Origin of the sequence: Achromobacter xylosoxidans, assembly GCF_002192695.1 — a bacterium.
Lineage (GTDB): Bacteria > Pseudomonadota > Gammaproteobacteria > Burkholderiales > Burkholderiaceae_B > Achromobacter > Achromobacter xylosoxidans_C.
Window position 1 is genome coordinate 220,255 of record NZ_MTLG01000086.1, and the last position, 53,431, is coordinate 273,685.

Annotated in this window: 65 protein-coding genes (2 of these 65 running past the window's edge); 29 read left to right on the forward strand and 36 right to left on the reverse strand. The window is 65.7% G+C overall.

What is annotated here, in order from left to right; translation table 11 throughout:
- The 11 genes from BRO63_RS22635 to BRO63_RS34695 form a co-directional block, all read left to right on the forward strand.
- Positions 1-171: the 3' end of a hypothetical protein gene (locus BRO63_RS22635; RefSeq protein WP_088141954.1), read on the forward strand. It extends 186 nt beyond the left edge of the window; only the last 171 of its 357 coding nucleotides appear in the window; its start codon lies beyond the left edge, outside the window; its stop codon occupies positions 169-171.
- Complete coding sequence (locus tag BRO63_RS22640) at positions 168-428, forward strand: hypothetical protein (protein WP_179215189.1); 261 nt, start codon at positions 168-170, stop codon at positions 426-428. The genes BRO63_RS22635 and BRO63_RS22640 overlap by 4 nt, the downstream gene beginning before the upstream one ends.
- A gap of 309 nt (positions 429-737) precedes the next feature.
- On the forward strand, positions 738-1,046 hold the full coding sequence (locus BRO63_RS22645) for a hypothetical protein (protein WP_088141955.1): 309 nt from the start codon (positions 738-740) through the stop codon (positions 1,044-1,046).
- Between the two features lies 1 nt (position 1,047).
- Positions 1,048-1,368, forward strand: a complete 321-nt coding sequence (locus BRO63_RS22650) for a hypothetical protein (RefSeq protein WP_088141956.1) — start codon at positions 1,048-1,050, stop codon at positions 1,366-1,368.
- Between the two features lie 114 nt (positions 1,369-1,482).
- Positions 1,483-3,597, forward strand: a complete 2,115-nt coding sequence (locus BRO63_RS22655) for a phage tailspike polysaccharide lyase family protein (protein WP_088141957.1) — start codon at positions 1,483-1,485, stop codon at positions 3,595-3,597.
- 14 nt (positions 3,598-3,611) lie between these two features.
- Positions 3,612-4,409, forward strand: coding sequence for a lysozyme (locus BRO63_RS34550; RefSeq protein ID WP_256943388.1), 798 nt, complete (start codon positions 3,612-3,614; stop codon positions 4,407-4,409).
- A 78-nt stretch (positions 4,410-4,487) separates the two neighbouring features.
- Positions 4,488-4,694 (forward strand): phage tail assembly chaperone, encoded by a 207-nt coding sequence (locus BRO63_RS34675; RefSeq protein ID WP_088141958.1) that lies wholly within the window; start codon positions 4,488-4,490, stop codon positions 4,692-4,694.
- Between the two features lie 244 nt (positions 4,695-4,938).
- Positions 4,939-5,247, forward strand: a complete 309-nt coding sequence (locus BRO63_RS22670) for a hypothetical protein (protein WP_088141959.1) — start codon at positions 4,939-4,941, stop codon at positions 5,245-5,247.
- A gap of 99 nt (positions 5,248-5,346) precedes the next feature.
- Entirely contained in the window at positions 5,347-5,757 is a 411-nt protein-coding gene (locus BRO63_RS22675) for a M15 family metallopeptidase (RefSeq protein ID WP_088141960.1), read from the forward strand.
- Complete coding sequence (locus BRO63_RS22680; protein WP_088141961.1) at positions 5,754-6,155, forward strand: hypothetical protein; 402 nt, start codon at positions 5,754-5,756, stop codon at positions 6,153-6,155. Before BRO63_RS22675 ends, BRO63_RS22680 begins: the two co-directional genes overlap by 4 nt.
- Positions 6,097-6,255, forward strand: coding sequence for a hypothetical protein (locus BRO63_RS34695; protein WP_444978605.1), 159 nt, complete (start codon positions 6,097-6,099; stop codon positions 6,253-6,255). The genes BRO63_RS22680 and BRO63_RS34695 overlap by 59 nt, the downstream gene beginning before the upstream one ends.
- Before the next feature lie 58 nt (positions 6,256-6,313).
- Here the strand turns inward: BRO63_RS34695 and BRO63_RS22685 are convergent, their stop codons facing one another.
- Positions 6,314-7,315 carry a LysR family transcriptional regulator gene (locus BRO63_RS22685; protein ID WP_256943389.1) on the reverse strand — a complete coding sequence of 334 codons (1,002 nt, stop codon included), beginning with the start codon at positions 7,313-7,315 and terminating at the stop codon, positions 6,314-6,316.
- A gap of 56 nt (positions 7,316-7,371) precedes the next feature.
- On the opposite strand from BRO63_RS22685, the gene BRO63_RS22690 reads away from it, so the two are divergent.
- The gene (locus BRO63_RS22690) at positions 7,372-8,265 is read left to right on the forward strand and encodes a DMT family transporter (RefSeq protein WP_088141963.1); all 894 of its coding nucleotides are present in this window, start codon (positions 7,372-7,374) and stop codon (positions 8,263-8,265) included.
- Positions 8,266-8,379: 114 nt separating this feature from the next.
- Here BRO63_RS22690 and BRO63_RS34055 read toward each other — a convergent pair whose 3' ends face one another.
- The 12 genes from BRO63_RS34055 to BRO63_RS22740 form a co-directional block, all read right to left on the reverse strand.
- Positions 8,380-8,631, reverse strand: coding sequence for a hypothetical protein (locus BRO63_RS34055; RefSeq protein WP_143219505.1), 252 nt, complete (start codon positions 8,629-8,631; stop codon positions 8,380-8,382).
- 250 nt (positions 8,632-8,881) lie between these two features.
- Positions 8,882-9,844: a Bug family tripartite tricarboxylate transporter substrate binding protein gene (locus BRO63_RS22695; protein ID WP_088141964.1), complete on the reverse strand. Its 963-nt coding sequence runs from the start codon at positions 9,842-9,844 to the stop codon at positions 8,882-8,884.
- A gap of 108 nt (positions 9,845-9,952) precedes the next feature.
- Complete coding sequence (locus BRO63_RS22700) at positions 9,953-11,131, reverse strand: CaiB/BaiF CoA transferase family protein (RefSeq protein ID WP_256942984.1); 1,179 nt, start codon at positions 11,129-11,131, stop codon at positions 9,953-9,955.
- A gap of 24 nt (positions 11,132-11,155) precedes the next feature.
- Positions 11,156-12,436 carry a TRAP transporter large permease gene (locus BRO63_RS22705; RefSeq protein ID WP_088141966.1) on the reverse strand — a complete coding sequence of 427 codons (1,281 nt, stop codon included), beginning with the start codon at positions 12,434-12,436 and terminating at the stop codon, positions 11,156-11,158.
- A complete protein-coding gene (locus BRO63_RS22710) occupies positions 12,433-13,017 on the reverse strand; it encodes a TRAP transporter small permease (RefSeq protein WP_088141967.1) in 585 nt (194 codons plus the stop codon). Before BRO63_RS22710 ends, BRO63_RS22705 begins: the two co-directional genes overlap by 4 nt.
- A 3-nt stretch (positions 13,018-13,020) precedes the next feature.
- The gene (locus tag BRO63_RS22715) at positions 13,021-14,043 is read right to left on the reverse strand and encodes a TRAP transporter substrate-binding protein (RefSeq protein ID WP_179215190.1); all 1,023 of its coding nucleotides are present in this window, start codon (positions 14,041-14,043) and stop codon (positions 13,021-13,023) included.
- A gap of 28 nt (positions 14,044-14,071) precedes the next feature.
- Complete coding sequence (locus BRO63_RS22720) at positions 14,072-15,040, reverse strand: SMP-30/gluconolactonase/LRE family protein (RefSeq protein WP_088141969.1); 969 nt, start codon at positions 15,038-15,040, stop codon at positions 14,072-14,074.
- 9 nt (positions 15,041-15,049) lie between these two features.
- Positions 15,050-15,988 carry a hydroxymethylglutaryl-CoA lyase gene (locus BRO63_RS22725; RefSeq protein WP_088141970.1) on the reverse strand — a complete coding sequence of 313 codons (939 nt, stop codon included), beginning with the start codon at positions 15,986-15,988 and terminating at the stop codon, positions 15,050-15,052.
- Between the two features lie 187 nt (positions 15,989-16,175).
- Entirely contained in the window at positions 16,176-17,078 is a 903-nt protein-coding gene (locus BRO63_RS22730) for a LysR family transcriptional regulator (RefSeq protein ID WP_088141971.1), read from the reverse strand.
- A 69-nt stretch (positions 17,079-17,147) separates the two neighbouring features.
- Complete coding sequence (locus tag BRO63_RS22735) at positions 17,148-18,785, reverse strand: hypothetical protein (RefSeq protein WP_256943390.1); 1,638 nt, start codon at positions 18,783-18,785, stop codon at positions 17,148-17,150.
- Between the two features lie 109 nt (positions 18,786-18,894).
- A complete protein-coding gene (locus tag BRO63_RS34270; protein WP_179215191.1) occupies positions 18,895-19,062 on the reverse strand; it encodes a hypothetical protein in 168 nt (55 codons plus the stop codon).
- Positions 19,063-19,260: 198 nt separating this feature from the next.
- Positions 19,261-19,956, reverse strand: a complete 696-nt coding sequence (locus BRO63_RS22740; RefSeq protein WP_088142038.1) for a DUF3313 domain-containing protein — start codon at positions 19,954-19,956, stop codon at positions 19,261-19,263.
- A 269-nt stretch (positions 19,957-20,225) separates the two neighbouring features.
- On the opposite strand from BRO63_RS22740, the gene BRO63_RS22745 reads away from it, so the two are divergent.
- The 3 genes from BRO63_RS22745 (at position 20,226) to BRO63_RS22755 (ending at position 21,689) form a co-directional block, all read left to right on the forward strand.
- Positions 20,226-20,420 carry a hypothetical protein gene (locus BRO63_RS22745; RefSeq protein WP_088141973.1) on the forward strand — a complete coding sequence of 65 codons (195 nt, stop codon included), beginning with the start codon at positions 20,226-20,228 and terminating at the stop codon, positions 20,418-20,420.
- A 51-nt stretch (positions 20,421-20,471) separates the two neighbouring features.
- Positions 20,472-20,960, forward strand: coding sequence for a GNAT family N-acetyltransferase (locus BRO63_RS22750; protein WP_088141974.1), 489 nt, complete (start codon positions 20,472-20,474; stop codon positions 20,958-20,960).
- A gap of 96 nt (positions 20,961-21,056) precedes the next feature.
- Positions 21,057-21,689, forward strand: a complete 633-nt coding sequence (locus tag BRO63_RS22755; RefSeq protein WP_088142039.1) for an FMN-binding negative transcriptional regulator — start codon at positions 21,057-21,059, stop codon at positions 21,687-21,689.
- Here the strand turns inward: BRO63_RS22755 and BRO63_RS22760 are convergent.
- Positions 21,649-22,917 carry an MFS transporter gene (locus tag BRO63_RS22760; RefSeq protein WP_088141975.1) on the reverse strand — a complete coding sequence of 423 codons (1,269 nt, stop codon included), beginning with the start codon at positions 22,915-22,917 and terminating at the stop codon, positions 21,649-21,651. The two genes, BRO63_RS22755 and BRO63_RS22760, sit on opposite strands and share 41 nt — an antisense overlap.
- A gap of 89 nt (positions 22,918-23,006) precedes the next feature.
- On the opposite strand from BRO63_RS22760, the gene BRO63_RS22765 reads away from it, so the two are divergent.
- Complete coding sequence (locus tag BRO63_RS22765; RefSeq protein WP_088141976.1) at positions 23,007-23,741, forward strand: ArsR/SmtB family transcription factor; 735 nt, start codon at positions 23,007-23,009, stop codon at positions 23,739-23,741.
- 262 nt (positions 23,742-24,003) lie between these two features.
- The gene (locus BRO63_RS22770; RefSeq protein ID WP_054453716.1) at positions 24,004-24,276 is read left to right on the forward strand and encodes a hypothetical protein; all 273 of its coding nucleotides are present in this window, start codon (positions 24,004-24,006) and stop codon (positions 24,274-24,276) included.
- Positions 24,277-24,283: 7 nt separating this feature from the next.
- Here BRO63_RS22770 and BRO63_RS22775 read toward each other — a convergent pair whose 3' ends face one another.
- The 3 genes from BRO63_RS22775 to ypfJ form a co-directional block, all read right to left on the reverse strand.
- A complete protein-coding gene (locus BRO63_RS22775; RefSeq protein ID WP_088141977.1) occupies positions 24,284-25,048 on the reverse strand; it encodes a DUF1828 domain-containing protein in 765 nt (254 codons plus the stop codon).
- Entirely contained in the window at positions 25,045-25,581 is a 537-nt protein-coding gene (locus tag BRO63_RS22780) for a hypothetical protein (RefSeq protein ID WP_088141978.1), read from the reverse strand. The genes BRO63_RS22775 and BRO63_RS22780 overlap by 4 nt, the downstream gene beginning before the upstream one ends.
- A gap of 184 nt (positions 25,582-25,765) precedes the next feature.
- Positions 25,766-26,620 carry a KPN_02809 family neutral zinc metallopeptidase gene (gene ypfJ, locus BRO63_RS22785; protein WP_088141979.1) on the reverse strand — a complete coding sequence of 285 codons (855 nt, stop codon included), beginning with the start codon at positions 26,618-26,620 and terminating at the stop codon, positions 25,766-25,768.
- An 86-nt stretch (positions 26,621-26,706) separates the two neighbouring features.
- Here ypfJ and BRO63_RS22790 point away from each other — a divergent pair, with 86 nt between their 5' ends.
- The 4 genes from BRO63_RS22790 to bamC all read left to right on the forward strand — a co-directional run bounded on the left by BRO63_RS22790 (position 26,707) and on the right by bamC (position 30,185).
- Positions 26,707-27,333, forward strand: coding sequence for an L-threonylcarbamoyladenylate synthase (locus BRO63_RS22790; RefSeq protein WP_088141980.1), 627 nt, complete (start codon positions 26,707-26,709; stop codon positions 27,331-27,333).
- Positions 27,334-27,402: 69 nt separating this feature from the next.
- Positions 27,403-28,050 carry a site-2 protease family protein gene (locus BRO63_RS22795; RefSeq protein ID WP_088141981.1) on the forward strand — a complete coding sequence of 216 codons (648 nt, stop codon included), beginning with the start codon at positions 27,403-27,405 and terminating at the stop codon, positions 28,048-28,050.
- Between the two features lie 87 nt (positions 28,051-28,137).
- A complete protein-coding gene (gene dapA / locus BRO63_RS22800; RefSeq protein WP_088141982.1) occupies positions 28,138-29,043 on the forward strand; it encodes a 4-hydroxy-tetrahydrodipicolinate synthase in 906 nt (301 codons plus the stop codon).
- 17 nt (positions 29,044-29,060) lie between these two features.
- Positions 29,061-30,185, forward strand: a complete 1,125-nt coding sequence (gene bamC, locus BRO63_RS22805) for an outer membrane protein assembly factor BamC (protein ID WP_088141983.1) — start codon at positions 29,061-29,063, stop codon at positions 30,183-30,185.
- 226 nt (positions 30,186-30,411) lie between these two features.
- On the opposite strand, the gene BRO63_RS22810 is transcribed toward bamC, so the two are convergent.
- From BRO63_RS22810 to BRO63_RS22835, 6 genes are all read right to left on the reverse strand, one after another.
- Positions 30,412-30,639, reverse strand: a complete 228-nt coding sequence (locus BRO63_RS22810; protein WP_013395215.1) for a hypothetical protein — start codon at positions 30,637-30,639, stop codon at positions 30,412-30,414.
- A gap of 217 nt (positions 30,640-30,856) precedes the next feature.
- Positions 30,857-32,050: a ribosomal protein uL16 3-hydroxylase gene (locus tag BRO63_RS22815; RefSeq protein WP_088141984.1), complete on the reverse strand. Its 1,194-nt coding sequence runs from the start codon at positions 32,048-32,050 to the stop codon at positions 30,857-30,859.
- The gene (gene mutS, locus BRO63_RS22820; RefSeq protein ID WP_256943391.1) at positions 32,047-34,716 is read right to left on the reverse strand and encodes a DNA mismatch repair protein MutS; all 2,670 of its coding nucleotides are present in this window, start codon (positions 34,714-34,716) and stop codon (positions 32,047-32,049) included. Before mutS ends, BRO63_RS22815 begins: the two co-directional genes overlap by 4 nt.
- A gap of 207 nt (positions 34,717-34,923) precedes the next feature.
- Positions 34,924-35,211 carry a hypothetical protein gene (locus BRO63_RS34275; RefSeq protein ID WP_179215192.1) on the reverse strand — a complete coding sequence of 96 codons (288 nt, stop codon included), beginning with the start codon at positions 35,209-35,211 and terminating at the stop codon, positions 34,924-34,926.
- A 386-nt stretch (positions 35,212-35,597) separates the two neighbouring features.
- Positions 35,598-35,930, reverse strand: a complete 333-nt coding sequence (locus BRO63_RS22830) for a hypothetical protein (RefSeq protein WP_088142041.1) — start codon at positions 35,928-35,930, stop codon at positions 35,598-35,600.
- Positions 35,931-36,004: 74 nt separating this feature from the next.
- Complete coding sequence (locus BRO63_RS22835; protein WP_088141986.1) at positions 36,005-36,412, reverse strand: hypothetical protein; 408 nt, start codon at positions 36,410-36,412, stop codon at positions 36,005-36,007.
- A 322-nt stretch (positions 36,413-36,734) separates the two neighbouring features.
- Between BRO63_RS22835 and BRO63_RS22840 the strand changes: the two genes are divergently transcribed.
- Both BRO63_RS22840 and BRO63_RS22845 read left to right on the forward strand, forming a co-directional pair.
- On the forward strand, positions 36,735-37,643 hold the full coding sequence (locus BRO63_RS22840) for an aldose epimerase family protein (RefSeq protein WP_088141987.1): 909 nt from the start codon (positions 36,735-36,737) through the stop codon (positions 37,641-37,643).
- A gap of 77 nt (positions 37,644-37,720) precedes the next feature.
- Positions 37,721-38,077 (forward strand): hypothetical protein, encoded by a 357-nt coding sequence (locus tag BRO63_RS22845; protein WP_088141988.1) that lies wholly within the window; start codon positions 37,721-37,723, stop codon positions 38,075-38,077.
- A 51-nt stretch (positions 38,078-38,128) separates the two neighbouring features.
- Here BRO63_RS22845 and BRO63_RS22850 read toward each other — a convergent pair whose 3' ends face one another.
- The 3 genes from BRO63_RS22850 to BRO63_RS22860 all read right to left on the reverse strand — a co-directional run bounded on the left by BRO63_RS22850 (position 38,129) and on the right by BRO63_RS22860 (position 40,350).
- Positions 38,129-38,374 carry a hypothetical protein gene (locus tag BRO63_RS22850; RefSeq protein WP_306425684.1) on the reverse strand — a complete coding sequence of 82 codons (246 nt, stop codon included), beginning with the start codon at positions 38,372-38,374 and terminating at the stop codon, positions 38,129-38,131.
- 152 nt (positions 38,375-38,526) lie between these two features.
- A complete protein-coding gene (locus BRO63_RS22855; protein ID WP_088141990.1) occupies positions 38,527-39,540 on the reverse strand; it encodes a zinc-binding alcohol dehydrogenase family protein in 1,014 nt (337 codons plus the stop codon).
- Positions 39,541-39,555: 15 nt separating this feature from the next.
- Positions 39,556-40,350, reverse strand: coding sequence for an SDR family NAD(P)-dependent oxidoreductase (locus BRO63_RS22860; RefSeq protein ID WP_088141991.1), 795 nt, complete (start codon positions 40,348-40,350; stop codon positions 39,556-39,558).
- A 113-nt stretch (positions 40,351-40,463) separates the two neighbouring features.
- On the opposite strand from BRO63_RS22860, the gene BRO63_RS22865 reads away from it, so the two are divergent.
- The gene (locus BRO63_RS22865) at positions 40,464-41,366 is read left to right on the forward strand and encodes a LysR family transcriptional regulator (RefSeq protein ID WP_088141992.1); all 903 of its coding nucleotides are present in this window, start codon (positions 40,464-40,466) and stop codon (positions 41,364-41,366) included.
- A gap of 18 nt (positions 41,367-41,384) precedes the next feature.
- Here BRO63_RS22865 and BRO63_RS22870 read toward each other — a convergent pair whose 3' ends face one another.
- Complete coding sequence (locus tag BRO63_RS22870) at positions 41,385-41,891, reverse strand: DUF6496 domain-containing protein (RefSeq protein WP_088141993.1); 507 nt, start codon at positions 41,889-41,891, stop codon at positions 41,385-41,387.
- 188 nt (positions 41,892-42,079) lie between these two features.
- Between BRO63_RS22870 and BRO63_RS22875 the strand changes: the two genes are divergently transcribed.
- Entirely contained in the window at positions 42,080-42,295 is a 216-nt protein-coding gene (locus BRO63_RS22875) for a dodecin (RefSeq protein ID WP_088141994.1), read from the forward strand.
- 832 nt (positions 42,296-43,127) lie between these two features.
- On the opposite strand, the gene BRO63_RS22880 is transcribed toward BRO63_RS22875, so the two are convergent.
- Positions 43,128-43,682 (reverse strand): NADPH-dependent FMN reductase, encoded by a 555-nt coding sequence (locus BRO63_RS22880; protein ID WP_088141995.1) that lies wholly within the window; start codon positions 43,680-43,682, stop codon positions 43,128-43,130.
- A 130-nt stretch (positions 43,683-43,812) separates the two neighbouring features.
- On the reverse strand, positions 43,813-44,187 hold the full coding sequence (gene hpxZ / locus BRO63_RS22885; RefSeq protein ID WP_088141996.1) for an oxalurate catabolism protein HpxZ: 375 nt from the start codon (positions 44,185-44,187) through the stop codon (positions 43,813-43,815).
- A gap of 200 nt (positions 44,188-44,387) precedes the next feature.
- Here hpxZ and BRO63_RS22890 point away from each other — a divergent pair, with 200 nt between their 5' ends.
- Entirely contained in the window at positions 44,388-44,927 is a 540-nt protein-coding gene (locus BRO63_RS22890) for an antibiotic biosynthesis monooxygenase (protein ID WP_088141997.1), read from the forward strand.
- 20 nt (positions 44,928-44,947) lie between these two features.
- On the opposite strand, the gene BRO63_RS22895 is transcribed toward BRO63_RS22890, so the two are convergent.
- Genes BRO63_RS22895 through BRO63_RS22920 form a run of 6 tightly spaced genes read right to left on the reverse strand, consistent with a single transcriptional unit; the run spans position 44,948 to position 49,920 of the window.
- On the reverse strand, positions 44,948-45,655 hold the full coding sequence (locus tag BRO63_RS22895; protein ID WP_088141998.1) for a GntR family transcriptional regulator: 708 nt from the start codon (positions 45,653-45,655) through the stop codon (positions 44,948-44,950).
- A 22-nt stretch (positions 45,656-45,677) separates the two neighbouring features.
- On the reverse strand, positions 45,678-47,066 hold the full coding sequence (locus BRO63_RS22900) for an AtzE family amidohydrolase (RefSeq protein WP_088141999.1): 1,389 nt from the start codon (positions 47,064-47,066) through the stop codon (positions 45,678-45,680).
- Positions 47,063-47,245 (reverse strand): DUF4089 domain-containing protein, encoded by a 183-nt coding sequence (locus BRO63_RS22905; protein ID WP_088142000.1) that lies wholly within the window; start codon positions 47,243-47,245, stop codon positions 47,063-47,065. Before BRO63_RS22905 ends, BRO63_RS22900 begins: the two co-directional genes overlap by 4 nt.
- Positions 47,246-47,269: 24 nt before the next feature.
- Positions 47,270-48,091 carry an ABC transporter ATP-binding protein gene (locus tag BRO63_RS22910; protein WP_088142001.1) on the reverse strand — a complete coding sequence of 274 codons (822 nt, stop codon included), beginning with the start codon at positions 48,089-48,091 and terminating at the stop codon, positions 47,270-47,272.
- Positions 48,091-48,909 (reverse strand): ABC transporter permease, encoded by an 819-nt coding sequence (locus BRO63_RS22915; protein WP_256943392.1) that lies wholly within the window; start codon positions 48,907-48,909, stop codon positions 48,091-48,093. Before BRO63_RS22915 ends, BRO63_RS22910 begins: the two co-directional genes overlap by 1 nt.
- A 3-nt stretch (positions 48,910-48,912) precedes the next feature.
- Positions 48,913-49,920: an ABC transporter substrate-binding protein gene (locus BRO63_RS22920; RefSeq protein WP_088142003.1), complete on the reverse strand. Its 1,008-nt coding sequence runs from the start codon at positions 49,918-49,920 to the stop codon at positions 48,913-48,915.
- Between the two features lie 291 nt (positions 49,921-50,211).
- On the opposite strand from BRO63_RS22920, the gene BRO63_RS22925 reads away from it, so the two are divergent.
- The 3 genes from BRO63_RS22925 (at position 50,212) to BRO63_RS22935 (ending at position 53,286) form a co-directional block, all read left to right on the forward strand.
- Positions 50,212-51,123, forward strand: a complete 912-nt coding sequence (locus tag BRO63_RS22925) for a LysR family transcriptional regulator (RefSeq protein ID WP_059372806.1) — start codon at positions 50,212-50,214, stop codon at positions 51,121-51,123.
- Between the two features lie 126 nt (positions 51,124-51,249).
- A complete protein-coding gene (locus BRO63_RS22930) occupies positions 51,250-51,921 on the forward strand; it encodes a DUF4286 family protein (RefSeq protein ID WP_088142004.1) in 672 nt (223 codons plus the stop codon).
- A 45-nt stretch (positions 51,922-51,966) separates the two neighbouring features.
- A complete protein-coding gene (locus BRO63_RS22935; protein ID WP_088142005.1) occupies positions 51,967-53,286 on the forward strand; it encodes an MFS transporter in 1,320 nt (439 codons plus the stop codon).
- A 58-nt stretch (positions 53,287-53,344) separates the two neighbouring features.
- Here BRO63_RS22935 and BRO63_RS22940 read toward each other — a convergent pair whose 3' ends face one another.
- Positions 53,345-53,431, reverse strand: the final stretch of a protein-coding gene (locus BRO63_RS22940) for an NAD(P)-dependent oxidoreductase (RefSeq protein WP_088142006.1). 909 nt of this gene lie beyond the right edge of the window; 87 of the gene's 996 nt are visible here — the last part of the coding sequence; its start codon lies beyond the right edge, outside the window; its stop codon occupies positions 53,345-53,347.

Sequence of the window (53,431 nt, forward strand, 5' to 3'; positions counted from 1 at the left end):
ATCGCCGAATACCCGCAGAAGAACGTGATGTTCGGCCAGCTGGACGGCCGCGCGCGCCGCGCGCAGGCGCTGGACTGGATAGCCGATACGACAGGCGTGGCCCTGAGCGAAACCGAATACAAACTCTACCTGGGCCTCTTTCGCGGCCTGGTGGAAAGGAGGCTGGCGTGAAGTACGCGCACGAAGTGATGGATCTGATGGCCTGCTATCCCGGCCGCTCATTCCGTTTGATGGAGCTGGTGCGTCATGTGTCGCGCGGCCGGTCTTTGTCTGTTCCTGAAAAGACGCGCCTGCAAAGAGGCATCCAGCGGGCCATGGACGCGCTGCAGGATACCGGCAGCGTGCTGATCCAAGAACCGGAAACCGGCGGGCATGGGCGCACCTATGCATGGCGTGTGACGGTTCCGTCACAAGACCGCGCCCCATAGGTCACGCAATCGGTCACAATGGGTCCGGGGCATTGCGCCCCTAGCAAATGCAAAAGCCCCGGCCACGTGCCGGGGCTTTTTGTTTTTCGGCGCATGGCTGCGGTTTTTGCCTCCATGCAGGGAACGAACTTCCTCATGCATGGCGTGTGACGGTTCCGTCACAAGACCCCGTCCTAGGGGTCACGCAATCGGTCACAATGGGCCCGGGGCATTGCGCCCCTAGCAAACGCAGCCCCAGCCATGTGCCGGGGCTTTTTGCATTTTTGGCGCGCTGCTTAGGCGGGTTTTTTTCGTCTATAGGGAACACGATTGAACATCCAAGACTTCGACGCCTTCGCGGCAAAGCTGGCCGGCGTCATTGGTGCCATGGTTTCTATGCGCTTTCTGCAGGGATCGCCGACGGCAAAGCTCGGCATGGCTGCCACGGGCACCATCCTGGCCTATTACGGTTCGCCGTGGCTGTCCGACTTCCTCGGCATTCCCGAGGGCCTGTCAAGCTTTCTGTGCGGGTACCTCGGCATGGCTGTGATGTCACGCATGTGGCAAGCCGTTCAGGAAGCGCCGATTGGCGCGCTTTGGCAGGCATTGCTGGACCGCGTAAGCGGCAAAGGGGCGTGACGTGGACAGCACCATCATTCTCACTTTGTGGGCAGTGCTGGCGTTCGTCTGCTGGCTGATCGTGGCCGGGGGCGCAGCGCTGGCCGCCCTTGCTCGCGGCATCAAGGACACAACGCCGGAGCGGATCGGTCTGTCCGCCGTCTGCCTGACCGCAACCGGCGCGGCGAGTCTGCCGTACCTGCGCGGGGCAAATCGTCTTGCGGCAGCGCTCATAGCACGTCGCCCAGAAATCGCACCACAGCTTGCAGAGCGCATATCCGGCGTCTTGCTTGCAGCGGGCGTCGTGGCCGCTCCAGCCTTGAATCAACTCTTTCAGCCATGAGATCACCCAAGGCAGTACTCCGATAATCGCGCCGCCGATAAGAACGCGCCAAAACTGTTCATCATTCATTCATGTGCCCCGCCCCGTGCGGGGCATTTTTATTGAGGCTAAGAAATGACCGTTGCATCCTACATACTGCCCCGCTTCAAGGCCATTGATGATTTTGGCCACCCTATGGTGGAAGCCAAGCTTTACACCTATCAGAAAAAAACCACTACGCCGGCAGCGACATATCAAGATGCGCAGCAGTCGGCGGCCAATACCAACCCCATAGTCCTGAACGCCTCGGGTGAGGCGATCATCTACCTGCTTTCCAACCAGGTCTATACGTTCGTTCTGAAGGATGCGAACGACGTTTCGGTGTGGTCACAGGATGATGTGACTGGGGCGGCGTCCTCTCAGGACCTGCAAAACACGGATTCGGCTATCCGGGCCGATCTAGCGAATGCGAATGACGCGTCGAAAGGCGCCAACATGATCGGATTTAAGCAGCGTGGCACTGGCACGGTGCCGCGCACCGTACAAAGCAAGCTAGAAGAGCGACTTACGCCTCAGGATTTCGGCGCTGTTGGGGATGGAGTCGCCGATGACACGCTACCAATGAAGGCGTTTGCCGCAGCAGAGTCCCGGCGTAAGTACATTCCGGGGGGCTCGTACAAGATCACCCAAATGTTGGCATTCAAACCCGGCGACATTGTGGAGGGTGATGGCGCGCGCTCAATCATCGACGCTTCCGCGGCCACATCTTGGCCTGATGCCAGCGTGATTAGCGTATCCGGAGCCCTTACACAGGTGTCGAACCTTTCCGCCAACGCGACCATCGGCAATGACACGCTTTCTCTGGCATCTGTTTCCGGCGTGGCGAAAGGCAATGCCCTGGTTATCTACAACCCCACGGATTTTTCTTGGTCGGGCTGGCGCGCTCAATACCGTGCTGGGGAATTCGTGCGAGTGAATAGCATCAGCGGCACGACGGTGCGGTTGATGAACTCACTTTATGACAGCTATGCGCTGGGGGCAGTGAACCTGTACCGCCTAGACGGCGCGGCCACTGTGTTTTCGGACTTCACCGTGCTGGCACCTGCCCTGGAGATTGTGGGCGTTGCGATGCGTATGATCGACCGCCCAGTTATGCGCAACGTATGGTGTACGGGTGCGCTGGGGGCATCCCTAGAGTTTGAGCGCTGCATGGATTTTCAATTCTTTGGTTCGGCATTCCAAAGTCAGCCAGCTACGAACGACGAATACGGGCTGTCCATCGCGAACAGCCATGGTGGTGTTGTGGTTGGGGCATCACTCAATGCCGGACGGCATGGTTTGACAGGCGGCGGCTATGACGTGGTGGGTGGTGTTAGCAGCCGGGATGTCACGGTGCAGGTAGCCCAAACGGGCAACTATGCTGGAACAGCATCTCAGGATCTTCACGGGAATACGGAAGATTTCAGATTCTTCGGGGGAACGTTCCAAAATGGTTCAGCCCTAGGCGGCCAAAATCATAAGTTCGTAGGTGTCCGGTTCAACGGTAAGCAAAATGGCAACGGCATAGCCGTTTACGCAGCGGAACTGCGGGGAGGTTCGTTCGAATTCACTTCATGTGCTTTCGAATCCATTACCAACCCCAACGCTTCGGGTTTCGGGATTGTCGATTTCGGCAATCTATCTTCTGCAACACGCGCGCCCTGCAAATTTGTGTTGCGAGGGTGTAGCTTTAAGGCCCCCGCTTCGACGGCATATGCGGTTTCTCTGGTCATAACCGGTACCACTCATCAACCCTCCATTATTGTGGAGGGGAGTGATCTTGATGCATCTGGGTTGACGCAGTTCTTGCGCATCAGCCGTACTTCGGGTGTGGGCACCGTTTCGCGTGTAGCTATCCCCAGTGTCTACAACCTGGCCACAGGCGCTTCGTATGTCGAGAATGTTGGGCCCGGCGTCACGGTATCCAGATATACGCTGCCGCGACAATCTGGTGTTGCCAGCGTGCCTGGGGTGACGAGTAGCAACAACGCCAGCGCATCCGTAGTGTTCAACCATGCTTACCCGGTTTTTCCGACAGTCATCACTTTCAAAGCGAATGGCACGACGCTAGGAGGGGTCGCGTTTATCCCCGATGTTCAAGGGGTGTCAGCCACTGCTGTGACTGTCAATGCGACGACGGCCAGCGGAGAAAATTACCCAAATACCACTGCCGGGAACATCGGTTGGGAAGCTCTCATTGATCAAAACTAGACTTGGGGGAGCCCATGGCTGACCCGAATCTCACCGCTTTTGTGAAATCCACCCATGCACGCCTCGTCATGTTTGAGGACCGTATGGAAAAGATCAAGCGCGACATGCAGACAAACACCGTAGCCACCGCTCAGAACACCGATTCGATAGAACAGATTCGGCAGAACACTCAGGACATCGTGGACACCTTCCCGGCGTTGGCCGGGGGGCTTCAAGGTATTGCAGGGGCTGGGAAAGCTGGTGCGTCCTATCGGGTATATCGCGGCGGCAATTGCGGCTACGTTGGCAGCGATGGCCGCAGTTTAGGGATTCTGGAAATGATTCCTCAAAGCCTAAAACAGAAAATCCTGGCTGCTGCGGTTGGTGGTCCGCTAGTGATCGCTGGAGTGCTGGTGGCGCACTTCGAACCAGGCAAAGTTCGTGGCAAGCTCTACATCGACCCGGTTGGCGTACTCACTGTATGTGACGGACATACCGACCCCGATATCGATCCGAAGCGGCTATACACCGACGCCGTATGCGATGCATGGCGGGACTCTGACCTAGCTATCGCCGACCGTGCCGTGCGGCGCCTGATCACGGCGCCGCTCAACGACTGGCAGCGTGCGGCGCACATCGACTTCACCTACAACCTGGGCGCGGGCAATCTTGGGCAGTCCACAATGCGGCGCAAGTTCAACGCGGGCGATTATGCCGGCGGCTGTGCTGAGTTCGAACGTTGGGTCAAGGGACGGCAGGGCGGTGTGCTGGTGACGCTGCCCGGTTTGGTCTCGCGCAGGGAGGTGGATAAGTGGGTCTGCCTGCAATCCTGATCGGCCGGAAGGGCTATGCCGCCGCGGCCGCGCTGGGCGTGCAGCTGGTGACGGGCATCGCGCTGGAGCGGCATTTGTATGGCGTGCGCCAGTGAGCTGTGCCCGCCGATCCCCCGCGTTGATTCGACCTCCTGGGACGATCTAGCGAAGGTGCATGCGGCGCTGGCGTTCCAGTACGCCGAATGCGCTGCCCGGCACCAGCTCGACTACCGTGCCTCGCTCCGTGATGTCCCGTTGCAATCCGGATTCCCGCAGTCCATTGATTGGCCGCAGGCCCCCGTGTGACGGCAGGCGCACAACTTCGACAGGATCCCGAGCCCGCTTCTGCGGGCTTTTTTTGGTGTGCCCAGCATGGGCGCACTCCTGTGGTTGCGAGTCCCGCCATGAACTGGTCACAGTGGTTGAAGTGAAGCGTAACGGCATGAAGGCGTGGCGCAACTGAACCGCGGTATGCGGAACCGCATGTACGGTGGTTTGGGGGGGCAGAGGGGGTGACCCATCACCCTACCCAGTCCTACGAGGAACGAGATTGAACATCCAAGATTTCGACGCCCTCGCGGCAAAGCTTGCTGGCGTGTTGGGCGCGGTGGTGTCGATGCACTACCTGCAAGGGTCGTGGCCGGCGCGGCTGGGCATGGCAGCGAGCGGCTCATTGGTCGCCTATTACGCCTCGCCGTACCTGTCGCTGCTGCTGGGCATTCCGGAGGGGTTGGCTGGATTTCTGACTGGCATGTTTGGCATGGCTATCGTTTCGCGCGGGTGGGAGGCTGTGCTGGCAGCCCCCATTGGCGCGCTATGGCAGGCCGTGATTGACCGCGTGCGCGGAAAAGGGGCATGACGTGGAAGGCTCTAACACCTTGACGCTTTGGGCGGTGCTGGCCAGATCGGTGGCTTTGCTTGTCACCGCGGCGACGGCGGAGCATCGGAGGCCCCGCCAATGAACACGTTTCAGCTATCTCCACGCAGCCTAAGCCGCTTGGTCGGCGTGCATCCTGACTTGGTCGCGATCGTCCAACTGGCGATTCAGCGCGCCCTTGTCGATTTCACCGTGGTGGAAGGCGTCCGGACCATTGCGCAACAGCGCGAGAACGTCGCCAAGGGCGCCAGCCAGACAATAGCCAGCTACCACTTGCCGCAGGCGGATGGCTTGAGCCATGCCGTCGACCTGGCGCCTTTGATCGGTGGGGCGATTCCGTGGAGCAACTGGCAGGCCTTCGCCGATCTGGCTCAGATGGTCAAAGCCTGCGCGGCCGAGCTTGGCGTGCCGGTGGAGTGGGGCGGCGACTGGAAGACGCTCAAAGACGGCCCGCATTTCCAGATTCCACGCGACTGGAAGGGGCGTGCATGAACGTATCGCTACGTACTTTGGCGCCGTATCTGATCGGCGCCATCCTGGTGGTCGTTTCCGTTCTGGGCGTGCGCTGGTATGGCTCAGCTCAGTACCGTGCCGGCATCGACCAGGCAAACGCCGACTACGCGCTGGCCGAACTGGCCGAGTTCAAGCGTCAGACGGTGCGCCTGGGCGGCATATCCGAAACCCTGGAGGGGGCGCTCATCGCGCTGCGCGACGCCAACCCCAAGATCATCGAGAGGTACACCCGTGTCGAAGTCCAGAGCCCTCTGCCTGCTGGCTGCCACATTGACGCTGGGCGGCTGCGGCACCTCAACGAAGCCGGCCGTCTGGCCAATGCTGCCGGCCAACCTGGCCCAGCCTTGCCCGCAGGTGCCAGAGGTGAAGAGCGATAGCTGGGACGATCTTGCGCGCAGCTACATCGCGCTGGCGCTGCGGTATGGGGAATGCGCGGCGCGGCAGCGCGCCGTGGTGCAAGCGTGGGAGAAAACCTAGCGCGCCTCGGCCGCTTCCCGATTCCGCCGCAGCGGGTGCCGCGGCGGCAGTGCTGGTGTCAGTCGTCCGGGGTGTGGGGGGCGTAGATTTTCTCGGCGGCGCTTTCCTGCATCAGATAGCTCTCCGTGAGTACCGCCGCCAAGGCGAGAATCTTTGCCTGTGGCGCATCCTTGCGCCAGATCAGGCGAGTTTTCACGTTTCTGAATTTTGCTTTCAGCTTATGGACGCTCAGCCTGTCCCGCTCGGCATATGTGCTCAGGACACTGTAGGGAACCAGGGCTATGCCCATGCCGACCGCGACGCACCCCAGGATCAGGTGATACGAGCCGACTTCGACGATCCGCTCAGGCTCGATGTTTCCGCGCGCAAACCAATTTTCCAGGCGCTTGCGGTGCGGGCATCCAGGATGGAATGCCAGTATCGATCTGGAGGCCAGGTCCCTGGGCGATGAAATCCCGCTGTGCTTTGCTTCGGCGATGATGACGAGTTCCTCGTCATAAATGGCTTTTGCCTCCAGCCGGGGATCCGATACCGGGTCGGCAATCAGTGCGGCGTCCAGTTCTGAACCGAGAACCTTTTTGACCAGGTCGCGGGGATCTCCGGAGGAAAGCTCCAACGCCACGGCCGGATAGCGCTCATGATATAGGCCGAGAGGGTATGGCAACCGCACGGCGGCCGTGCTCTCCATTGCGCCAAGCCGCAGGACGCCCGAAGGCTGGTCTGCGTTTACGGCGCTTGTGGCTTCCCTCGACAGTTCAACAATGCGCTCGGCATAGCCGACCAGGATCTTTCCGGCTGGCGAGAGTTGCAGGCGGCGGCCCTCACGCAAAAAAAGCTGAACGCCCAGCTTTTCTTCCAAGGCCTTGATGCGGGAAGTGACGCTTGATTGCGCTCGATGCAGCACTTCGGCTGCGCGCACTACGCCGCCGGAGCGCACTACCGCAAGAAAGATCTTTAAGTCTGAGAATTCCATTGATTCATCGCTTTTAAAGAATGGTCCATTCTCAATAATCAATTTTTCACGGTTCCCAATTCTGCCTAGAGTCTGTTTCGTGAGCAATCTTTATCGAGAATAGGACCAGGGCTGTGAGAATCGGATCCATCGGTACCGGTGTCATGGGAGAACCCAGCGCCGCATCGGGAGTGCTTTGCGGCTTGGCAGTCGCATTGATTTGGTCGGGGTGGTCCGTCGCCACGCGCTACGCGGTGACGACCAGCCTTGGACCTTCCGACGTGACGTTCCTGCGCTTTGGCGTGTCGGGCCTGCTTCTGTGGCCTATCCTTGTGCGAAAGGGGCTGGGCATACAACAGATCGGTATGCCGCGCTTGGTGGTAATGGTGCTTGGCGCCGGCGTTCCTTTCATGCTGTTGGGTTCGGTGGGGATGCAGTTTGCACCGGCCTCTCATGTTGCAACACTCATGATAGGGATGATGCCAATCTGGGTGGCCGTGCTGTCCGGGGTTCTGTTCCACGAGAGATTCACCAGGAAACAGCTTGGCGGCATGGGAGTCGTCATTGCAGGAGTGTTTTGCATCGGGGGCTACTCGCTCATCGCGAATCGCGCCGCCGGGGAATGGCGAGGCGATTTCCTATTCCTTCTTGCGGGTCTGTTTTTTGCGAGCTTCACGGTGGCGCAAAGGCGCTCTGGCATCAGTCCCTGGCATGCGACGGCGCTAGTCAATTGCTTCTCGGCGTTGCTGTTCGCGCCGATCTACTTCCTGTGCCTGAAGCCGAACATTTTCTCGGCGCCTGCCGCGGCTTTGGCATTTCAAGTCGTGGCGCAGGGCGTCGCGGTCGCGATCCTTGGAATGTTCTTCTATACGGAAGCCGTTCGCCGACTGGGAGGCCCGCGCGCGGCGATCTTTGGGGCTCTCGCTCCCGCCTTTGCCGCTCTGATCGGCATCGTCGTTCTTGGCGAGATCCCGGGCTGGATGACATCGGCTGGTATTGCGTTGGTGATGGCCGGCGTTGGACTTGTCGTCACGGCAGGGCGCGTAAAGTCTGTCTAGAAGAATGGGCGCCAAGAGGGCGGTCGATGGGCGCAACGCCAGGAGGATGATCGGATCGCAAGTCTGGAGTCGCCCAATCAAAAGCCCGCAAGTACAGCCGCGGGCTTTTCATTCCTACCCTTCAAAAGGACTCTTCTTCTTCCTCCGATTCACCGGCCGGAGGATTTCACCAGACTTCAATCGATACACGTCCTTGCCCTCCCAGATCACGGCGCCGCCAGTGGATAGGCGGCATTGCAGCACGATGCATGGATCGGGACTTTCTTCCGTAGCGGGTTGTTGAATGATATGTCGTTCGATCCGGTATTGGTCTCCTGCTGCCGAGACCGCAATCACATCCTCCAGTCGTCTGCACGAGATTGACATGATGAGCCTCCTTCACTTGCGCCACGTTGAAAGCTGTGGCGCTGAGGTCATCGTCTCGACTGGCCCTATCCCTGTCAATGCTGCTGCGGCCCATCATCCAAGCGCATGCGCGGCGCTTCCCTGGGGAGCGTCGTGCATACGCATGAGGCGGTGCATGCGTTTGGCCTAGGCTGTTTTCCAGGCCGCGCGGGTGTTGAAATGGGGCGGCGGTTTGCGGTACCGATGGCTGCCGAAAACTCAACGTCCGGCGCTATTCAAGTTTCACGTTGGCGGACTGGATGACGCCGCGCCACTTCTTGTAGTCCGCGGCGATGGTCTGCGAAAACTGCGCGGGCGTGGTGGGCATGGCGGTTGCGCCCTGTGCCGCCAGCGCGTCCTGCACGTCCTTCAAGGCCAGGATCTTGTTGAGCTCCGTGTTCAGGGTCTGGATGATGGGCTTGGGCGTCTTTGCGGGGGCCAGCAGTCCGTACCAGACGCGCACGTCGAAGTCGGGGTAGCCGGATTCCGCGATGGTGGGCACGTCCGGCATGGCCGGGCTGCGCTTGGCCGAGGTGACGGCGAGCGGGACGGCGCTGCCGGCCTTGATCTGCGGCGCGGCCGAGGGGATGGACGTGAAGATGATGGGCACCTGGCCGCCGAGCAGGTCGGCCATGGCCGGGCCCGATCCCTTGTAGGGCACGTGCACGAGCTTGATGCCCGCCTGGAGCTGCAGCAGCTCGGCGGCCAGGTGCGTGATGGTGCCGGCTCCCGGCGAGCCGTAGTTGATCGTGCCGGGCGCCTTCTTGGCGGCGGCGATCAGGTCCTTGAGGGACTTGTACGGCCCGTTCTTGTTGGCCACGACCACCAGCGGGGCTTCGCCGACGATGCCTATGGGCTCGAAGTCCTTGATCGGGTCATAGGCCAGCTTGGTGTAGAGCGAAGGCGCCACGGCCAGGTTGTCGACCTGGCCCATGACGATCTCGTAGCCGTCGGGCTTGGCGCGCGCGGCGGTGGTGATGCCTATGGTGCCGCCGGCGCCGGGCCGGTTCTCGGCGACGACGTTCCACTTCACCGAGTCGGACAGCTTGGCGGCGACGGTGCGCGACAGGAAGTCGGTGCCGCCGCCCGGCGTGAACGGCACGATGACGCGTATGGGCTGGTTCGGGTACTGCTGTGCAGCGGCGGGGGCGCAGGCGGCGAGCGCGCAGGCCGAGAACATTAGGGCACGTAGCATGGTTGTGGTCTCCATTCCTTGGTGGGCGCGTCCGGTCGTGGTCGCCAGACGTCGGTTGCTGCGGATGCTGCTGACGCGTACTGCTGAATCGGGGCGGGGCTGTAGAGGCTAGACGGTTCCTTTCTCGTGCAGTTCCCTTATCCGGGCGCGGGAAAGCCCCAGTTCTTCCAGGACCGCATCGGTGTCGGCGCCCAGCGCGGGGGCGGCGTTGCGGACCTGGCAGGGCGCCTCGGCGAACTTGATCGGAAAGCCCAGCATGCGCACCTGCTGGCCGTCGGGGTGGGGAACGTCCATGGCCATCCCCTGGTCCGCGACCTGCGGGTCGTCGAACACTTCCTGCAGGTTCAGCACCTGTCCGCAGGGCACGCCATGCTGGTTCAGGCGTTCGATCCAGTAGTGGCTGCTCTGCTGGCGGGTGCGGGCTTCGATGGCCGCCTTGACGGATGCGCGGTTCAGCATGCGATCGGCATTGGCCTGGAATTCCGGATGGGCGCGCAGTTCGGGCAGTTCCAGCGCGTCCAGGAGCTTTTCATACATGGCGTCGTTGGACGGGGCGATCGCGACCTGGCCGTCGGCCGTTTCGAACAGCCCGTAGGGCGCGACGATGCCGTGGTCGTTGCCAGTTCGCGCAGGCAGCTCGCCGCTGGCGAAGTAGTTCGAGGCCTGGAAGCTGAGCAGCCCGATCATGCTGGACAGCAGGCTGACGCTGATGGAGTCGCCACGGCCGGTGCGCTCGCGGCGCAAGAGCGCGGCCACCACGCCCAGCGCGCCATTCAGGCCGGCGGCCAGGTCGCTGATGGGCGGGCCGGCGCGCATGGGCGGATCGTCCTCGCCGCCATTCAGGCTCATGAAGCCGCTCATGGCCTGGGCGATGAAGTCGAAGGCGGGCCGGTCGCGATAGGGGCCGGATGCGCCGAAGCCATTGATGCTGCAATGGATGATGTCCGGCCGCAGCGCTTTCAGGGCCTCGTCGCCGAAGCCCATCTTGTCCATGATGCCGGGCCGGTAGTTTTCGATCACGACGTCGCAGCGCGGTATCAGCTGGCGCAGGACGTCCTTGCCTTCGGCGCTGTACAGGTCCAGCGTCACCGAGCGCTTGTTGCGGTTGTAGTTGGCGAAGTACCAGCTCAGGCCGTCCTTGATCACGCCTTGGCGGCGGATCGGATCGCCTTCGCCGGGCGCTTCGATCTTGATCACTTCGGCGCCCATGTCGGCCAGGATGGATGTGCAATACGGCCCGGAGATGATGCGGGTCAGGTCCAGGACGCGGATTCCGGTAAGTGGCATGGTTTGCATCTGCGTGGATCGTGGTCAGCCGCCCAGTCGCGGCAGCCACAAGGTCAGGGGAGGAAAGGCGCAGATCAGCGCGAGCACGATCAGCGACCAGATGAAGAAGGGCACGATTTCGCGCACGATGGGGCCTATCGGGGTGCGGCCCACGGCGGACGTGACGAACAGCAGGATGCCGACCGGCGGCGTCAGCATGCCCGTCATCAGGTTCAGGATCAGGATCATGGCGTACTGGATCGGGTCCATGCCGAGCTGGGCGCCAATGGGCAGCAGCGCCGGCAGCGTGATGATCATGGCCGGCAGCGGCTCCAGGATCTTGCCCACCAGGATCAGGAACAGGTTCACCGTCAGCAGCACCACCCAGGGCTGATCCGAGATGCCCAATATGCCCTTGGCGATGGCGGTCGCGACGCGCGATTCGCTGATCAGCCAGCTGAAGGGGCCGGCGGCGGCCAGCAGGAACAGTACCACGGCCATGGTGCGCCCGGCCGAGTAGAAGGCCGATCCCAGCTCGCCCGGCTTCAGTTCCCGGTATACGGCCAGGCCGACGAGCAGGGCGTACACGGCCACGAACGCCGCGGCCTCGGTATCCGTCAGCAGGCCGAAGCGTATGCCGGCGATGATCAGGACGGGCATCATCAAGGCCCAGATGGATGCTCGCGTCACCTTGGCGCGTTCCGGCCAACTGGCCCGCGGACGCGATTTGTAGCCATGGCGCCGCGCCTGCCAGGCGCATATGGCCATGTAGCCCGCCAGCAGCATGAAGCCGGGAATGATGCCCGCCAGGAACAGGCGGATGATGGACAGGTTGGCCAGCACCGCATAGACGATCATCGGGATCGACGGGGGCAGGATGGGACCCAGCATCGCGCCGCAGGCGATGACCGCCTCGGGGTAGCCGCGCCGGTAACCCTCGCGTTTCATCGAGGGGATCATGGCGGTGCCGATGGCGCTGGCGTCAGCCACGGCGGAGCCGCTGATGCCCGCCATGACCAGGTTGGTGGTCAACGAGACTTGCGACAGGCTGCCGCGCATATGTCCGACCATGGCCATGGACCAGTTGATGAGCCGCAGCGTGACGCCGCCGCGGTTCATCAGTTCGCCGGCCAGGATGAAGAGGGGGATCGCGACCAGGGCGGTCTCGTCTATGCCGCCCAGCATCGACAGCGGCGCCTGGGCGATATCGACCCCGCCGCCGCCCTTGAACAGCATGCCTATCAAGGCGGCGGTGATCATCGCGAAGCCTATGTCCAGGCCTACCAGGATGAGCACGACGAAAAGCACGACGGAAAAGAGGATCATGGATGCGTTCCCGGTGTGTCGGGCTCGCCGCGCGCGAAGGCGTCATGCGGCGCGGGGGCGTCGGGGATCAGCAGGCGCAGGGCCAGGAACAGCATGAAGAACACCATGCCCACGGTCAGCGAGGCGTAGCTGACGGCATAGGTGAAAGGCGTTCCGACGATGTCCTGGAAGTTGCCCACGGCGACCACGTCCAGGCCCTTGTAGAACAGGGTGGCGGCCAGGACCAGCAGGCAGGCGTCGAACAGGCGGTCGCGCGCGCGCCGCACGCGTTCCGGCAAATGGCGGTCGATGATGTCTATGACCACGTTGCGGCGCTCGCGCAGCGCCATGGCCGCGCCGACGAACGCGCACCACAGCATGCCGATGCGCGCGACCTGGTCCCAGGCGTCGAACTGCGTCTTCAGCAGATAGCGGTCCAGGACCTGGGCGAAGCAGAACACCAGCACCATGGCCAGGGTGAGGGCGACCGCGAGCCGGCCGATCCAGCACACGGCGCGGTCGGCGCGCAGCGCCAGGCCACGCCAGCCGGAGGCCGCGCGCGGTGAGGCGTGCATAGTGGGCGCGGGCATGGGCGCGGCCATGGCTTACTCCTGCATCTTTTGGATGCGTTCGACCATGCCGGCCGGCCAATCCTTGCCTTCGTACTGCTGGTAGACGGTGGCCAGCGCCGCCTTGAACGCGGCCTTGTCGGGCTGCGTGTAAGTGACGCCGGCTTCCTTCAGGATCTTGACCGCGTTGTCGTCCAGCTCCTGGTCCAGCTTGGTGGCGACCTTGCCGCCGGCCTTGGCCGCCTCGGTCAGCGCCTGGCGTTGCCTGGCGTCCAGGCCTTGCCAGACGCGTTCGGAAATGAACCAGCCAGTCAGCTCGTAGGCGTGGTCGGTCGCCGCCCAGTACTTGGCTTCTTCGTGGAAGCGCAGCGGGATCGACAGGTCAAAGCCATTGTCCTGGCCATCTATCATGCCGCGGCCCAGCGCCGTGTAGATTTCGGTCATGCCCAGCGGCACGACCTGCGCGCCCAGCTTCTCGAAGGTGGACTTCAGGATGGGGATGGCGGGAATGCGCAGCTTCAGGCCCTTGACGTCTTCGGGTTTGTTGATGGGCCGCGATACGGTTTGCAGCGCGCGCGGCGAGCGTATGCCGAAGGCCGCAAACACTCGCACGCCGGATTTCTTGGCCACGTCGTCGAAGATCTGGGCGAACTCGTCGCTGTTGATGATGCGCTCGGCCTGCTCGCCGCTCTTGAACAGATAGGGCGCGTACAGGATGTTCAGCGGTTGGGCGCCGCGCAGGAACACCACGGACCCGAGGCCGAAGTAACCCATGTCCAGCGTGCCCAGCTGCATGGAAGAGAGGATCTTGCTGATGTCGCCCAGTTGCCCGTCCGTGTAGACGTGCACCTGCAGGTCGTTCTGGGATTGCCGGGCGGCCTCTTCGGCAAAGGCGCGCATGGCGTGGTCCCAGGGGCTGTTGGAGGCGGCGATGGTCGCGATCTTCATTTCCCGCGCCTGCGCCTGGCCCGCGGGCGCGAATGCGCCGGCGGCGGTGATCGAAAGCGCCAGCAGGGCAGCCGAGGCGCGGACCAGATGCTGCGATATTTTCTTGTGCATGATGTCTCCTCCGGGATGCGGATCCGGCCTACCAGTTCCAGTGCACGGGCTTGAGCCCGGCGACCGGCGAATCGAACACCGCCAGGCTGGAGCCATTGATGCAGCCCATATAGGCGGTCTTGCGGTCGGGGCCGCCGAACGCCAGGCTGGTGATGTTCTGCAGCCGCTTGCTATGGTTGTCGTAGACCATGGGGCGGCTCAGGCGGTTGGCGAGGTATTCGGCTTCCAGCCGGTCGATGTGCGCGGCGTCGCCGTCCTCCAGCATGAGCTGCTGTTCCCCTTTCGGGCTGACGCGTATGACCCGGTTGGAGACCACGCTGATCACCCAGATGTGACCCTCTTCATCGACCGCCATGCCATCGGGATAGGTGCCCTTGCCGAATTCCGTGATGACTGTGCGCTCGCCGAGGTCGCCGTTGGCGCCGATGCGAAAGCGCAGCAGGCGCCGGCCGAAGGTTTCGTTGACGTACAGGTGCGTGCCGTCCGGATCGGTGCGGCATTCGTTGGTCCAATGCACGTCCCGGGCCACGACGCGAGTGCCGTGTTCGTCGTGCACGGCGATGAAACCGTCGGCGATGTCGCGGCGGAACTGGTGGTCGCCGCGGCGCACGGTGCTGACGCAGATCCACAGGCGTTCGCGCTCGTCCAGCCAGACGAAGTTGACGCCGGGTAGCGCCACGCCGTCGATCTCCATGATGTAGGGCTCGGCCGTGCCGTCGCGCTGCACGCGCCAGACGCCGCCGTCGTCGGCCAGGTTGGCGACGGCAAACGAGCCGTCGCGCAGCAGCGCGAAGCCGTTGGGTATCAGGCCGGGCTGGGCGCCGATCAGGCGCGCTTCGCCGTTGGGCAGGATGTGGCGTATGCCGCCGGCCTTGTCCGACACGTAGAGATCGCCCGCGGCCGTGCTCAGCACGCATTCGGGGCGGTTCAGATTGACGCCGGTCTCGCGCACCGCCGACAGGTCCAGGGCCGCGCGGCCATTCGATTTGCTGTCCATGGGGGCTCCTCAGCCGATCGCGCCGGCGGCCACGCCGTAGTCGTGCAGGCGCAGGCGCGGTCCCGCCTTCATCAGCTGGCCGGGCAGGCCGCGGCCGACGATGCCTTCCAGCCGCTGAGCCACCTTGATCAGCGCGCCCAGGTCGATGCCGCTGTCCACGCCCATCTCGTCGAGCAGGTAGACCAGGTCTTCGGTGCAGATGTTGCCGGTGGCGCCCGGCGCGAAGGGGCAGCCGCCCAATCCGGCCAGCGAGGACTCGTATGAGGTGATGCCGGCGCGCAGGCCTTCCACCACGTTCACCAGGCCGATGCCGCGCGTGTTGTGGAAGTGCAGCGAGATCTTGATGCCGGGATGGTCGGCCCGCAGCGTCTCGACCGTGTCGCGCACCAGCCGGGGCGTGGCCATGCCGGTGGTGTCGCCCAGCGTCACCGCATCGAAGCCCTGGCGCGCGAACTGATCGAAGATGGTCCGGATGCGGCCCAGGTCCACATTGCCTTCGAAGGGGCAGCCGAAGGCGACGGCAATGGCGCCCTTGCGCTTGATGGGGTGGTCCTGCAGCAGCTGCGCGATGTCCTCGATGTCGCGCAGCGACTGCTCGACCGGACGGTTCAGGTTCTTGGTGTTGTGGCTCTCGGTGGCGGACAGGAACACGACGATCTCGTCGGCCTGCGATTGCAGGGCGCGTTCGACGCCCTTGCGGTTGGGCGCCAGCGCGCCCAGCACGACGCCTGGGCGCTTGCGCACGCCTTGCAGGACTTCCTGCGCGTCGCGCATCTGCGGCACGGCGCGCGGCGAGACGAAGGAGGTGGCTTCGAAGTGCCGCACGCCGGCATCGATCAGCGCGTTCAGGATCTGGATTTTGGTGTCGGTGGGCACGAACTCGGACTCGATCTGCAGTCCGTCGCGCATGCCGACTTCCACGATTTCGACTCGGTCTGGAAGGCTCACGGCTTTCGTCTCCTGGCGCCCGGATCCTGTGCCCGCAAGGGCCTTGCACGGCGATGTCCGGGACATGGGTTGTCGGCACCATCTTCTGCGATGGTCCCAGGCAGGACAAATCGTGAATATTCGGCGGGGTATCGCGAAACGCGATGGCTCGGAACCCACGCGTCGCGCATGGGCAGGCCGGCGCATCCTATTGCTGCGTTGCGGCTTCGGCGATCAGGTGATCCAGCAGCAGCCGGGCGGCGCCCGATAGCGATTCATTGCTGCGCACGCACAATTTCAGCTGGCGCCTGGCCCAGGCATCGGTCAGCGGAATGATGCACAGCTCGTCGCATACGTAAGCGGACAGGGCTTTGGCGGGCACGATGCCGATACCCAGGTCGGCGCGCACCATGGATACCAGCGCGTCGTAGGAGGTGACCTGAAAGCGCAGCCGCAGGGAGCGGCTCATGGAGGCGGCTTCGCGCGTGAACAGATAGTTCGCGGCGCTGCCCCGGTGCATGCCGACATGGTCGTAGTCCAGGGTGTCGGCGAACGAGACCTGCCGGTGCCGCGACAGAGGGTGTCCGGAGGGCGCCACCAGCGCCATGACATCGCGGTGGTAGGGGAAGATGTCCAGCCCGTTCTCTTCGTCGGACTGTGTGTAGACGCCGATGTCGGCGGCGTTGTCGATCACGGCGCGGGTGACGCCGGAACTGACGGACTCTTCCAGGTCGATCTGCACGTTGGGGTGCCGCGTCAGGAAACGGCGCAATTCCATCGGCAGGAATTGCGCTATCGAAGACAGGTTGGCGGCGACGCGCACGCGGCCGCGCAGGCCGGTGGAGTAGTCGCGGATTTCGGCGGCCAGGTCCTGGGTCTGATGCAGCAAGGTGCGTGCGCGCCGCGCCAGCGCGCGCGCCGCGCTGGTGGGCTCCACGCCGCGCGCGTGGCGCTGGAACAGCGGCACGTCCAGGACGCGTTCGAGTTCGGACAGGCGTTTCGAAAGCGCTGATGGCGCGATATGTTCGCGCGCGGCCGCGGCGGCGATGCTGCCTTCTTCCAGCACGGCCAGGAACACCTGCAGCGTATATAGATCCAGACGAGGGGTCATGGGGAGTCGCGCATAGACACGTCCGCGAGGATAGCGGGTGTCTTGCGCGGCGGGCCTAGGGGATTACGCTTAGCCGATTTCCACCCAGCCGGACGTCGCGCCGCGCGCCAGCAGCTCGCCTGCGGTGGCCACCGCTATCCTGCCGTCGGCCGTTCCCAAGGCCAGTTTTTCCTCATGCGCATCCATCGCGTGGACCAGCGTCGGCATACCGTCCAGCCGCATCCTGGCGCGCAACCGGACTTCGCCCGAGGCGGCATCCAGCAGCAGCAGGCCGCCGTCCAGGAACGCGGCGGCGATCAGCCCGGGGCCGGGCATGAAGACGACCGCGCTGGCCGAGGCGGTGGTGGGATGCCGCCAGAGTTCACGGTCGCGGTCCAGCGGCTTGCGGTAGATGAAGCCGGCGCAGGCGACATTGACGGCAGGAGAGTAGTGCCGCCCGCTGATGACCAGGCCGGCGCCTTGCGCGTCGTCGACGTAGCAGCCGGCAAGTTCCATGGCGTGGCTGTCGGGTTTGCCGTTGGCCTTGAGCACCGGCCATAGCGGTTTGGCCTGGCCGTCGGGCATGACCATGCACAGGCGCTTGGCCTCGTGGGAACTTGCAGGCGTGCCCTGCACGCAGAACAGCGACGGCGCGCCGCTGATGCGGAGGTAGTGATTGAAGCAGTCGTAGTGGCCCAGGTCCACGCGCCGTTCGGCGCCCGTGTGCAGGTTGCGCAGCAGGTCGCGCGCATTCCTGGCGGCGGGGACGCGGTTCCTGCGGCCCAGCAATACGCCTTGCGACGAGGCCGAGAAGGTGTATTCGCCGTCGTACTCGCCGACGAGGTCCAGTCCTTGGCCGGTCAGGGCATACAGCCTGGCATCCTGGCGCCACATCATGCCGGGCCGCTTCGAGGGCTCCACGGCGTGTACATGGATGCCCGCCGCCCGGATGATCTCGGCGCCATGGCCGGCGCCGGAGTACATGGTGGCCAGGCCGTGTTCGATGTCATGGATTTCGAGCAGGCAGCCGCCGTGCGCCACCGCGATGCGCCTGGCGTCCAGCCATGCAAGATCATGGATGGCTGGGCGGTTCGCCAGTTGCGGCAATCCCAGCCATTGCGCGAGGCGGGCTTCAGCGGCCGGCGCGGGCCGATCTCCATCCGGGGCGATGGCGTCGCTCGACAGTTCCAGTTCGCGCGGTCTGGCATCGGACCAGGTTGCCGCGCCGTAGGGCGCGCGCACGACGAACAGCGTGCTGAAGGCGGCGTCGGGCGGCTCGTCGGGCAGGCCGGCCCATTCTTCATCCCACGGCCGCACCCAGGCCTCGATCCCATCGCCCGCCGGGTCGAAGGCGCAACGCGCGACTTCGGGAATGTTGTGGAAGAACCGCCGGGAGAGGCCACTGCACCAGTCCCAGGCCAGCAGGTCGCCCTCGAACAGGTAGCCGCCGTCGTAGCTGCCGGCGCCGATCGCGACCACGGGTTGAGTCGGATGGAAGGCGACGTCATTGATGGGATGGCGCAGCTCGTCGCAAGCCGCGAACGGGATGAGGCTGCCGCGGCGGTACAGCGCCACGCGGTAGCGCAGCGTCTGGCCGCCATACGCCGCGCGGGCGCGCGGGTTCGCGAGCAGGGGAAACTCGGAGGCCACGGCCGCGATTTCTCCTGCTGGGTCGAAGAACACTCCGGTAATCTTGCCGCTGCCTCGCAGCGGTGGATCGGCGATCATGGCCATCCTGGTTTCCGCGATGCGCGCCGTCGGTCACGAATGCGGGCGCTGGGCCATGGGCAGGCGGGACGAGCTTATGCGTGGAGCGGCCGGGGGCGCCCCGCCGGACTCATGTGCGAGCCCGGCTGGCTGCCGGCGTCTCCTTCTTTGCGCGCGGCTTGGGCGCGGATTTCGGGTCTTGGGCAGGAGCGTCGAACTCCTGTTTGTTGCGTTCGCCCCGGGGGGTGTTTTCCGGATGCGGCTTGGGAAAAGCCCAGGGCTTGGTTTTCTGATCCATTGCATGTACTCCTTGCACAGGCGGAACAGTAGCATTAGCCGTGGCGCTGGGTAAGTGAGGGTTGACGTCAATATTCATCACATCGTGATTTTCAGGTGAAAAACGCGATGGATTCGACCCACTTCGGCCCGTTATGTTCCGCCCTGATGGATCAGGGCCTGTCAACACTGATAGGGAGTGTCAGTGCCGCCGCCGGTTCTAACCGGCTTCTGGCGCGTCTTCCAGCCAGATGCGGTCGAACTGTTCGCGCGCGTGGCGCGCCCAGTCGTCGATGGCGCTGCGCACGTCGTCCGCGGTGGGCTTGCGGTCCGAGGGCAGATTGCCGCCCGTGACGGTACCCAGCGACGTGATGAGCAGTTCGTTGGTACTGGCATCGCGCAAGGCCGCTTCCAGCAGCAGGCGCGCGGACTGGTCGCGGTAGCCGGCGGCCTTGACGGTCTGGCCGATGACGAAGCCGATGGGGATGTACTCCATCATCCTGGGGTCGCGTTCGTTGCGGAAGGTGCCGGTAATGGCGGCGCTCAGGCGCAGCGCGTGCGGCGCGGGCTGGTTCAACAATTGATAACCCGCTTGCTGGAACTCGCGCCGGATCGCTTCGTTCAGGTAGGCCAGCACGCGTTCGCGCATGGCGTTGTCCTGCTTCATATCCAGCTCGTCGGGCCGGTCGCCCTGGATGTATTGCACCGGCTCCAGGATGAGTTTCTTCTGGTATTGGCTGGCGATCGGCGGACCGGGGCGAACCCAGACCATGCCGGCGCTCCAATCGGGATCCTGCTTGAGCCGGCTTTGGTTTTCGCCCAGGGAGGTGGAGTAGTTCTGAGGCTTGGGCAGGTTAGTGCAGCCGGCAAGGCCGATCACCGCACAGCAGGCGGCCAGAGCGAGACGGATCTTCATGTTCTTCTGTTCCTGAAAATGACGTTCGGCGCGGCGCACGGAAGGGCCGCGAGCGCGCCGGGGCGGCCCAATTATTGCTCTTTTTCGCGCCGCTCTTGCCGCCGCGGGCGGGGTGGAAAAACTGTTCCGCTGCAAAGCAGAATTCCATTTTGGGAAAACTGGAATGAAATCCCGTACCGGCCGAAAATTCCGTTTCGGGTAAGCCGTAATAGCGGCCGCGCAACGCCGCCGCAGGACTACGATGGACGAGTGAACATAGGGAGACAACTATGGACACCGCCAAGCAATGGTATGCCGCCGTCAAGGATTGGCAGCGGGCCCGCGACGAGCTCACCGCCGCGATCGCCGCGATCAAATGGCCGAACCCCACGCAGGGTTGCCTGGACACCTACGATCGCGCCTACGCCAACGAAACCGGGGCGCGGGAACGCATGAACCAGGCGTACGAGCGCGTGCGACGATAGCCGCGCGCATCCTCATCCGTGACCTTGGCGGGCATTGCTACACTGCCGCGCATGACCGACCAACAACAGAAATTCATGATCAGGCCGGCCAGGCCCGAGGATGCCGTCTTGCTGGAAGACCTGCTGATGCGCACCTACGAAAGCACGTGGATGCCGGAAATGACGGCGCAACGGGACCGGCAGTTCCGCGCCAGCGGCAAGACCGCCCAGTACGTGCGCACCAGGGGGAATCTGTTCATGGTCTGCGAAATCGACGGCGCGCTTGCAGGCATGGCGGATTGGGAGAACGACTTCATCTGGGCCTTGCACGTGCATCCCGCAAGGCAAGGCCAGGGCGCGGGCGGCGCCTTGCTGGCCTGGATGGAAGCGGCCATCCGCGCTGCGGGATTTGCGCGCGCGCGGCTGGAGACGGACTCTTTCAATACACGCAGCCGCCAGTTCTACGGCAAGCACGGCTACGCCGAGATCGATACCTATCCCGACGAAGAATGGGACAGCGGCTTTACCACCATCCTGTTGGAAAAGCCGCTGCCAGCATGACACTTCTGGCTCCATGAAAAGAGCCTCGGCTGGTCCTGGAAATGGAGCCACGATGGCGGTATCTTGTGGTTTTCAGCCGCTACCGCCGAACCCGCCATGTACCTGCCGTCCGCCTTTCGCGAAGACTCGCTCGAAGTCCAGCACGAATTCATCCGCGCCCATCCCCTGGGCGTGCTCACCACCAGCGGGGAGGGCGGGCTGATGGCGAATCACATTCCCTGTCTGCTGTATCCCGAAGGGCCGCATGGCGTACTGCGCCTGCATATGGCCCGCGCCAACCCGCAGCTTGCCGACCTGGCGGCGGGCCGCGAATGCCTGGTCGTTTTCCATGGCCCGCAGGCCTACGTCACGCCGTCGTGGTACCCGACCAAGGCCGAAACGCACAAGGTCGTGCCCACCTGGAACTTCGTCGCCGTGCACGCCTGGGGCACGCCTGTGATCCAGGACGATCCGGCCTGGCTGCGCGCCCAGCTGGACGCGCTGACCGACAGCCAGGAAAGGGCGCGCGCGCAACCCTGGCGCGTGGCCGACGCGCCGGCGGATTTCATCGCGGCCCAGATGCGCGCCATCATCGGCGTGGAAATTCCCATTGTGCGCATCGAGGGCAAATGGAAAGTCAGCCAGAACCGCACGCTAGCCGACAGGCGCGGCGTGGCCGAAGGCCTGGCGGGCGAGAACGGCGATGCCGTCATGGCTGGGCTGGTTGCCCGCCGCGGCGGGCTGGAGTAATCCGCCCCAGCGCGAAACAGGCGATGGCCGCGGCCTGCAGGCTGGCCGTCACGGCCAGGAACCAGAGCAGCGGCTGTCCGGCCTGTTCGGACCATGCCCGCAGCATGCCGAACAAGGCGGGCGCGAAAGCATAGGCGCCTTGCGACATGGCGACGATCAGCGGCACCACGCGTTGCGTGTCCACGCGGGCGAACTCGGTCTGCGCGATCAGCGGCGGCAGCGAGGTCGCGTTCCCGATGCCCGAGCCGAACAGCAGCACGCCCAGCCAGATGGCCCAGGCGTGCTCGGCGGCCAGCATCAGCACCAGCGAGCCGGCGATCTGGATGGCATAGGCCAGGCAGGCCACCTTGCGCCGGTCGGCACCGGCTGGCATCAGCCAACCGACCAGCGTGCGTCCGCCGATGGCCGCGGCCGTGGCCAGCCCCATGGCCAGGCCGGCGGTCTGCGCGCCCAGCAAGGGCGCCAGCATCGACAGCAGATGCGCGATCAGGCCGATCTGGGCGAACAGGCCCAGCGCCATGCCCGCGGCCAAGGTGAGGAAGGCCCGGTCGCGCCAAAGATTGGCTAGCGGCGCTGGCGACGCGGCCTGGATTGCCGCGGCAGGCGTCTGAGCCGCTGCGGATATGCCATCCGGCTCCTGGCCGAGCTGCTGCGGCGTGACGGCGAACACCTTGCGCGACAGCACGGCGATCACGACCACCATCGCCAGGCCCACCCACAGGGCGGCCTGGGCAAATCCCGCCTGGCCGATCAGGTAGACCCACAAGGGCGAAAACACGATGCCGCCGACGCTGGCGCCGTTGTAGGCCATGCCCAGCGCGGCGGGCCGGCGCTGCACGAACCAGGGCGAGATCAGCGCGTTGACGGCGGCGGCGCCCAGCGTCACCCAGCCCATGCCCGAGAACAGCGCGGCCGCGTACAACTGCCAGGGCTGCTCTGCCGTGGCCCAGCCGCCCACGCCGAGCGCAAGCAGCACGGCGCCGCCCAAGGTGACGGCGGGCACGCCGCAGCGCCGGTACAGGCGCGGCAGGTTGGCGACGACCAAGGTGCCGCAAAGAAAGTGCAGGGTGACGGCGCCGGATACCAGCGCCACGCCCCAGCCGGTGCGCTGCGCCACCGCGTGCAGGAACACGGGCGGGCCGTAGAAGCCGACGCCCCAGCCGAAGACCGCCAGCGCAAAGGTGGCGTAAAGAACGGTCCAGCCGAAGAATTTCCGGGGGGTGCGCATGGATGGATGTCCGGGCAAGCCGGCTGTCTTGTGGTGTTGAGCCGCAGTATGCTTGAGCTTGCACACAACACTTTGATATGGGTCGAATCATGGAATCCGAGTTCGCCGACATCAATCTCTCCGCCGTGGCGGGCGCCATCGCCGATCCGGCGCGGGCGCGCATGCTGTGCGTGCTGCTGGACGGCCGCGCCCGCACGGCGACCGAACTGGCCGCCGCCGCCGATATCGGCGCCTCCACGGCCAGCAGCCATTTCCAGCGCCTGCGGGAGCAGGGCCTGGTGGAAATGGCCGTGCAGGGCAAGCACCGCTACTACCGCCTGGCCAATGCCGAGGTCGCCCATGCGCTTGAAGCCTTGCTGGTGGTGGCCGGGGCGGAGCGCGTGCCGTTCAAGCCCAACACGCCGTCGGCGCTGCGCGAGGCGCGGACCTGCTATGACCACATGGCGGGCACGCTGGCGGTGCGCATCCATGACGCCATGCTGTCGCGCAAGTGGCTGGCGGCGGATGGGCGCGACTATCTGCTGACGCCCTTGGGCGAGGCCGCGCTGGCGCAGATCGGCGTGGATGTGGCCCAGGCGCGCCAGCGCCGGCGGCGCTTCGCATGCTCCTGCCTGGACTGGAGCGAACGCCGCTCGCACCTGGGCGGCGCCTTGGGCGCGGCCTTGCTGGATGCGCTCACGGGCCGCGGCTGGATCAGCAAGGACCTGGATTCGCGCGCGCTGAGCGTCACGAAAAAGGGCGAAAAGCAGTTTCCCGCCTTTTTCGGCCCGGCCGATGACCAGCCCGCCGCGGGCGCCCAGCGAGACCGGCATGTCGCCGCCTGAATGGTGTGCATATGCAACAGATCTAGGGAAATCCCCGTGAACCGATGCGGGGACGGGGCCTGATTGAGCCCCGCATTGCGCCGCAAGCCGCGTCAACCCTGGTCATGCGCTGCACGCATGTGTCGCGCGCAGTACCTCCAGAAAACGGGGACACAATTCTTGCGGCGCAACAGTGTTTCTATTCTCTGCCCTCGTTACAAAACATATCCGAACTGTCATGGACAGGCGGGGTATGCTGGGTCGCAGAAAGAGGGCATCCGAAGTGCATCAGAACAACTTGATCTACAAGGGATACCGGCTGACGGCCAAAGTGTCCCGGGGCGCAGACGCCGAGGTTCAGGCGCAATCCAGCGGCCCCGTATTCATAGCGTCGGTGATGGTGGTCCAGGCAGGCGCCGTGCTCGAAGGCGGCGACGAATATCCGGTTCCCCGCTTTGCCGAGGGCGGCTTTGTCTACAGTCCGCGCGAAGCGGTGCATGCGGCCATCCTGCACGGCCGCGAAATCGTCGACGGCCTGACCAACCTGCCAGCCTGACGCCGTCCTAGCCGGAGAAGACTTCCCGCCAATCCCGGGTCTTGGCGAGCGTTTGCACGGTCGCGGACTGTTCCAGGATGGTCACGGCCTTCTTGAACTCCTCGGCCGAGGCGCCATCCTCCAGGATGACCATGCGCGAGTTGCGCGCGTCCGCCATCTTCACGTCCGACATCTTGCCGTGGGTCTGGTAGACCTGCGTCCAATCCATTTTCTTGCCGGCCTTCAGGGCGATCGGCTCGATGTAGGTCAGCGCGGTGCTGCCGGCTGCGCGCACCGCGAAGGCGAAGTCCGCCGTGTGGCCGCTGCTGCCCTTGGCGCGCGCACCCTTGACCATGCGGTTCACGCCCACGCCTGCCGTCAGCGCCCGCCCGACCAGGGCGCGGAACCGCAGCTGGCTGAACTTCGGCATCCATTTGGCGCACTGGAACGACAGCGCCATCGCCAGCTTGACCGCATCCCACAGCGCTTCCTGCAGCTGTTCATTGGGGCCGCTGGCGACGATGGCGCCGTCGCGGTCAAAGTGCGCCAGGCTGACGCCCGGGGTTTCGTTCAGGATATCGATGCGCTTTGCCGCCAGGTCGATGCCGTAGCTGGACGCGTGCATCGCGGTCTCGCAGGCGTCGGTCAGGTAGAACGTGGACTCGTCGGGATGCGCGATGAAGAAGGCCGCGTGCTGCCCGTCCAGGCCCAGCGTCATGGGCGATATGGCGCGGATGGCGTGCTCGCCCGCCGGCAGGACGGTCCAGCCGGAGGCTTCCAGGAAAGTGCTCATAGGATCAATTCGATTTGGCGGCCTTTGAGGGGATGCGCAAATCCGCCGGTGAGCGTCAGGTTCGCCCGCGGCAGGAAATATTGCATCAGCGCGCCGATATTCTGCAGGGCGGGCACGATGGGCTCGGCATAGCCTTCGCCTTCGTCCACCCAGATGTGTTCATGGCTGCGGTCCGCAAGCGGCTTGCGGTACTGCGGCCGGCCTTCGCCCACCAGGCTGGTGTGGAAGGAGTCGTCGGTGTCCACGCCGAACACGCGGTGCGGGCCCACGAAGAGGCTAGCGCAGAACGCCTCGGCCAGGAAGATGGTGGCCTGGCCGTGCACGGCGGTGCGCGCGCCGCGATAGGTCGCGCGGAAAATCACGTCTTCGCGCACCTCGCCCTTGACCCGGCAGGCACAGGCGAATTCCAGCCATTGGGGATTGCTGGCGGCGGGTTTGGGCGCCCAGGCGATCGGTTTTACGGTTTCCTTGGGTTCGGCAAGAATCTCTTGCACCTCATCAACGGTGATTAACGGTTCGAACTTGTTGGCCATGGAACTGATCTAGGGTCTTGGAAATGCGCGCGCCGGACAGCGCGCCTGGCAAGCGCCGCGCGGCGGCGGGGCGCGCGCGCAACACTGCGAGGGGGCGTAATCTTACAAGATGAAGACTGCGCCGCCCCTTTCGCTGTATGGATATACAGTAAAGGGGGCGGCGCGCAAGTGCATGTCCACGCGGCTATAGCGAACTGGCGCCGAACGTGTCGCACTGTTTGATGCTGCCGCTCTCCAGCCCGCGCTTGAACCAGCGCACGCGCTGGGCCGACGATCCGTGGGTGAAGGAATCGGGCACCGCATAGCCCTGGCTTTGCTTCTGCAGGCGGTCGTCGCCGATCGCGGTGGCGGCGCCCAGCGCCTCTTCCACGTCGCCGCTTTCCAGGATGTTGCGCGCCGCGTTGGCGCGTTGCGCCCACAAGCCCGCGAAGCAGTCGGCCTGCAACTCCATGCGCACCGACAAGGCATTGGCCTGGGACGGATTGCGGCGGCGCAGGTTGTCGACCTGGTCCGAGATGCCGAGCAGGTGCTGGACATGATGTCCGACCTCATGGGCGATCACATAGGCCTGGGCAAAATCGCCCGGCGCCTTGAAGCGGTTCTGCAATTCGTCGAAGAAGGCCAGGTCGATGTACACCTTGCTGTCGCCGGGACAGTAGAACGGGCCCATGGCGGATTGTCCGGTGCCGCAGGCCGTGGGCGTGGCGCCGCGGAACAGCACCAGCTTGGGCGCCACGTACTGGCGATTCAGGTCTTTCTGGAAGATGGCGCTCCAGGTGTCTTCGGTTTCGCCGAGCACCTTCGAGACGAAGATGGCCTGCGTATCGTTGGCGGGCGGACGCGTGGCCGGCCCTTGCTGCTGCTGCGCGGGCGGGCCTTCGGCCATCTGCAGGACCACGCTGGGGTCCACGCCGAAATACATGGCGACCAGGGCCAGCACGATCGTGCCTATGCCGATGGTGCCGCGGCCGCCGATGCGTGGGCCGCTGGAACGGCGGTCTTCCACATTGTCGCTTTCGCGCGAGTCATCAAGGCGCATACTGTTTCTCCGGGCGGGTCGGCGTTCCCGCCATTTTGCATCGCCGCTCTGTACTGAGCGGCCTTCAAGAGTGTTAGGATAAACCCATGGCCTTGTATTTCGATATCCATCCCGCGAATCCGCAACCGCGCCTGCTGAAGCAGGCGGCCCAATGGCTGGCCGATGGCGGGCTGGTCGCAGTACCTACCGATTCGAGCTATGCCGTGGTCGCGCGGCTGGACGACAAGAACGCCGCCGACGGGCTGCGCCGCCTGCGGGGCCTGGACGAACGCCATCATCTCACGCTGCTGTGCCGTGACCTGGCCGAAATCGGCCACTTCGCGCGCGTCGACAACCGCCAGTACAGACTGCTGAAGGCCGCCACGCCGGGGCCCTGGACCTTCATCCTCGAAGCCACCAAGGAAGTGCCGCGCCGCGTGTCGCATCCTTCGCGCAAGACCATAGGCATTCGCGTGCCGGATCATGCGGTCATGCTGGGCCTGCTGGAGCAGGTGGGGGCGCCCCTGCTGTCCACCACGCTCATCCCCAAGGACGAGACCGAAGCGTTGAACGACGCGGAAGAAATCCGCGAACGCTACGACCACGACCTGGCAGCAATCATCGACGCGGGCGCCTGCCCGCAATCGCCCACCACCGTGATCGACCTCACCAGCGAAGAGCCGGTGGTGGTGCGTGTCGGACGCGGCGATCCTGCCACCCTCGGTCTTGCCTGAGCGCGTCCGCCGCGCCGACCTGCTCGCCGGCATGCGCCGGCGCGCGGCTCATCTACAATCCGGTTCGCCATGAATGACATCATCCAAACCATTGCGGTCTACGCGATACCGGTCATCTTCGCCATCACCCTGCACGAAGCCGCGCACGGCTTTGTCGCGCGCATGTTCGGCGACCCGACGGCCTATCAGGCCGGGCGTATCAGCCTGAATCCGGCGCGGCATATCGATCCGGTCGGCACGCTACTGGTGCCGGTGGCGATCCTGCTGGCCTCCAAGCTGCTGGGCAGCCCGGGCATGCTGTTCGGCTGGGCCAAGCCCGTGCCAGTCGATTTCAGCCGCTTGCGCCGGCCCAAGCAGGACATGCTGTGGGTGGCGCTGGCTGGGCCCGCCGCCAACCTGCTCATGGCGGTCATGTGGGCGTTTTCGCTGCGCCTCTTCCTGGAGTCCGGCCTGCAGGAGTCGTTCTGGTTTGAAATGGCCGTGGCCGGCGTGAACGTCAACCTGGTGCTCATGGCCCTGAATCTGCTGCCCATCCTGCCGCTGGACGGGGGACGCATCCTCTTCAGCCTGCTGCCCAACCGCCTGGCCTGGCAATACTCGAAAATCGAGCCGTACGGCCTGGTGATCGTCGTCATTCTCTTGGTGACGGATGTGCTCTGGCTATTGATGCGGCCGGTGCTCTCCCTGGGGACGACCATCGTCCAGTGGTTTCTGTAGGATTTCAGCCAATATCCGTTAAACTTAACGGTTTCTTTGATTCTGGCCCCGAGGCATCCCGCCGCGGGGTTTTGGAGCCCTACATTTATGGCATCCCCTGCAACCGCCGCAGGCGTTAATTTCCAAGGCAGCATGGTGGCCCTGGTCACCCCGATGCAGCCCGACGGCAGCCTGGATTACGCTGCCTACCGGTCGCTGATCGACTGGCACATCCAGGAAGGCACCGACGCGCTGGTGGTGGTCGGCACCACCGGGGAGTCGCCCACGGTCTCCATGGAAGAACATGCGGAGCTGATCCGCGTCGCTGTCGAACACGCTGCGGGCCGCATTCCGGTCATCGCCGGCGTCGGCGCCAACTCCACCGACGAAGCCATCCACCTGACGCGCCACGCCAAGGCGGTCGGCGCGCAGGCCGGCCTGTCGGTCGTTCCCTATTACAACAAGCCCTCGCAAGAAGGCTTGTACCGCCACTTCCGCACCATCGCGGAAGCCGTCGATCTGCCCACCATCCTGTACAACGTGCCGGGCCGTACCGTTGCCGATATGAGCAACGAAACGGTCCTGCGCCTGGCGCAGGTGCCGGGCATCATCGGCATCAAGGACGCCACGGGCGACATCGCCCGCGGCGGCCTGTTGCTGCGCGAAGCGCCGGCCAGCTTCCAGGTCTTCAGCGGCGATGACCCCACCGCCGCCGCCCTGATCCTGCTGGGCGCGCGCGGCAATATCTCCGTAACCGCCAACGTGGCGCCCAAGCTCATGCGCGAGCTCTGTGCCGCCGCCCTGGCTGGCAATGTGCCCAAGGTGCGTGAACTTAATGCGTACCTGGCGCGTCTGAACAAGGCTTTGTTCGTTGAAGCCAACCCCATCCCTGTCAAGTGGGCGTTGGCCGAAATGGGCCGCAGCGCACTGGGTTACCGGCTGCCGCTGGTTGAACTGGGATCGCAGCACCACGCGACCGTGCGTGCCGCGCTCCAGGAAACGGGCCTGCTCTAAATATCGTGAGGATACGTATGAACAAGCGTCATGCCGGTTTGTCGGCATTGATGTCTCTGGTGTTGTTGGCCGGTTGCAGCGAGGTCAATCAATTCCTGGGCAATGAAGAGTCCGTCAATTACAAGAGCGCAGTCACCCAGCGCGGAGAGCCCCTCAGCATCCCGCCCGACCTGACCCAGGCCAATAGCGACCCGCGTTATCGCGCGCCGGCTTCGGGCTCGACCACTTATTCGCAGTTCCAGCAGCAGGGCCAGGCGCAAGCCAGCCAGCCCAAGACCAGCAACGTGCTGCCCGGCCGCCAGGACATGCGCGTCGAGCGCGACGGCGATCTGCGCTGGCTGGTAGTGGACCGTCCGCCGGAAGATATCTTCCCGCGCCTGATCGACTTCTGGACCGAAAGCGGCTTCACCGTGGCCAGCAACAATCCTGGCGCCGGCCTGATCGAAACCGATTGGGCGGAAAACCGCGCCAAGATTCCGGAAAGCTGGTTGCGCCAGGCGCTCGGCATGGTTCTGGAGTCGGCCTGGGATAGCGGCGAGCGCGAGAAATTCCGCACGCGCGTCGAACGCGTCAATGGCCACACCGAGATCTACGTCAGCCATCGCCAGATGCTTGAAAAGCGAGTGGGCGGCGACGGCATGCAGGTGCAATGGCAGAACGGCAAGGAAGATCCGGGCCTGAACGCCGCCATGCTTGCCCGCATGATGGTCTACCTGGGTTCCGACGTCGACAACGCCCGCAAGCTGGTGCAGCAGGCCGAGGCCACGCCGCAGAAGCCTGCCGTGCAGCAGGACGTCCGCGCCCAGGGCGCCTCGCTCATCGTCAGCGAATCGTACGACCGCGCATGGCGTCGTGTCGGCGTGGCGCTGGACGGCGGCGGCTTTGCCGTGGACGACCGGGATCGCTCCGCTGGCGACTACTTCGTCCGCTACGTCGATACCGACACGGGCGAGAAGATCGAGCAGCCGGGCTTCTTCAGCCGCATGTTCTCGGGCGACAAGAAGGCCGAGGCGCCGCAGTACCGCATCCACCTGGCCGCCACCGGCGACCAGACCACGGTGACGGTGCTGGATGCCAATGGCGCGCGCGACAACAGCGCCACCGCTCAGCGTCTGCTGAGCGTGCTGAAGGACAAGATGTAAGACCGGCCGGCCCTGCGCCCAGGCGCAGGCCAGAGCAAGAGAGGCCCCTGATGGGGCCTCTTTTTATTTGGGCGCGATTTGCAGGGTTTTACTTTACGCGCCGCGAGGGGCTGTGCGGCGGTCATGTATTGCTCATCAGCCCTCCCTGGACGCAAAAAAGCCCCGGCTGCGGCAGCCGGGGCTTTTTCTTGCGTCCTCAGAGCGGGGGTTCGTCGCTGAGTTTTTATTAGGACGCGGGCGTGGTCGAGCCGCCCGGGGTGGTCGAACCGCCGCCCGGCGTGGTGTTGGGCGTGGGCGCCGGAGCCGGCGAGGTGGCCGGAGGCGTCGTGGTGGGGGCAGGCGTGCTGGCGCCCGGAGCGGGGTTGGTCGCGGGCGCCGGGGCATCTTCCTTCTTGTTGCAGGCGCTCAGCGCGACGGCCAGCACCGAAGCAATAATCAAGGTTTTGCTCATCATTTTTAGACTCCTGTAGATGACGACTCTTGAAACCCCATTAGGGGAAACCAGAAGTCAGGCTACAGGAACACGCGGGCGCAACGCGTATGAAAGTTAAAAAGGTCGCATCCCAACGGCAACAAACCTTTCAGCTTCGTGTTAAGTCTTTCTTGATGTGTCCCGCGTATCAGACCTGATTTCCTTCTGTACAGGACTGATACGGAGCCGTGTCGGGATGCTACGCCGCGACGTAGCGGATCCAGCCGGAATCGAGCCAGTCCGCCAGGCAGGAGCGCGCGTCGTCGGTCAGGCGGATGCAGGACGGGTCCGAACAATCCAGGCTGCGCGCATCCGCCAGCGTGCGCAGGGCGGCATCCGCCGGCACCATGGCCGTTTCGCCATTGATGAAGAGCTGCTTGCCGCGATAGAGCATGCGGCTGCGGCGGTCCAGCACCAGCCGGCCTGCGGCCGGCCAGTCTTCTTCCAGGTCCACCTCCATGCCTTCGGGCGCGTCGAACACGCTGAGATTGCTGGGCTCGGTCAGCCAGCAGCCCAGGAAGCGCGAGGCCAGCGCGTCGTCGAAGCGCAGCTTTTCCACGGTTTCCAGCGTGGCGGCCACCAGCGCGTCGGGCAGGGCGGCGGGTGTGTCGACCGCGGGCTGGCCGGGGTCGCGATAGACGGCGGACAGCTTCGGACCGGGCAGGGCGGGTTCGCCATAGGGACCGCCCAGGAGACCGACACGCGCCATGACCTGGTCCGCGGCTGCTTCGAGCAGCCCGCGCGCCAGCGTCGCCTGCGTGGGCGCGCGAAAGCCGATCGAGATGGTCATGCAGCCGTCGCCCACGGCCATGCCGTCGTGCGCGGCTTGCGGTGGCAGGTAGAGCATGTCGCCGGGGGCCAGCACGGCGGTTTCTTCTGGTTCGAAGCGGCTCAGGATCTTCAGCGGCAGGTCCGGTTCCAGCGACAGGTCCTTCTGGCGTCCATAGCGCCATTCGCGTTCGCCCGCCGCCTGCAGCAGGAACACGTCGTAGCTGTCGAAGTGCGGACCCACGCCGCCGCCATGGCTGGCGATGCTGATCATCACGTCGTCCAGCCGCGCGTCTGGGATGAAGCGGAACAGCTGCATCAGCTCGGATGCGGCGTCGCTGTGCAGGTCCACGCTTTGCACCAGCAAGGTCCAGTCGCCTTCATTGTCCTTGGGCAGGCGCGCGAAGGGGCCGTTCTCCATCTGCCATTCGCCGTTCTCGCGCCAGATCAGGCGCGACTCCACGTCATCGCGGCGCGCCAGCTTCTTGATGGCGGCGATCGTGACCGGGGGCTTGAAGCCGGGGATGGCCTGGCGGATCAGGAGGGGCTTGCGCTGCCAGTAGCGGCGCATGAAGTCGTTCGGGCTCTGGTTGCCCAGCAGGGACAAGGGATGGTCGAGGTTCATTGCAGGTGCTTCTTCAGGCGGTAGAGGGCGTCCAGCGCTTCGCGCGGCGTCAGGCTGTCGGGGTCGATGGCGGCGAGTTCCTCGCGCAGGGCATCCAGGGCCTCGAGGTCGTCGGAGCGGTCGGCGTCGGCATAGGCCTGGGCGTCGGCGTCAGCCGCCGCCGCGAACAGGCCGAGCTGTGGCGTGGGGGCGCCTTGCGCCTCCAGGCGTTCCAGCTCGCGCGAGGCCTGGCGGATCACCGCGGCGGGCACGCCCGCGCGCTGCGCCACCTGGATCCCGTAGCTGCGGCTGGCCGGGCCTTCGCGCACTTCGTGCAGGAACACGATGCCGCCGGCCGATTCCGCCGCGGCCAGGTGCACGTTGGCCGAGGCCGGCTGTTCCGCCGGCAGGCGGGTCAGCTCGAAATAGTGGGTGGCGAACAGCGTCAGCGCGCGGTTGTGGGCCAGCAGGCGGCAGGCGATGGCCCAGGCCAGCGCCAGGCCGTCGTAGGTGGACGTGCCGCGGCCGATCTCGTCCATCAGCACCAGGCTGTTGGGCGTGCTGGCCGACAGGATTGCAGCCGCTTCGGTCATTTCCATCATGAAGGTCGAGCGGCCGCCCGCCAGGTCGTCAGCCGCGCCGATGCGGGTGAAGATGCGGTCGATCTTGCCGATGCGGGCGCGCGAGGCGGGCACGAAGCTGCCGATGCGCGCCAGCAGCACGATCAGCGCCACCTGCCGCATGTAGGTCGATTTACCGCCCATGTTCGGGCCGGTGATGAGCAGCATGCGGCGCGCCGGCTCCAGCCGGCAGCCATTCGGCGTGAAGCGTTCGATGGCGTGCTCGACCACCGGGTGGCGGCCGGCCTCGATGTCGATGTCGGCCTGCTCAGACAGTTCGGGCGCGATCCAGTCGTGGCGGCGCGCGTGGTCGGCCAGGGCGGCCAGCGCGTCCAGTTCGGCCAGCGCGGCGGCGCAATCCGACAGCGGGCGCACATGTTCGGCCAGCACGTCCAGCAATTGTTCGAACAGCCATTTTTCGCGGGCCAGCGAGCGGTCCTGGGCGGACAGCACCTTGTCTTCCCAGGTCTTGAGTTCGGGCGTGATGTAGCGTTCGGCGTTCTTCAGCGTCTGGCGGCGGCGGTAGTCCTCCGGCACCTTGGCGGTCTGGCCTTTGGTGACTTCGATATAGAAGCCATGCACGCGGTTGAACTCCACGCGCAGGTTGCTGATGCCGGTGCGCTCGCGTTCGCGCGCTTCCAGTTGCACCAGGAAATCGCCGCCGTCGGCAGCCAGGCCGCGCAGTTCGTCGAGTTCGGCGTCAAAGCCCGCTGCCAGCACGCCGCCGTCGCGGATGGCGACAGCGGGTTCGGCGGCGATGGCGCGCACCAGCAGCGCGGCCAGGGCCGGATCCACCGACAGGTGCGAGACCAGCTCGCCCAACCGCGGCGAGTCCGCCATGGGCTCCACCTGGTCGCGCAGCGCCGGCAGGGCCTGCAGCGCGTCGCGCAGGCTGGCCAGCTCGCGCGGGCGCACCGAACGCAACGCCAGGCGGGCGGCGATGCGCTCGATGTCCGGGAAGGCGTTCAACGCGCCGCGCAGCGACTCCAGCAGGCCGGCCGAACCAAAGCCGGCCGCGCCAAAGTTCTGTTCCATGTCCATGCGGCCCGCCAGCAGCGCCGAAATGGCTTGCTGGCGCGCCAGCGCCTGCTCGTTCTCGCGCAGCGGATGATGCAGCCAGCGGCGCAGCAGCCGGCTGCCCATGGGCGTGCGGCAGCCGTCCAGCAGCGAGAACAGCGTCGGCGAATCTTCGCCGGACAGCGTCTGCGTCAGCTCCAGGTTGCGGCGCGTGACCGGGTCCAGCAGCACGTACTGGCCGGGGCGTTCCGCCGACAGGCTCTGCACGTGGGCCAGGGCCTGCGACTGGGTACGGGCCGCGTAGCGCAGCAGGGCGCCCGCGGCGCAGACGCCGGCCGGCATGTCCTCGATATCGAAGCCCGCCAGCGTGTCGGTCTTGAAGTGCGCCAGCAGGTGGGCGCGGGCGCTGTCCGCTTCGAAGTGCCAGTCGGGCACGCGGGCCCGAGCGCCTTCGAAGGGGAAGTCGAATTCGGCGCTGTCGGCGCAGACGATCTCGGCCGGCGCGATGCGGTGCAGCTCGGATTCCAGCTGCGCGGGCGCGCATTCGGTCACGCGGAATTCGCCGCTGGCCAGGTTCAGCCAGGCCAGCCCGGCGCGCGGCGCGCGTGCGGTGCCGCCCACGAACACGGCAGCCAACGCGCGGTCCGCCTTGGCCGGCAGCAGCGCGTCGTCTGTCAGCGTGCCCGGCGTGACGATGCGCACGATGCGGCGCTCGACCGGCCCCTTGGAGGCCGCCGGATCGCCGATCTGCTCGCAGATGGCGATGGACTCGCCCATCGCGACCAGCCGTGCCAGGTACTGCTCCATGGCATGCACCGGCAGCCCGGCCATCGGGATCGGCGTGCCGTTGGACGAGCCGCGCTTGGTCAGCGTCAGATTGAGCAGACGCGCGCCGCGCTCCGCGTCTTCGTAGAACATTTCATAGAAGTCCCCCATGCGGTAGAAAAGCAGCAAGGGACCCGCCTCCGCTTTCAGGCGGAGGTATTGCTGCATCATGGGGGTGTGGCCCGGGTGGGCGTCGGCGGCGGTGTTTTGCGTTGCGGAATTCATGCCCGTGATTGTATCGGGCGCGCGAACCGCTGCGGGGAGGGACGGATGCTGGTTTTGTCCGGACCTCGCTTGTTCATGATATTGCCCAACTTCTTGATGACCTCGAACCCTGTGTCGGCGCAGGTCTCTGCTGCCCAGGTCGCATCAATATGGCCATGCCGACGGCTCGGTCACCGGCGCTTGGCGAGAACAGAAGCAATTGAATTGCTACGCCGGCAGGCAGGGCGGGCGCAGGGAAAATGCGGCCAGGAAACCGGCTGAATCGGCCCGAAACCGGCTGAAATCGCTTTGCGCAAAACGCCCGCATCCGCTCGCGGGAATAGTCGCTATGGTGATCGCCACGCCGCACAACAACGCGGCGATGACGGCATCAGCCTCCACGCCATAGGGATCAAAATGAAAATCGTGTCCAAGTTGTCTTTCGTCGTGCTTGCCGTGTTCGCAGCCGCGACCGCCCAGGCGGAAAGATGCACGTCCAATCTGTCGGGTGGGCAAGACTGCACCTATGACGACGGCACTACCTCGCGGAGCACGTCCAACCTGAGCGGCGGCTATGACACGACTTACAGCGATGGGCGGAACTCGCGCAGCACGTCCAACTTGAGCGGTGGCTACGACACGAGATACAGCGATGGCGCCAGTTCCCGAAGTACTTCCAACCTAAGCGGCGGCTACGATACGACGACCAGCAAGGGGAGAAACAGCAAAGCCGATACCCGCCATCCGGCAGGCGCCCGCTGAATTTGAAGAAAGCGGGCGGTGATCTCGTCGAAAGCCGCAGCCCGTGTGCAGGGCGGCTTTGTTGCAGCGTCCTGCGAAGGAGAGCGATTGAAGCGCCGTCAGCTCCGCAACGGCGCTTCAATCGGCTGGTTCAGGACCGGCTACTTGATCTTGCTGCAGCGGAAGGCCTCGATGCCTTTTTCCACATAGTGCGGTTCGCGCGCGCAGGCCGCGCGCATGGCCTGGTTTGCCAGGCTCATGAGATTGGCTGCATTGGTCATGGCTTCCAGGCCGTCGGCGCCCGGGCCGATCTTGTCGAAGCGGGCCTTGAACTCAGCGGCTTGCTTGCTGTAGGCGTAGGCGCGCATCACATCCGTATAGGCGATCGCCCGGGAAATGTCGCCCTCCGTGGGCTTTTTCTCGGCGCCGAAGGCTGGGCCGTACAGCAGAGCCAGGGCGAGCAAGGGGATGAGGGTGGCTTTCATGTTCATCATCAGGAATTCTCTTGCGGGTTGTCCGATGGGAGGCCGGCCGGCGAGGCGCATGGGCGATCCGCCTGGCGCCGCCATCACCACATTTTGCAGGTCGTGCCGTTGTTGACGAGGTCGCCGCCGACGACGATGCCCTTCTCGTCGACGTGGAGCATGGTGTAGCAGCTGGCGACGCCGGTGCGGCGCTGGTAGATGGTGCCCGTGTTGTTGCCGAAGCCGTAGCTGACGCCTCCCGGCGGAGGAACGTAGAAGGTGCCGACGGCCTCGTCCCACGAGACTTCGCCGGAGGTCTGCCACATGTAGACCAACTGCCCGATCGGCAGGTTTTCACTGGCATACACGCGATCGGGGACGCCCCACTCGGTCACGATGTCGTTGACCGGCTTGCCCTTGTGGCGCAGCATCGCCACGTCCCAGGTGGTGCAGGCGCTCAGCATGGCGCCGCACAAGCAGACTAGCAGGGCCTTGAGAAAACTGAATCGCACTTTTTTTCCTTGTTCAGATGCTTGACAGGTGCCCTACGCGCCGCATGATGCCAGCAGGTCGCCGACAGGGAAAGTGGGGGGTGTGGCGCGTATTCCACATCCGGCGCGCACCGAAATTCGGCTGAACGGAAAACCCCCATTGCCGGGGGCCGCTTGGGTGCTTGTTGCCTTTACACTCTGTCACACTTGGGCGGGCGCTCGAGCCGTGCTTGGGCAAGACCATGTCGTCCAGGTACGCGGACATCGGCGCTTGCCCCCGCCCGTCCGCCGACTGCACAATCGCAGCGCGCGGCCCTGTTTCCGCCGCCGGAGTTTCCTATCCATGCAGGTTCTATCCGTTCCGGCCACGCTGGACGCCAGCGAGCGCATCACCATCGCCAGCGGCCCGCACCAGGCCGAGTTCGCGCCGGGCGGCGGCGGCCGCCTGACGCGATTGTCCACCGGCGACCATGACTGGATCGTGCCCCTGACCGACACGCAGTGGCCCGCCGGGCACTGGCCGCGGGCGGGCTCGTATCCGCTGGCGCCTTACTCCAACCGTATCCGCGATGGCGTGTTCACCTTCAACGGCGCCAGGCACGCGTTGCAGTCGGTACCTGACCGGCCCCATGCGATCCATGGCGCGGGCCTGTACCAGCAGTGGCACGTGCGCAGCCACGCCCCGGACAGCGTCGACTTGGTGCTGGAGCAGCCCGCCGGCGTGCTGGGCTGGCCTTGGCCGTATGAATGCGTGCAGCGCTACCAACTGGACGCGCGCGGCCTGAGCGTGGCGCTGGCCATCGTCAATCTCGGCGACACGCCCATGCCCTGCGGCCTGGGCCTGCATCCCTATTTCACGGCCGAGCGCGTCACGCTGCATGCGCGCCGCGAGTGGCCAGCGGACGCCGACGGATTGCCCGCCGGCAGCAAATCCGTCCACGTGCGCGAGCTGCGGCGTTCGGCCAGCGGCTGCGATACCTACTTGTCGCAATGGGCAGGGCGGGCCACCCTGCATTGGCCCGATGGGCACCAGTTGTCGCTGCACGCCGATCCGGCGTTTGCGCACCTGGTGGTCTACACCGCGGGAGGTTCGGAGTTCCTTTGCGTCGAGCCGGTCACCAATGTGGCGGACGCGTTCAACCTTGCGGCGGGCGGCGAGGCCCGCAGCGGCATGCGGGTGCTTGAACCCGGGGCGCGCTTTACCGCGACCGCGTTGTTCGGTCTGGAGCCGCCCCGAGCGGCGCGTTCCTGATGCCGCGACAGGCGGCGCTTTGAAAGCGTTCCTGCATGCGGCGATAATCCGGGCAAACCAAGTCCAGGAGTCCTCCAATGAAAAAGCTCAGCACCGAACAATTGCAGGCCGCGGCCGAGACGCTGCGCCGCGTGCAGGCGAGGCTGGCCCGCGCCGGCAACCTGCCGCTTGAGCCCACCCTCTACGCCTGCGCGCAAGGATTCCGCCGCAACGTGCCCGACTATCTGTGGTCGTGGCTGTCGGGTCTGCTGGCGCCGCACAAGAGCCTGGGCGCTTGGATGGACGTGCACCAGCCGGGCTGGCGCACGGGCAAGACGCCTGCCGCCGTGGTTTATGCGCGCAGTGAAAATGGCTGGTTGGAGTGGCTGATCGCCGAGCTGGAAGCCGAGATCAACGATCCCCACGCCCGCGCCAAGCGGGAAGGGCGCGCTTGAAAGCAGGCGCGTGACGCGCATCCGGCCGGGGCCGGATGCCGGTTTGATGTTTCAGGCCTGCTCGGCGCGCGAGCGGCGCAGCAGCAGCAACAGCAGTTCCAGCACGGCGGCCGCCAGCAGGGCGGCCAGCACCGAAGCCAGCACCTGCGAGTCCCACAGGCGCGGCGGCCCGACGCGGAACTGCACCGTGTCGAAGACCAGTCCGGCCGTGATGGCGGCGACGATGGCGGCCTTCCATCCTTGCAAAGGGGCCAGCCGCAGCATCAGCAGGGTGAAGGCCACCATCCCCCAGAGCACGGGTTCAAGCGCCTGATTGAGAATGTGGTCGAGCAGAAGAGACTCCCGATGATGTCGCGCATGTGTTTGCGCGCAGTCGAGTTTGTACTGCTTTCTGCCTGCAATTGCGAGATACCCCGCCGCCGGGTGCGGCGAGGCATCGCGATTGCACCCTAGAACCCTTCCAGCACGATCTTGCCCTGCGCCTTGCCGCTTTCGATGAAGGCGTGCGCGCGGCGCAGGTTTTCGGCATTGATCTTGCCGTAGTGCGCGCCCAGCGTAGTGCGCAGCGCGCCCTCGTCGATCAGGCGGGCGGCCTGGTTCAGCAGTTCGTGCTGCGCGATCATGTCGGGCGTGCCGTGCAGCGGACGCGCGAACATGAATTCCCAATGCAGCGATGCCGACTTGGACTTGAGCAGGCGCACATCGATGGCGGAGGGGTCGTCGATCAGGGCGATCTTGCCTTGCGGCGCAATCGCTTCGGCCATCTGCGCGAAATGCTGGTCGGTCTGGGTCAGGCCGGCAATGTGGCTGACGTGCTCGAAGCCGATGCGCTTGAGCTCGGGGGCCAGCGGCTGGCTGTGGTCGATGACGTGATGCGCGCCCAGCTCGCGCACCCAAGCCTGGGTTTCCGGACGCGAAGCGGTGCCGATCACTGTCAGTCCGGTCAACTGGCGCGCCAGCTGCACCAGGATGGAGCCCACGCCGCCCGCGGCGCCGATGACCAGCAGGCTGCCCTGGCTGGGGGCGGCGTTGTCCAGCACGCGCAGCCGGTCGAACAGCAGCTCCCACGCGGTGATGGTGGTCAGCGGCAGCGCCGCGGCCTGGGCGTAATCCAGGCTATCGGGCATATGGCCGACGATGCGCTCGTCCACCACGTGCAGCTCGCTGTTGGCGCCGGGTCGGTTCAGCGCACCGGCATACCAGACGCGGTCGCCCGGCTTGAACAGGCTGGTCTTGGCGCCCACCGCGCGCACGATGCCGGCGGCGTCCCAGCCTATGACCTCGGGCTGGCCGTCCTTGGGCGTGCGCTTGGCGCGGATCTTCACGTCCACCGGATTCACCGAGATGGCGCGGACTTCGACCAGTAGGTCGTGGTCGCCAGGCACGGGGTCGGCCAGGGTGATGTCCTGCAGCGCCTCGGGGTGGTCGGCGGGCAGGTTCTTGAAAAAGGCGATGGCTTTCATGGTTGCGTACCGGGCTCAGATGATGGAACGCACCACGCCGCCGTCCACGCGCAGCGCCGCGCCGTTGGTGGCCGCGGCTTGCGTCGAGCAGGTGTAGACGACCATGTTGGCCACTTCCTCCACGGTGGCCAGGCGACGCAGCAGCGAAGTGGGGCGATGCTGGGCGATGAAGTCGCGTTCCATCTGGTCCTGCGTCACGCCTTGCTCCTTGGCCATTTCGGCGAAAAAGTCCGATACGCCCTCCGAGCGCGTGGGGCCGGGCAGCACCGCGTTGACGGTGACGCCGGTGCCGGCGGTCAGTTCGGCCAGTCCGCGCGACACGCCCAGCAAGGCGGTCTTGCTGACGCCGTAGTGGATCATCTCCGCGGGGATCTGCACCCCGGATTCGCTGGAAATGAACACGATGCGGCCCCAGCCGGCGGCCAGCATGCGCGGCAGGTAATAGCGCGACAGGCGCACGCCGCTCATGACGTTGGTGTCCAGCATGTACTGCCAGTCGTCGTCGGTGATTTCGGTGAAGGACTTGGGGGCGAAGTAGCCGGCGTTGTTGACCAGGATGTCGACGTCGGGATGGGCGGCCGAGATCGAGGCCGCGCCGTCGGCGGTGGCGAGGTCGGCCTGCACGGTGCTCACGCGGGCGGCGGGAAACTGCTGGGCAAGCGAGGCGGCGGCCTGCGCCAGCTTGTCGGCGTTGCGGCCGTGCAGCACGACTTCGGCGCCGGCCTCGGCCAGGCCCGCGGCGATGGCCAGGCCGATGCCGCCGGACGATCCGGTGACCAGGGCTTTCTTGCCGTTCAGTTCGATTTTCATGCGGGTGACTCCTTGTGTGTCGGGGAATGGAGCCATCATTACCCAGTCCAAACCAGCGAAAAAGCGGCTAGCATCGCAGTCAGTTTCAATATTTTTTTGAAAATGAGGCCGGCATGGTGCGGTTCGAGGATCTGAAGATATTCATGGCGGCTGCGGACCAGGGCAGCTTTTCCGCCGCCGCGCGCGAACTGGACCTGACGCCCGCGGTCGCCAGCGCCGCGCTCAAGCGGCTGGAGCAGGCCCTGGATGCGCGCCTGTTCGTGCGCACTACGCGCAGCCTCAGGCTGACCAGCGACGGCGCACGCTATCTGGAGCATGCCCGCGCGGCGCTGTCGGCGCTGGACGCGGGCAGGAACGCCGTGGCGCGCAACAAGACGGAGATCTCCGGCACGCTGTCCTTGTCGATCCCGTCCGACCTGGGCCGCCACGTGCTGCTGCCATGGCTGGATGAATTCCAGGAACGGCATCCGCGCGTCAACTTCCAGGTGCGCATCAGCGACCGCCTGGCCGACCTGTACCGCCAGCCGGTGGATCTTGCGGTGCGCTATGGCACGCCGAACGACTCGGGACTGGTGGCCCTGCCGCTGTCCGAGCACAACCGCCGCGTGGTGTGCGCCTCGCCCGCATACCTTGCGCGCCATGGCGTGCCGCAGGTGCCCGATGACCTGCGCCGCCACAACTGCCTGTCCTTCGTGCTGGGCGAAACCCTGCACGACCGCTGGGCCTTCAGGCACGAGGGCGCCGCGCTCACCGTACCGGTCAAGGGCGACCGCGTCGGCGATGACGGCGAACTGGTGCGCCGCTGGGCGCTGGCTGGCCATGGCCTGGCCTACAAGTCGCGCTTTGACGTGCTGGCCGACCTGCGCGCGGGCAGGCTCATCGAAGTCCTGGCCGACTACACCAGCGAGCCGTCGCCGCTATACCTGCTGTGCGTGCACCGCATGCTGCTGTCGCCGGCGGTCAAGCGCCTGCGCGAGTTCCTGCATGAGCGCTTCAAGGCGTTCGAGGCGGGCTAGCCGGGCATCGCTGCCGCGTCAGTGGGCGTGGCTGGCCCGCTGGTTTGCCGCGCGCGTGCGGGCGGCTTTCTTCGCGGCGGCGGAGCGTCCCGCGGCGCCCTTGGTGGCGGCAGCCTTCTTGGCCGCGGCCGAGCGGGCAGCGGCGCTGCGCTTGGAGGCCGATGCGCTCGCTTGCCGCGACAACGCGCTGCGCGATGCGGGCTTGGCGCTTTCCTTCTTCAGGGCGGTGGTGGTGGCCTTGGCGCGTTTGGCGGACTTGGCATGTCCATCATGGGCCGCGTCGCTGTCCTGCTTTGCCTTGCGCTTGGTCGCCGCGCTGGCCTTTTTCGGCGTGGGCAGGGCGACGCCGGCGCGGCGCGCCTTGGACAGCCCGATTGCGATGGCCTGCTTGGTGGACCGCACGCCGTGCTTGCCTTCGCGCACGTGTTCGATTTCCTCGCGCACGAATTCTCCGGCCTGCGTGGAAGCGGATTTTCCTTGGCGTTTGTCGCGCGCCGCGCGTTCCAGGGTTTTTCGTTCAGGCATGACGACACCTCCTAGCTTGCGTTGCGGGAACGCGTTCCGCCGCGCCGAGACCGGTGCGACGGAACTCGTAACACCACTCTAGCGCCGTGGGCGTATGCTGTGTGTTCGAATGGATTGCCGGTCGTAAGCGCCGGAACACCGCCGCCAGGCCGACGATGCACGACTCACCCCCTTAGCGGAGACGAGCTATGTCGAATCATGTCTACAAGCAAATCGAACTGGTGGGCTCATCCACCAAGTCCACCGACGACGCCATCTCCCAGGCCATCGCGCGCGCGTCAGAGACGCTGCGCAACCTGGACTGGTTCGAAGTCACCGAAGTGCGCGGCCACATCAAGGACGGCAAGGTGGCGTACTGGCAGGTCGGCATGAAGATAGGCATGCGGCTGGAAGGGAACGAGTGAGTCCGCTTGCTGCTTCTTTCTTGAGCACGCCTTGCAAGTGATTGTCGGGTAAGGACTTTTCCAGCTTGTTATCCGACTGTTCAGAGGCTTGTCCACATTCGGTGGGGACAAGCCCGCTTCGCTTTCGCCTGCCGTCCTCGTGATCCGTTGTGGCATCGTGACCCTGGCGGCAATGGGCGTTTCTTGAGCGGCCCCTTCAAGTGCTTGGCGCATAAGGCTTTTTGCATGCTGCCCTCATACTGTCCTCAGGCTTATCCACATTTGGCGGGGACAACCTGGGCACTTCGATACGACGTTTGAGCCATTTTTGACCACCCCTTGCAGACGCTTGATATGCAAGGGAATTTCCGACCTGCCCTCATACTGTCCTCATGCTTCTCCACAGAACGCGGGGACAAATCCACATTTTGGCGCGGCCACCGCGCAAGTCCCCGGAGTCACCCTGATTTCAGTGGATAAGTGCGTCAAGAATCATCCAAAAGGATGATTGCGCAATTTTTGACCGGGCCTTGCAAGTGCTTGGCGGGACTAGGGTTTTTCATTCTGCCCCAAGGCTGTCCTCAACCTTCTCCACAGTTGGCGGGGATAAGTGTGAGGTGTAGTGTGAGCCCCCACGCCGCACTCGCTGCGCTCGCTTGCTGCCCCCCGGGGGGGCTGGCCCGCCTTGGGGCGGCCCGGCGGCGGGCCGGCGCTCTGGCGGCATTGGATGCTCCAGCGGCGATCGTCGTCGCTGCAAAAAAAAGCCCCCCGACGTATCGGGGGGCTGGATCGCCCGGAGGTAGACGGGCGATCTCTGCCGGCCGGGAGGAGCCCGCGCCGGCAGCGGCGGCGATCAGGCGTTGAACTTCTTGATCCAGTCCACGTAGCGGTCCACCCAGCCTTGCAGGAACTTGCGGGTGCCTTCGTTGGTGATGTTGTACTGGTCGTCGACCAGGCCTTCCGTGTATTGCAGGAAGACCTCGGGCGTGGTCAGGGCGTTGGCGCCCTCGGCAGCCAGGATGTTGCGCAGGTGCTGCTGCATCAACGCAGTGCCGGCGGCGCTGGGCGAGGTGCCGACGATGCCGACGGCCTTGCCGGTCCAGGAGTTCTGGCCCCAGGGACGCGAGCCCCAGTCGATGGCGTTCTTGATGGCGGCGGGCACGGAGCGGTTGTGCTCGGGCGACACGAACAGGATGCCCTGGGCGTCGGCGATCTGCTGCTTGAGCTTGGCGGCGGGGGCGGGCAGGTTGTTCTCGTTGTCCTGGTTGTAGAGCGGCACGTCGCCCAGGCTCACGTATTCGAACTTGAAGTCCGCGGGCACCAGCTTTTCGAGCGCGCGGGCCAGCCGCAGGTTGAACGAGGCAGCGCGCAGGCTTCCGACGAAAACGGCAATCTTGTAGGTGCTCATGGGGCGCAGGCTCCAAGGGGTGGACGGGAATGTCAGTGTAGACCTGTAAGCAAGCCCGCTCAATCTCGATCGCGGATATGTTTATTCATGATCATGACGCCATGATGTCGCCCGCGCGCGGGCTGGCGCGTCAGCTCATCAGGCTGACATGGGCAGCGACCACGCGCCATCCTTCAGGCGTGCGCATCCAGGTCTGGCTTTGCCGGCCGATGCGGCCGCTGCCGTCGCGCTGGAACTCCAGATTGGCCGTTGCGAAATCCTGGCCGTAGGTGGTGACGACCGTGCGCAACACGCGGCGGGCCAGGCCTTGCGGCGACCGCGCCGCGCGGAAGGCGCGGATGGCATCGTAGCCGTAGAGATTCTCGCCCGCGCCATAGCGCAGCGTGTGAGGGCTGTTCCAGAAGAGCACGTCCAGCACCTCCACCTGGTTGTTCACCAGGGCGGTTTCGTAGCGGTCCAGGGCGGCTGTGACTTCCGCCACGACGTCGGGCAGATTGATATCCATGCTTGCTGCTCCAGTTGGCACCGTTGTGGTGCGAAATATAGGGGTAATCACCAGTGTGGTGTGTCCTGCGGTGCGGCGCATCCATCCCGGGAGCCGCGGTGTTTCGGCCTCGTGGGGGAGCGCGGCGCGCCGGTCCTGGCATGCCGCTTGCTAGCGCTAATGCTGCATAACAAGCTACGCGCCGTTCCAGGAGTTTCGCCATGTCCCGTTCTACCGTTTCCGCCCCGGTCACCATGTTGGTCACCCGGCACATCGCGCCCGAGCGCTATGGCGATTTCCTGTCCTGGATGCGCCAGGGCGAAATCCTCGCGGCAGGTTTCCCGGGCTTTCTCGGCTCCGGCGTGCTGCAGCCGGCGGAAGGCGGCGACCAGTACCAGATCGTGCTGCGCTTTGCCGATGCCGCCAGCCTCGGCCGTTGGGAAAACTCCCTGCCGCGCCGCATGTGGCTGGAGCGTGGAGCGGCGCTGGTGCGCGCCAGCCACGAGCGCCGCGTCAGCGGCACGGACGACTGGTTCGCGCCCAGGACCAGCGCGCCGCCGCGCTGGAAGCAGGCCGTCAGCATCTGGCTCGCCTATTTTCCGGTGCTGTTGGCGTTCTCCATCCTGGCCAGCGAGCCCTTGAACCTCTTGCCGGTGTTTTGGCGCGTGCTCATCACCAGCGTAGCGCTGACGCCGGTCATGGTGTTCATCTGCATGCCGTTGGTGGCGCGCATGCTGCATCGCTGGCTGCGCGCGGGCTGACGCGGGCATGCGCGGCCTGTTCAGGCCGCGCGCGCGCCGCGGGCGGAATACAACCGGTGCAGCGTGATCTTCCGCACCGCGGCCTGGCTGCCCTGGATATGCGCTTGCAACAGCGCGACCGCACGCGCCGCGTCTGCGGCCAGCGCGGCATCCAGTATGGCGCCGTGCTCTTCATAGGTCTTGCCGATACGCTCGGGCAGGGTGAAGTCCAGCCGGCGTACGATGCGGATGCGTTCGGTGGCTGCGCGATGCACGCGCGCGATTTCGGGGTTGCCCGCTGCGGCGACCAGGTCGATGTGGAAGCGCTCGTCCAGGTCCGCCAGCCGCTCGCAGTCGCTGGAACGTTCGCTTGGGTCGACCAGCCAGACGTCGGCCAGCGGGCGCAGCGCGCGCTGGCGGTCGGCGGCGCTGGCCGACGCGCACAGCGACTGCACCGCGGCCGCCTCCAACACGCTGCGCAGCTCGTAGAAATGATCCAGCGTGTTGAAGTCCAGCGGCTTGACCAGCCAGCCATTGCGCTGGCGCACCTCCAGATAGCCTTCGCGCTCCAGCCGGAACAGGGCCTCGCGCACCGGCGTGCGGCTGACCTGCAGGCGGTCGGCGATCTCGGTTTCGGTGAAGCGGTCGCCCGGCGCCAGCCGGAAGTCCAGGATGTCCCGCTTCAGCGTGCCGTAGGCGGTGTCGGCCAGCGTGCGCGGTATGTCGATGACGGCGAAGGCGGTTCCCATGTCGTGGCCTCGGATCGGTGGTTCAAAGAGGGCGGGCGCGGGCAATGCCGGCCTGTTGCAGCGCCTGCGCCGCGCGCAGGCAATCGGCTTCGCGCCAGGGCGCGCCGATCAGCTGCACGCCCAGCGGCAGGTGGTCGTCCTGTCCGGCTTCGGGCCAGAGCGGCGCGGCGCAGACCGGCAGGCCGATGCATGACAGCGGCTGCGTCAGGATGCCCATGCTGGCGCGCGCCGGCAGCCGCTGGCCGGCCAGCGTCAGCCAGTCCGAGCCGATGGGCGTGGCCGGCACCGGCGTGGCGGGAGCGATCAGCACGTCGTAGTGCTCGAACAGCGCCAGCGCTTCGCGATAGACGCGATGGCGGATGCGCTGCGCCTGCTGCGCCCAGGCCGCGGGCACGAGGCTGCCTGCGACCAGCCGGTCGCGCGACAGCGGTTCGTAATAGTCGTAGTGCGTGACGAGCCTGCGGCGATGCAGGGCGCCGCCTTCCGCCGCCGTGATGACGAAGGCCGCCGCGCGCGCCTGGGCCGCGCCTTGCAGTTCGACCACGGCCGTGGCGTCCAGCGCGCGCGCCGCGATCTCGACGGCGCGGCGGGCCTGCGGTCCGGCCCATTCGGAAAAGTAGCCGCCCAGTACCGCCACCCGCAGTCCGCGCATGCCGCTGGCCAGCGCCGCCAGCGCGGGGTCGGCCGGGCGTTCGGCGCAGGCCACGTCGTCGGCGTCGGCGCCCTGCAGCGCGTCGTAGGCGATGGCCAGGTCGCTGGCGCTGGCCGTGAACGGCCCCAGGTGGTCGAGGCTGCCGACGAACGGAAACGAGCCGGCGCGCGACAAGCGGCCGAAGGTGGGCTTCAGGCCGAACACGCCGCACAGCGAGGCGGGCACGCGGATCGAGCCGTTGGTGTCCGAGCCCAGCGTCAGCGGCACCAGGCCGCCCGCGACCGCGGCGGCGCTGCCGCCGGACGAGCCGCCGGCGATGCGGGTGGTGTCGTGCGGGTTGCGGCAGGCGCCGTAGTGGCTGTTTTCCGTGGTGAAGCCATAAGCGTGCTCGTCCATGTTCAGCGCGCCGATCAGCACCGCGCCGGCCTCGCGCATGCGTTCGACCAGCCTGGCGTCGCGCCGCGCGGGCGGGTTGGAGGCGTTGACCCGCGCGCCGGCCAGGGTGACTTGGTCGGTGATGTCGAACAGGTTTTTGACCGCATAGGGCACGCCCGCCAGCGGCGGCAGCGCCTCGCCGCGGGCGCGGCGCGCGTCGATGGCCGCCGCTTCCTGCCGCGCCCGGCTTTCGGTGACGGCAGTGAAGCAGTTGTAGCCCGGGTCGCGCTCGCGCACACGAGCCAGCGTGGCGTCCAGCACGGCCATGGCGCTGCGTTCGCCGGCGCGGACCTGGCGCGCAATGTCCTGCGCGGGGCCGCTCACGGGCGGAACACCGCGGCCGATTCCAGCTCCACGGCCAGCGGCTCGTCGACGAAGCCGGCCGCGATGTCCTGGATGCGCGCGAACTGTTGCGTCACGTCGGCCACCGCCTGCTCGCGCAGGGCATAGCCGGCCAGCGCCAGTGCGCTGCGCACATATTGGTCGATGGTTTCCTGGGTCATGGCGGACTCTCCGGTACGGGGGATTTACTTGCGCACTTCGCGCTGGAAGATTTCCAGGCTGAGTTTCTTCATCTGGATGAAGCTGGGTTCGGACAGCGTCGCCACCGTGCGGGGACGCGCGTCGCGGTAATCCAGGATCTCCGCGACCCGGGTGGGCCGCTTGGTCAGCAGCAGCACCTGGTCCGCCAGGTACACGGCTTCCTCCAGGTCGTGCGACACCAGCAGCATGGTGGTGCCGGTCTGCATGAAGACCTCCTGCAGCTTTTCGCGGATGAACAGCGTCATCTCGAAGTCCAGCGCGGAGAAGGGTTCGTCCAGGAACAGCACCTCGGGTCCGGGCGCCAGCGCGCGCATGATCGAGGCGGTCTGCTGCTGGCCGCCGGACAGTTCGTAGGGATAGCGGTTCAGGTCGAACTTGACGTCGAACGAGGCCACCAGTTCTTCGACCCGCGCATCCACCTCGGCCTTGCCGCGGCCTTCCAGGCGCAGCGGATAGGCGATGTTGTCGATGGTGCGCAGCCACGGGAACATCGCTTCGCGGTAGTTCTGGAAGACGTAGCCGATCTTGGTCTGCGCCAGCGATTTGCCGTCGAACAGGATCTCGCCCGAGTCGATGGGAATCAGGCCGGCGATCATGTTGATCAACGTGGACTTGCCGCAGCCGTTGGGACCGAATACCGAGACGATCTTGCCCTTGGGGATGTCGAGGTTGAAGTCCTCGTATAGCGGCCAGCCGGCGAAGTACTTGGTCAGCCCGCGTATGGTGATGTGTGTGCCCAGCGGACCGGGCTCGAACGGGGCGGCGGCGGGGCCGGGGGCGATGATGGGATTGAGGACGGTGGACATCAGCGGCCGCTCCAGTGGACCACGCGCTTTTCCAGCACGAGAAATAGAATGTTCAGCACATAGCCCAGCGCGCCGGCGGCGAGGATGGCCGCATACATGTCGCGCACGTTCAGCACCTGCTGCGCGTTGATGATGCGATTGCCCAGGCCGCTGTCGGAGCCGATGAACATCTCGGCCACGATCACGATGACCAGCGCCATCGACACGCCGCTGCGCAGGCCCACGAAGGTGGATTGCAGGCTTTCCCAGATCAGCACGTCCTTGAAGATGCGCCAGCGCGACGCGCCCATCACGCGCGCCGCCATGACGCGCTGCTTGCGGGCGTTGATGACGCCGTAGGCGCTGTTGAACAGGATCACCAGCACCGCCGCGAAGGCCGCGATGGCGATCTTGTTCATGTCGGTGACGCCGAAGATCATCAGGAACAGCGGGATCAGCGCGGACGAGGGCGTGGAACGGAAGAAGTCCACCAGGAACTCAACGCTGCGATAGGCTTTCTCGTTGCTTCCCAGCAGCACGCCCAGCGGCACGCCGATCACGCCGGCGATGGCAAAGGCCTGCAGCGTGCGGTTCAGGGACGCCAGGAAGTCCGCCAGCAGCGGGCCGCCCGCCATGCCCCGGGCCAGCGCCGCGATCGCCGCGCTGGGCGTGGGCAGCAGCACGGGGCTGACCAGTTGCAGGCGCACCACCAGGTCCCATATCACGAAAAGCGCCAGCGGGCCGATCAGCGGCAGCAGGCGGGTCTTGTCGAATTTTCGCGCGGGCCGCGTCGCGCTGGCGGCGGCCGCGGCCACGCTTGTTGCAGTGGTTGCGGTCATGGTTCAGCCCTTGTAGAGCATGGTCGAGACGTCGACCTTCTGGGCGAACACGCCCTTGTCGGCGAACAGGTCGAAGAACTTCTGGAAGTACTGGATGTCGCCGGGCGTGAACTCGTTGTAGAGCGTGTAGGCGGCCAGCGGCACTTCCTCGGTCATCGGCCCTTCGATGGCGGTGTAGCCCTTCAGGTAGGGGCGCGCTTCTTCCGGCTTGCTGCGGATCAGCTCGATGCCGCGGGCATAGGCGGCAATGAATTTCCTGCTTTCCTCGGGGTGCTTTTTCAGGAAGGCGGTGGTCAGCGACGCAGACCCGCCGAACCATGGCGCCATCGGATCGCCCAATACGTACTTGGCGATGACGCCGGACTCCAGCACGCGGGTGGTGCCGTTCAGCCTGCCTACCGTGCCCGTGGGCTCCAGTGTGTAGCAGGCGTCCAACTGGCCGGCGGCGACCGCGGCGACGTGCTGGCTGATCGCCAGCTCGACCACGGTCGCCCCGGTTGCGCCGGCGCGCTCCAGCACTGCTTTGGCCAGCGTGGCGTTCTGGATGCCGGGTCCAGATCCGACCTTTTTCCCCTTGAGGTCTGCGATGGATTTGATGGGACTGTCTTTCGCGACGATGAACTCGTCCAGCACATGCTTGGCGTTGCTGGGATTGGACGCAAAAATCTTGAACAGGCCGGGCGAGGCGATCTCGCCGATGGCCAGGTTGGCCGAGCCGGTGCCGTTGGCGCTGCCGTCCGCGCGGCCGGCCAGCATGGCTTCCATGACCTGCTGCGCGCCTGCGAATTTCAGGGGCTCGACGTTCAGGCCGGCCTCCTTGAAGTAGCCTTTTTCCAGCGCCGCATAGAACGGCAGGCCGGCCGCCACGGGCCAGAAGCCGATGCGGATGACGGGCCCCGATTGCGCTCGCGCCAGCGCCGGCGCGGCCAGCGTCGCGGCGCCCAGCGCGGCGCCCTGGATCAGGCGGCGGCGGGTGGCGTTGAAGGCATGGGGCGCGTTGCGGTAGATCATGGAGAACTCCTGGTGTGCGAGGGTAGTGGCGCTTGTGGACAAGCTGGCATACCAGGCATCAAGCAAAAGCCGTGCCAACGTCCGCGCTTTCGGTCCGCGCCCTGTGCGCGGATCGGACCAGCCTCGCGCTGGTGCCGCGCCTGAACCACTTTGGTGCACGGCGCACCATGAAAGGGGACATAACCCGCCTCGCGCCGCGCCCGGCGTTATGGCGGTAGCATGTGGGCGGACCGGAGCAAGGCGTTCCGGGGTTCTGGATCCTTGCGCGACGCCTTGCCGCGTCGTACCGAGATGAATACGCGTTTTGTCGAAGCCTTTTTGTGGTCGGCGCGCCTGGGCAGTTTCCGGGCGGCGAGCGACCGTCTGCACATCACCCAGGCCGCCGTGGCCAACCGCATCGCCTCGCTCGAAGAGGACATAGGCGCGCGCCTGTTCGAGCGCGACGCCAAGGAACTCAGGCTGACCGCCACCGGCACCCGGCTGCTGGACTATGGCGAACGGCTGCTGGAGATCCGCCAGCAGATACTGTCGTTGGGCAAGGGCGGGGACGAGGTCTTCGGCCTGGTGCGCATCGGCGCCATCGAGACCGTGGTGCATACCTGGCTGATCGGCTTCCTGACCAATCTGCGCTCCACCTACCCGGGCATCGAGGTCCAGCTCACGTCCGAAACTACGCGCGCGCTGCACCGCGGCCTGCGCGAAGGCGCGCTGGACATCGCGCTGCAGACGGACCTGTTGAACGACAGCGGCATCATCAGCAACGCCTGCCTGCCCATGGAGATGGGCTGGGTCGGGCCGGCCGGCGACGAGGAAGCGCTGAGCGCGCAGCAACTGCTGAGCGAACCGGTGCTGACCATGAGCCCGGGATCGCAGCCGCATGAAGCGCTCAAGGCCCTGTACCGCGAAGTCGGCATGCCGCAAGGCAAGGTGCATTGCGTCAGCTCGATCTCGGCGCTGGCGCGGCTGGTGCGCAGCGGTTTCGGCCGGGCGCTGGTGCCGCTGCCGCCCATCTACGAGTACGTGGCGCGCGGCGAGGTGCAGATCATCCGCTGCGACATCCCGGTGCCGCCGCAGCTGCTGGTGGTGAGCTATCTGGAAAGCGCCGGGTCGGACGCGATCCGGCTAGTGGCCGAACTCGCCAGCCGCGCTTCCGACCAGTTCACGTCCTCGGTCGCTGCGCCGCGATTGGGTTCGGCGCAATAGTGTTATCCCTAGGGCGTCTTTCAGTAATTTTATTGCCGCGCAGAAGAATTACTCGTTTGTCCGCGGCCAGCCGGCCGGCTGAAGATGGAGCCTTCCGCAATCGAAGGAATTTCCTGTCTTCCGCCCATGAGCACGCACACCGAATCCTCCCTCCCGCCCCACGGCCTGCTGTTCGTCGCCACTGACGCCGACCCGGTCCACGAGGCCGATTTCAACCGCTGGTACGACCGCGAGCACGTGGAAGAGCGCGTACGCATCCCCGGCTTCTTGTCGGGCGCGCGCTATCTGTCGCGGGAAGGCGGCCGCAAGTATCTGGGCCTGTACCGCACCGAATCGCTGGCGGCGTTCACCACGGCCGACTACCGGGCCGCGTTCGAGCGCCAGACCGCGTGGTCGGTGACCAATCTGGACCGGATGCGCAATCCGATGCGCCGCGTCTGCGCCGTGCGCGCCGTGACCGGGTTCGGTTCCGGCAGCGAACTCGTGGTCTTGCCGCTGGCGGCGGCGAATGACAGTGAAGCGCTGGCGGCCCGGGCGCAGGCGCTAGGCGCGGAACTGGCGCAGGCGGACGGCTTTGTGCAGTCCTACCTGCTGGCGCCGGATGCGGCGCTCAGCACGCCGCTGCCGCGCGAATCCAACGAGAATCGCGTGCTGGCGCCGCTGTTCGTGGTTGAGGCGAGTTCCGCCGCGGCCGCGCGCGCGCTGCGCGACCAGGCTTGCCGTGCCTTCGATGCCGACCCGGCCAGCGCCTGGCTGCTGCAACTGGGCTGGAAGCTGACGGCTGCCGACCTGGGCTGAGCCCGCCGCGGCTCGTCATTACACATCCAATTCAAGGGGAATCCCATGGCTGAAGAAACGCTGTACGGCGCCGCGGCCGTCAAGACCGCGGCCGCGCCCAACAAGATGCGCAGGCTGGCCCTGGCCAGTTCGGTCGGCACCACGCTGGAGTGGTACGACTTCACCATCTACAACCTGATGGCGGCGCTGGTTTTCAATTCCATCTTCTTTCCGTCCTTCGACCCGCTGACGGGCACCATCCTGGCCTTCTCCACCTATGCCGTGGGCTATGTGTCGCGGCCGCTGGGCGGCTTCGTCTTCGGCCATCTGGGCGACCGGCTGGGGCGCAAGTTCGTCCTGGTCGCCACCCTGGTCATCATGGGCGTGTCCACCGGCCTGATGGGGCTGTTGCCGACCTACGCGTCGTGGGGCGTGTGGGCGCCGGTGGCGCTGGTGGCCTTGCGCTTCGTGCAGGGCGTGGCCCTGGGCGGCGAATGGGCCGGCGCGGTGCTGCTGTCGATGGAACACGGCAAGCCCGACCAGCGCGGGCGCAACGCCTCCTTCACGCAGATCGGCCCGTCCTGCGGCACGCTGATAGGCACGGGCTTCATCGCCGTGGTCTCGGCCTTCCTGAGCCCCGAGGACTTCCAGGCCTGGGGCTGGCGCGTACCCTTCGTCTCCAGCGTGGCGCTGGTGCTGTTCGGTCTGTGGCTACGCCGCGGCGTGGAGGAAACACCCGTGTTCCTGGAAATGGAACAGAAGCGCGAAACCGCCGCCACGCCCATCAAGGAAGTGCTGGGCCAGTACTGGCGGCAGCTGCTGATCGCGGGCGGCTCGCGCATCGGCTCCGACGTGCTCTACGCGCTGGTGGTCGTGTTCACCCTGACCTACGTGACGACGGTGCTGCACCTGTCGCGGCCGATGGCCCTGACCGCCACCATGCTGGGCGCCGCCCTGAACGCGATTGCGGTGCCGCTGTGCGGACATTTGTCCGACAGGATCGGCCGCCGTCCGGTGTACCTGGCGGGAGCCGTGCTGGGCATGATCTGGGCCTTCGTCTTCTTCGTGCTGATGGACACTGCGCATCCCATCGCCATCTGCGCGGCGGTCGTGGTGGGCCTGCTGATCCACGCGCTGATGTACGGCCCGCAGGCCGCCTTCGTCACCGAGCAGTTCCCGGGCCGGGTACGCTATGCCGGTTCTTCCCTGGCCTACACGCTGGCCGGCATCGTTGGCGGCGGGTTCGCGCCGCTGATCATCGCCAGCCTGTTCAAGTCCTGGAACTCGACCTTCGCGATCTCGCTGTATGTGGCGGCGGCGCTGGTGGTGACGGCGGTGGCCGTGCTGGCCGCAAGGGAAACGGCCAAGGCCCCGTTGCAGCGCTGAGTCGCGGCAGGGCCACGCATCGCCGCTCGGGCCTGGCGCCGGGCGGCGATGCGCCGTTTCAGGCGATGCTGCGATGGGCCAGCGGCTCGCCCGCCAGCCAGCGCATGAGGTTGTCGACGAACAGGGCGCGCACGCGCGCGGCGTT

Bases quoted from the DNA above. Each gene is read 5' to 3' on its own strand.
- BRO63_RS22655 (WP_088141957.1), top strand. From the start codon at position 1,483: ATGACCGTTGCATCCTACATACTGCCCCGCTTCAAGGCCATTGATGAT.
- BRO63_RS34550 (WP_256943388.1), top strand. From the start codon at position 3,612: ATGGCTGACCCGAATCTCACCGCTTTTGTGAAATCCACCCATGCACGC.
- BRO63_RS34675 (WP_088141958.1), top strand. From the start codon at position 4,488: ATGGCGTGCGCCAGTGAGCTGTGCCCGCCGATCCCCCGCGTTGATTCG.
- BRO63_RS22675 (WP_088141960.1), top strand. From the start codon at position 5,347: ATGAACACGTTTCAGCTATCTCCACGCAGCCTAAGCCGCTTGGTCGGC.
- BRO63_RS22680 (WP_088141961.1), top strand. From the start codon at position 5,754: ATGAACGTATCGCTACGTACTTTGGCGCCGTATCTGATCGGCGCCATC.
- BRO63_RS34695 (WP_444978605.1), top strand. From the start codon at position 6,097: ATGCTGCCGGCCAACCTGGCCCAGCCTTGCCCGCAGGTGCCAGAGGTG.
- BRO63_RS22690 (WP_088141963.1), top strand. From the start codon at position 7,372: ATGGGAGAACCCAGCGCCGCATCGGGAGTGCTTTGCGGCTTGGCAGTC.
- BRO63_RS34055 (WP_143219505.1), bottom strand. From the start codon at position 8,631: ATGTCAATCTCGTGCAGACGACTGGAGGATGTGATTGCGGTCTCGGCA.
- BRO63_RS22695 (WP_088141964.1), bottom strand. From the start codon at position 9,844: ATGCTACGTGCCCTAATGTTCTCGGCCTGCGCGCTCGCCGCCTGCGCC.
- BRO63_RS22700 (WP_256942984.1), bottom strand. From the start codon at position 11,131: ATGCCACTTACCGGAATCCGCGTCCTGGACCTGACCCGCATCATCTCC.
- BRO63_RS22705 (WP_088141966.1), bottom strand. From the start codon at position 12,436: ATGATCCTCTTTTCCGTCGTGCTTTTCGTCGTGCTCATCCTGGTAGGC.
- BRO63_RS22710 (WP_088141967.1), bottom strand. From the start codon at position 13,017: ATGGCCGCGCCCATGCCCGCGCCCACTATGCACGCCTCACCGCGCGCG.
- BRO63_RS22715 (WP_179215190.1), bottom strand. From the start codon at position 14,043: ATGCACAAGAAAATATCGCAGCATCTGGTCCGCGCCTCGGCTGCCCTG.
- BRO63_RS22720 (WP_088141969.1), bottom strand. From the start codon at position 15,040: ATGGACAGCAAATCGAATGGCCGCGCGGCCCTGGACCTGTCGGCGGTG.
- BRO63_RS22730 (WP_088141971.1), bottom strand. From the start codon at position 17,078: ATGACCCCTCGTCTGGATCTATATACGCTGCAGGTGTTCCTGGCCGTG.
- BRO63_RS22735 (WP_256943390.1), bottom strand. From the start codon at position 18,785: ATGATCGCCGATCCACCGCTGCGAGGCAGCGGCAAGATTACCGGAGTG.
- BRO63_RS34270 (WP_179215191.1), bottom strand. From the start codon at position 19,062: ATGGATCAGAAAACCAAGCCCTGGGCTTTTCCCAAGCCGCATCCGGAA.
- BRO63_RS22740 (WP_088142038.1), bottom strand. From the start codon at position 19,956: ATGAAGATCCGTCTCGCTCTGGCCGCCTGCTGTGCGGTGATCGGCCTT.
- BRO63_RS22745 (WP_088141973.1), top strand. From the start codon at position 20,226: ATGGACACCGCCAAGCAATGGTATGCCGCCGTCAAGGATTGGCAGCGG.
- BRO63_RS22750 (WP_088141974.1), top strand. From the start codon at position 20,472: ATGACCGACCAACAACAGAAATTCATGATCAGGCCGGCCAGGCCCGAG.
- BRO63_RS22755 (WP_088142039.1), top strand. From the start codon at position 21,057: ATGTACCTGCCGTCCGCCTTTCGCGAAGACTCGCTCGAAGTCCAGCAC.
- BRO63_RS22760 (WP_088141975.1), bottom strand. From the start codon at position 22,917: ATGCGCACCCCCCGGAAATTCTTCGGCTGGACCGTTCTTTACGCCACC.
- BRO63_RS22765 (WP_088141976.1), top strand. From the start codon at position 23,007: ATGGAATCCGAGTTCGCCGACATCAATCTCTCCGCCGTGGCGGGCGCC.
- BRO63_RS22775 (WP_088141977.1), bottom strand. From the start codon at position 25,048: ATGAGCACTTTCCTGGAAGCCTCCGGCTGGACCGTCCTGCCGGCGGGC.
- BRO63_RS22780 (WP_088141978.1), bottom strand. From the start codon at position 25,581: ATGGCCAACAAGTTCGAACCGTTAATCACCGTTGATGAGGTGCAAGAG.
- ypfJ (WP_088141979.1), bottom strand. From the start codon at position 26,620: ATGCGCCTTGATGACTCGCGCGAAAGCGACAATGTGGAAGACCGCCGT.
- BRO63_RS22790 (WP_088141980.1), top strand. From the start codon at position 26,707: ATGGCCTTGTATTTCGATATCCATCCCGCGAATCCGCAACCGCGCCTG.
- BRO63_RS22795 (WP_088141981.1), top strand. From the start codon at position 27,403: ATGAATGACATCATCCAAACCATTGCGGTCTACGCGATACCGGTCATC.
- dapA (WP_088141982.1), top strand. From the start codon at position 28,138: ATGGCATCCCCTGCAACCGCCGCAGGCGTTAATTTCCAAGGCAGCATG.
- bamC (WP_088141983.1), top strand. From the start codon at position 29,061: ATGAACAAGCGTCATGCCGGTTTGTCGGCATTGATGTCTCTGGTGTTG.
- BRO63_RS22810 (WP_013395215.1), bottom strand. From the start codon at position 30,639: ATGATGAGCAAAACCTTGATTATTGCTTCGGTGCTGGCCGTCGCGCTG.
- BRO63_RS22815 (WP_088141984.1), bottom strand. From the start codon at position 32,050: ATGAACCTCGACCATCCCTTGTCCCTGCTGGGCAACCAGAGCCCGAAC.
- mutS (WP_256943391.1), bottom strand. From the start codon at position 34,716: ATGAATTCCGCAACGCAAAACACCGCCGCCGACGCCCACCCGGGCCAC.
- BRO63_RS22830 (WP_088142041.1), bottom strand. From the start codon at position 35,930: ATGATGAACATGAAAGCCACCCTCATCCCCTTGCTCGCCCTGGCTCTG.
- BRO63_RS22840 (WP_088141987.1), top strand. From the start codon at position 36,735: ATGCAGGTTCTATCCGTTCCGGCCACGCTGGACGCCAGCGAGCGCATC.
- BRO63_RS22845 (WP_088141988.1), top strand. From the start codon at position 37,721: ATGAAAAAGCTCAGCACCGAACAATTGCAGGCCGCGGCCGAGACGCTG.
- BRO63_RS22855 (WP_088141990.1), bottom strand. From the start codon at position 39,540: ATGAAAGCCATCGCCTTTTTCAAGAACCTGCCCGCCGACCACCCCGAG.
- BRO63_RS22860 (WP_088141991.1), bottom strand. From the start codon at position 40,350: ATGAAAATCGAACTGAACGGCAAGAAAGCCCTGGTCACCGGATCGTCC.
- BRO63_RS22865 (WP_088141992.1), top strand. From the start codon at position 40,464: ATGGTGCGGTTCGAGGATCTGAAGATATTCATGGCGGCTGCGGACCAG.
- BRO63_RS22870 (WP_088141993.1), bottom strand. From the start codon at position 41,891: ATGCCTGAACGAAAAACCCTGGAACGCGCGGCGCGCGACAAACGCCAA.
- BRO63_RS22875 (WP_088141994.1), top strand. From the start codon at position 42,080: ATGTCGAATCATGTCTACAAGCAAATCGAACTGGTGGGCTCATCCACC.
- BRO63_RS22880 (WP_088141995.1), bottom strand. From the start codon at position 43,682: ATGAGCACCTACAAGATTGCCGTTTTCGTCGGAAGCCTGCGCGCTGCC.
- hpxZ (WP_088141996.1), bottom strand. From the start codon at position 44,187: ATGGATATCAATCTGCCCGACGTCGTGGCGGAAGTCACAGCCGCCCTG.
- BRO63_RS22890 (WP_088141997.1), top strand. From the start codon at position 44,388: ATGTCCCGTTCTACCGTTTCCGCCCCGGTCACCATGTTGGTCACCCGG.
- BRO63_RS22895 (WP_088141998.1), bottom strand. From the start codon at position 45,655: ATGGGAACCGCCTTCGCCGTCATCGACATACCGCGCACGCTGGCCGAC.
- BRO63_RS22905 (WP_088142000.1), bottom strand. From the start codon at position 47,245: ATGACCCAGGAAACCATCGACCAATATGTGCGCAGCGCACTGGCGCTG.
- BRO63_RS22910 (WP_088142001.1), bottom strand. From the start codon at position 48,091: ATGTCCACCGTCCTCAATCCCATCATCGCCCCCGGCCCCGCCGCCGCC.
- BRO63_RS22915 (WP_256943392.1), bottom strand. From the start codon at position 48,909: ATGACCGCAACCACTGCAACAAGCGTGGCCGCGGCCGCCGCCAGCGCG.
- BRO63_RS22920 (WP_088142003.1), bottom strand. From the start codon at position 49,920: ATGATCTACCGCAACGCGCCCCATGCCTTCAACGCCACCCGCCGCCGC.
- BRO63_RS22925 (WP_059372806.1), top strand. From the start codon at position 50,212: ATGAATACGCGTTTTGTCGAAGCCTTTTTGTGGTCGGCGCGCCTGGGC.
- BRO63_RS22930 (WP_088142004.1), top strand. From the start codon at position 51,250: ATGAGCACGCACACCGAATCCTCCCTCCCGCCCCACGGCCTGCTGTTC.
- BRO63_RS22935 (WP_088142005.1), top strand. From the start codon at position 51,967: ATGGCTGAAGAAACGCTGTACGGCGCCGCGGCCGTCAAGACCGCGGCC.